The following is a 57671-nucleotide window of genomic DNA, read 5'->3' as shown; positions in this document are numbered from 1 at the left end:
TGGTAAATAGTCTCTGCATTTTCCCGGATAAAGTCCGCAATCTGACCGTCCGAAGACACCAAGTTTCCGGGCTTAATTTCTCGTTCACTATGTAAAGCCATTGTTGGTGCCCCGAGTATCCGTCGTCCAAATTTAACGGCCGAGATCATTGTTTTGATGTCTTCGGGGTTACTGAGATAATTGGGTTGAATCAACGGGTCGGCCAATGGGTCAGGGCTTTTGAGGCCAATAAAACCGCGGCTTCTGGGCATTAGATCGCAAATATGCAAGGTGTACCCATACCCGGCCATCACTTTTCGTCCATGATCCTTCAGGTAAGTTGGCAAAAAGTGGAATTGCACATTTGGCCGTTCGCACGAGCGCTCGGATTTAACAAAGCCTCCGGACTCGGCAACATTACTGGTAAGAAATCCACGTCGCGCAAAGATATATGAGAATAATGCGCTCACGCCCCGAAACAGGAAACTGGGAGCAACGCCAATGGGCAAACGTGAGTTCGCCGCGTGCATGATCGTAATATCCAAATGATCAACCAGATTCTGGCCGACCTCAGGAAGATGATGCACAAGGGGGATCCCGTGTTTTCCAAGCTCTTGGCTATCACCGATTCCCGAAAGCATCAGCAGTTGTGGTGAATGAACCGCACCACCAGACAATATGATTTCACCGCCGTTATTGAGTCTAAGCTGGCGATATTCGCCCCCCTGGTTCAGTGTCACACCGACTGCCCGCTTACCGTCCATTACCACCCGGGTTACCCGCGCGTCCGTTAGCACATCAAGATTAGGCCGGTTCTCCGCGACACGCAGAAATGCCTGCGCTGAACTCCAACGCCGACCATTTTTTTGTGTCACCTGGTAGAGTCCCAATCCCTCTTGCGTCTCTCCATTAAAGTCCGTGTTTACCGGGAGCTCTACATGAGGTGCCGCTCGAACAAAATCTCGACTCAACGGATTGACTGATTTGAGTTCACTTACGGTGAGCTCACCGCCCTCCCCATGGTAAGAATCTGCGCCAAAACGTTTATTATCTTCCAGTCGACGAAACAATTTTAAAGCGCGATCCCATCCCCAGAGGTCGGTCCCGGCAACTTGACCCCAGTGGTCATAATCGGCTTTGTGACCTCTGATATAGACCATGGCGTTGATAGAAGAGGACCCGCCAAGCGTTTTACCACGAGGCCAAAACAGGCGGCGCTCCTTCAGATGTTCTTGAGGTTCGGTTTCAAGAGCCCAATTCAGCTTTTTACTATTGGAAAGGAGTGCTATACCTATAGGCATATGTATGAGTGGATTTTTATCCTTTGGGCCCGCTTCTAGCAACACTACTCGCTTTGAAGAGTCCGCCGTAAGCCGATTGGCCAATACACAGCCCGCCGATCCCGCACCGACAATAATGTAATCGTACATAATAACTCTCTTATTATTTGATTATGCTCAGCCCAGAATTCGAACAGCTGCCTCTATAAGACGCCGGACCCAGGCTGTATAGGGTGGGAAAAGAAGATGCATAAGAGAATGTTTATCCTCCATCAACGCCTTTTCATGCGAAAAAGCGCGGAAGCCGTATTCACCGTGTGCCGCCCCTATCCCGGAATTATTAACTCCACCAAACGGCAGACCCGGATGTAGAAAATGCACAACTGTAAGGTTGACTCCTACAGCGCCGGAGCTCGTTCGCTCGATAATATCCGTGGCAAAAGACTCTTTTTTGTCGAATATGTAAAGCGCAAGCGGTTTAGGGTTATCGTTGATTTTCTTGATAACCAGATCAATATCGTCGAATTCAATAACGGGTAAGATCGGGCCGAATAACTCCTCACGTGAAATATCCATGTCACTGGATACATTTGAAATTAACGTCGGAGCAATAAAATTCTCTTCAGCATCTGTAACACCGCCTTCAAAGACTCTTGCACCTTTGCTTTTGGCATCATCTATCAGGTTTGAAACTCGCTGGAAATGACGTCGATTTACAATCCGGCAATAGTCGGCGGTCGATTTCTGGGCTTCTGGTGTTTTTCCATAGACTCGCCCAATTTCCGTTTTAAGTGCTTCATTGAATTGATCTGCGATATTAACGTGCACAAAAACATGATCTGGGGCGATACAGGTCTGTCCATTATTGGCAAACTTACCCCAGACAATGTTTCTTGCAGCCCTCTTTATGTTGGCATCTGGACCGACAATGGTCGGGGACTTACCCCCCAATTCCAGTGTCACTGAGGAAAGATTCTTGGCGGCAGCCTCCATGACCAGCTTGCCGACCGCAGGACTGCCCGTGAAGAATATATGGTCGAAGGGCAAGGCCAACAGTTTCTGCGCTACCGCGGCATCACCCTCAATCACGGAAACCAGATCGGGAGGGAAGGTTTCGGCGACAATGTTGGCAATCACCTTTGAGGTATGGGGTGTCATTTCCGAGGGTTTAATGATGGCTCCGTTCCCTGCAGCTAACGCTGAGACGAGAGGTCCGAGCGCAAGATTGAGCGGATAATTCCACGGTGCAATAATCAGGCACACTCCCTTTGGTTCTGGCCGAACATAAGATTTCGTGCCCAGAACACCAACGGATGCAGCCACTCGCTTCGGACGCATCCATTTACGCAAGTGTTTTTTAGTGTGTCGAATTTCCTGAAGCACCGGCAGGAGTTCAGTTAATTTGACTTCTGGAGCGGGTTTTCGAAAGTCCGCCGCGCACGCCGCAATGATGTTTGATTCGTGGCGTTTAATTGAATCCCGCAGCTGGTCGAGCTGCGCTATTCGAGCCTCCAAGGTAAAGCTTCCGCGACGCGCAAGTTGTGCCCGCTGTAGGGCCGCGAACGTTGAATCAATCGTATCGCTGGTTGACACATTGGTCACCCCAACCTCCGCCAGACTAGCAATCTGCATTATAAAATCACCTCTTGCTGAACGAGACTGTTGTTATTTTCAATCGGATTACTAGTCTTCATAGAGGACATAGTCCTCTTTTGTGGCACCACAGTCCGGACAGCACCAATCGTCTGGAATATCTTCAAAACGAGTGCCCGCAGGGAAGCCTTCGGCTTCATCTCCGAGAGCTTCATCGTAGATATGGCCGCAAGTGATGCAGACCCACTTCCGATAGGTATCTTTTTGAGTCGAGTCTTTGGGCGATTTTGAAGAGGTGGGCTTCGGTTTCGCTTTGGGCTTTGTTTTATTTTTAGCTGAAGGAGTAGATGCGTCCGTTGCTTTCTGCGATGCTCCCTCGGTCTTAGCTTGGCTGGCAGGGCGGACCGCTGTATTGGTTGCGGACACCGAAAGTTCCGGGTTCGCTTCTTGAAGCGCAACGAAGTCAACCTTATCCCTGACGGCACAGTCTGGACAGGACCAGTCTTCAGGAATTTTTTCCCATGTCGTTCCTGCAGGAAAGCCTTCGTGCGGATCACCAACCACTTCGTCGTATACATAACCACAATCAGGGCATTGATATTTAGCCATTTAGAGCACCTTTCAAACGATATTATTGTCTTTGTTTTGGTAGCGCCCGACGCGCACCCTCTTTCAGGTGCACGTCAGAGGCTCTTTTTCTGCAACGTAAATAAAGTAAACGAGGTATATAAGTTCCGATTAGCCGATCATTTAGCCGCGGCGGTATCGACTGATTCAGAATCAGTCCCACCAAATTTACGCTCATAGAATTCACGCTTGCCGGGTTGAATCTGAATCTTGTCGAGATCTCCTTTAGCCCAATCCAGCACCCGGTGGTCCATTATCGAACGAAACCATGAGGGAAACATTGCGGCCAGGAACATTCCGGGATATCCCGAAGGTAAGGAAGGCAGGTCTTTGAAATCGCGAAGCGATTGATAGGACCTTGTAGGATGGGCGTGATGGTCGGAATGTCGTTGCAAATGAAACAGAATCAGGTTCGACATAATATGGTTTGAGTTCCATGAGTGGTGCGGTTGTTGACGCTCATAACGTCCATCCGACATCTTCTCGCGCAGCAATCCGTAATGCTCAATGTAGTTGGCGCTGGTCAGCTGCCACCAGCCAAAGGCCATTTGAATGGGCAAAAAGATCAGCATTAAGGGACCAAAAAACGCCAGCAATCCCGCATAAAGCACAGCGGTCAAAATCATAGGCTGAAGAACTTCGTTCTCCAGGCTCCAGACACTTTTTCCACAACGACTGAGGCGCTGTTCCTCTAAATCCCATGCCCGCTTGAAAGCACCGGGAATTTCACGCAGTGAGAATGAGTAAATGGACTCACCCATGCGGGATGTCGCCGGGTCCATCGGCGTAGCCACATCACGGTGATGCCCCTTATTGTGCTCAATGAAGAAATGACCATATCCGACCACGGCGAGGACAAGCTTCGCCATCCAACGGTCAAACGTTTCTTTTTTATGGCCAAGTTCGTGGCCTGTGTTCAGAGCCAGGCCATTCACGATTCCCAGGGAAAGGGCCAATGCCAGAAACTCGAAAACACTCATTGGTTGCGTGGATACCCACCAGGCACTGACAATCAAGGCGGCATAGTGAATAGGAACCGTCAAGTAGGTCAGTACCCGATAGTAACGATCCTGTTCAAGCCGAGGCACAGCCGACTCGGGGGGGTTTGAAAAATCCTCTCCAAACATGGCATCAATCAAGGGAACTGCGCCATACCAAAGGATCAACACCAATCCGTACCAAATGCTCCATCCAGTCTGGGATACCAAATAAAGGCCAATAAGAGGCGTCGCTGGCCACAGCACAGAAAGGACCCAGAGGTGGCGTTTTCTGTCGACATAACCTTCGGCATCAGGGTCTCTCTGAAGAGACTCTGTTGTTAAGACATTTTCTGACATTGACATTAGGATCACCTTATTGTTTTTCAGCTTGATCATTTTTCTACATTGTGCGAACACCGAGTCCCTCAGGTGAACTGACAAGTTGTAGGCATGAACAGGTTTGGCCAGAACCGGATATCAAACAACTACCCTAAGGGGTAGTTTTCGCACTAGACATCTATCAATATGCTTTCACCCCATAGCGCCCTCGCGTTTCGGGGAGACGAAGCAGGAGATCGGATTGTCATGACCCGCCATAGCTTGGAAGACTGGTGTCGGAGGATGTCTGAAAGGATGTGGGCTCGTCAGTGTTTCATTACTCAAGGGTGTTTAGACCGCTATTGCCTGAGCGCTTCTGCTACGCCTGAATCAAAGGTAGTTCTGTATCGGGCCCCGCCAGGCTATGGAAAATCTGTACAAGTGGCCTTTGCAGCAAACACTCGCGAACTGGAACTTGAGAGCGTCGTTTACATCAATACCCGATCTTTCCCTGACTCATATGGCGTTAATGACAGTTTGTTTGCAGCGTTAGTTTTATATCAAATCGAAGGAGTTGAATCTTGGCGCACGATAAAAAGTGACATCGACACCATCGAAGCTCTTCGAAACGCACTGTGTAATGCAAAAAAGACGATAAGAATTTGCCTTGATGGGATTGGCGAGGCTAAACATACCGCGGATTTGATTGAGGATTTAATCTGTGAAACACCGAGCAATGTGAAATTTTTCATTGCACCGAGTCGCGTCGGGGCGTTGGCGCGTTTGTCTATGATGACGGGTGTTGTAACGTATGGTGCTGATGAACTTGTATTTACAGAAGAGGAGGTTAGTGAATTATCGGGTATGGGTGGCCCCGAAGCCAGCAACATCATAAAAGCCACCGGTGGATGGCCAGCACTTGTCAGGCTTATGTGCCAAACCCCAAACCCAAATCTCCCCGCAGCGACTTGGCCGGAAACTCGCTCGTATTTCAGGGACAACCTCTTAACTGCATTACCCGATAGTACGAGGACCTTTCTTTGCAATGCAGCGATGCTCGAAGTAATCAGCGCTGAATGCTATGGCTATGTCTATAAGACAGAAGAGGCCGACCGGGAAATTACGTTTCTTAACGAACATTATGCTCTTTTAGCTCCCACCGGAACTTCTGGTGATCGTATGGATATGCACCCTGTGCTGCGAGAGTATTTGCGTAGTTTATTTAACACCACCCAACGAGAACGTCGCTCGTATGTACTGAAACGGGTCGCGTTCTGGCATTGGCGTAGGGGAGAGTACCTCCATTCAATCAATGCAGCTCTGGAAGCCAGTGACCATCGTTGGGCTCGCGTCGTAAGTGACAGCATTATTCTGGACGTGGCTCTGAGGCAGGGTGAAATCGAAGTACTTCGCACCTGGTTTGGAAAAGTACCGGCTCGTACGATAAAAAAAATCGCTGCCTTGAGCATAGGTTACGCGTGGATTTTGTATTTCAGCCAACAAGCTCGTCAAGCAGAGGAAATACTGGTTAGTTCGCTTCATCCGAGCTCCAGGGGGGTGGGCAATCTTGATGAGGAAGGATGGCGGGAATTGGTTAATGCGATAGGCAAAGCTACACAGGATGAATTACTGGAGAGTCAGGTTCTCTGTCAAAAATGGATAGACTCCTTTGGCGACCGTAACATGGTTGGCAAAGGCGCAGCACTTACTTGCCAGGCATTCATTGCCTCCAGTGGACGCCATTTTGAAGAGTTGGAGCGATTGTCCCATCGAGCGGCTGTGGCCATCCAGTCATCCAATCAACATTACGCTTTTATCTGGCTTAAAACTGCAGAAATTCAGGCTGAACTGTTCAAGGGTGACATCGCCCGAGCAATGAGTGTGTTGATCCAGGCGAATAAAACAGCAGAAAAGATTCAGGTGCCAAAAACTTTTTTAAATAAAATGTTTGGCACCCTTGAGTTACAAATCCTGCACGAACAGAACCATCACCTGGTTACCCAGGAATCTGCACAGGCTTCGTTCGATTTCGCTTTGAACTATGGCGTTACAGATATTCTGTGGGGGTGTACACAGGCCTACAGCCGTTTTCTGTACCACCAAGGGTTCCGAGATAGAGCCATGGCCTTGTTGGAACAATCCCGCTTAGCCTCCTGCGAGCGAGAGCTCTCTCGTCTAAATATCCTGACTAAAGTTCAGTTAGCTGAGTTTACTCTCCTGAACAACGAGGAATTGGGTCCACCCATACTCCCCGATGAATGTGAGCTGACGTTCCTGCCAAATCAAAACCAGGCCATTCAAGCACGTATGGCCCTGGTAACCTCAATGTATAGACTACGGCTTGGGAAACAGTTTGGTGTCGCCGAAAAATATGCCAAACAAGCACTACAAAGCGCCAGCGCAATTTCAGACGCTAGAACCAGGATCGCCGCCCACTATTGTCAGGCCCTGGCAGCGTTTGCCCTCGGCTCATCAAAATCGGCGAAGCGCATGATTCTTGATGCAAACCTACTTTCGGAACATTTGAACTGTCACTTCACACGGCTCTGGATCAAAGAAGCGCTACTTTCTCTTAGCCCCCTTGCTCAGGATCTTTTTAACGATCTGCCAGACGACTCTGAAGCTAAAGCTACGAAGGATCCCGATGTCAGAATAGAAGACTCCAGCGTGCCACCTGTGCCCGGCAATGCCCACTCAACTATCACGATAAAGCAGATTTCTCTGTTGAAATGCGTAAGCAACGGAATGACCAACAGAGAGATCGCTGAACGGCTTCTCGTGACGGAGGATACCGTCAAATGGCATATGAAGAAGATTTTCAGCGAACTTAAAGTAACCAACCGGGTTCAGGCAGTCACTGAAGCTCGACTGCGCGGACTTTTATAGTGCTACAAAAACAAAAGAGGAATCGAGCGAATATGCAAAAAATAGTTATCATTGGCGCTGGAATAGCCAGCCTGACCGCCGCAGAGGCTCTCCGCCAGAATGGATTCGACGGAACGATTACCATTTTGGGCGAGGAAAACACGCTGCCTTACCAGCGTCCCCCGTTGTCCAAAGCCTATTTGACCTCAGATGAGTTGCCCTCGCCAACTCCGATCCGTTCTCCTAATTTCTTTCGGGACAACAAAGTTGAATTTGAACAAGGCGGTAAAGTAATAGCGCTTGAACGATCGGCAAAGCAAGTAGTGATTCAAGGCGGCAGGAAAATTAAATACGACACGCTGATTTTGGCAACAGGAGCGAGGCCACGTCCTATTGATTTACCTGGTGAGAGCGCAAAAAATGTTTTCTATCTCAGGAATCTTGACCACTCCGCCGCATTACGTAATGCCCTGTTAGCCCCGGAATGCGAGAAGGTGGCCATTCTCGGCGCGGGTGTTATCGGGCTTGAAGTCGCCTCCGCTGCCAATCTACAGGGAAAACAAGTCTCTGTGTTTGAGGCCAACAGCCGAGCGATGTGTCGAGTAGCGTCACCATTAACAAGTAATTTTGTCAGAAACCGCATGGCCTCCGCCGGCGTAATGTTCTACTTCAATGCTAGCGTCAACCAGATTCTCACTGAGGGAGACCGAGTTTCCGGTATCCGTTTGTCCGACGGCACTACGAAACCCGCAGACGTCGTTGTTATCGGTATAGGAGCCATCCCCAATGCTGAACTTGCGCAAGACGCAAACCTGGATTGCGACGGTGGTATTATAGTAGACAGCGGCATGCGTAGCTCTGACCCTGACATATTTGCGATCGGAGATTGCGCTAAAGCCGTCAACGTTTCCACCAATACACCCATCCGAATAGAAACTATTCACAATGCCATGCTTCAAGCACAAATTGCGGCGGCTCATATTTGTGGTAAACCGTCTCCGCCTGCCTCTCCTCCTCGTTTTTGGTCAGATCTCAACGGCATGAAAGTCCAGTGTATTGGAATCGCCACTGGATACGACCGAATTCAGCGGCGTCCCACAGAGAGTGACAATGCCTGTGAATTCTGGCTCTTTTCCGGAGACCGGATGATCGCAGCTGAAACGGTCAATCTTCCCACCCGGCAAGCCAAGCTATCTAAAGCTCTCTCCGGGTAAGTGTAAGCGAGATGGGATGCAACTCATTCTCATCTCTGAGATTTCTATGTGTCGAGCCTCGTGACTGAGCATATCCAGCTGCAGGGGGATTCTGGCCCTCCCACAAGCTCTGCTGTAGAGCAGGAGATACAGAATCGCCCAGCCCAGCTGTGATGGCCACAGTGACCAGTCATTCACCCGGGGCTTACCTAACGACCAGGAAAGTGGAGCAATTGCCAAAGCGATTATTCAGATGGGACATAGCCTAGGACTCGATGTACTGGCCGAGGGAATTGAGACCAAAGAGCAAGAAAACCATCTCCGAATCCTTGGCTGTGATGCGGGACAAGGCTATCTATATGCTAAGCCGCTCTCAGTCAAAAGGTGCGAGGAGTACCTACAAGTTACTGACTGGGTTTAATTGGCCCGATGGTGGTCATCGAATCAATTTGGGATCACCGAACGCTTAGTGTGCGCCGGCGTTATCGCACCATCTGAACGTTCGCTTTGCGACCACAGGATAATTTGTTGTGTCAATTTCCGACCACGCTATAGCGGCATGACCAGTTGGCTGATTCATTGTTTAAACTTGTTTCTGAGTCTTTCTCAATTAACGACTTCAGGCATATGTCGGTAGATTAGACTCGATATGCAAAGAAGGTCGGTAGAGCCTACCTTGCGAAACAGGTTGATTGTTAATCCTCCTCATCCCTGGTCGGACAGTCGCCGCCACGCCCAATTCAGGATCCTACGCAGCTTTAAGATATATCTCACACGAATCCTGCATTGACAATGATAGGGTTGGGGCCGAGTCAGCTGGTCAGGACGACCGGGACTCAACGCCGGCACGGATGCTAGGCAAACGCGACATCTGCCCAGTGGTGTGACGCGCCAAGGAGAGACTTGGCACCACCCCCGCTTGTGACAATTCGCACCCTTTGATCGACCCAATCTTGACCTAGTCAATCAGGATTATCAGAATAATGTTCGAGTATACAGTTTTGGGTCAGAGGTGTTCCATCACTCTCAATGAGCATCGGTTACTGTCCGCATTGCCTTTGGAAAGGTTACGGTATTTGCCATCTGACCTTACTAGTTGGAAATCCACGTGAACGGGATTAGCGAGCTGAGGACGGAGTTTCGTCGCCGACACAATATGACTACGCCACCCTTCAAGCGTTTGCGTCAATGGAAACCGTCGGCATCGTTACAGAAGATAATATTGAGCTTTCTCATTGGCTCGGCGTGGCGGACCGCAGGATTCTACGATTAGTTCCAGAGTTAAAGTCGGTTCTATTGGATATCGAAGCTTGGCGAACGATGATTCTTGAGCCCTACAAACGGCTTGGCCCCGGTGTCTACATGGTAGGGGCTTTCATCGGATATGACAGAATTGTTGGCGTCGTGGAAGGACGACAGCCAATGGTCAGGGTTTTTTCGTCTAAACCGGACGCGCTGGGCCGGTCCTTCGGCCAAGACACTGAATAGATCTAATTCCGAAACTCTGACACCTGGCGCTCTAGGTTCGCGTACATTGCCAGAAGATCATCCTCGTTGAGCTTTCCTCTGGTGGTTGCCTTAGCCTTATGTTTTTCCAGCTGGCTACGTTGTTCGGCGTAAACATGATGGAGGACGCTGGCTTGATAGTCGCAGCCCTCATGATTGTTCAGTTGTTTTCGAAGCGATTTGAACTGATCAGGACTGGGAACCTGTTCGAGCTTTTTAGCTACGTCTTTGGGTCGGATATTGAAGACTTCTCCCCAATGTTTTACGGCATGCTCCCAGGCCTGAGATAGAGATGCCCGCTCATCTATGTAGAATTTGTTAGCAGCTCCTCGTTTGTTTACGGAGAAATAGCAGGTTTCCTGTGCAGCACTTTTCCCGCTTCCGATGCCAAGCGTGATGCCCTGGAAGCCAACACCGCGACAGGGGAGGGTTGAGGGATGGTCTTTTCCAATGAAATCCAGATATTGAAGTGCTGCGGAGCGGGCCATGTAACGGGCCTCATAGTACTTGGCCCTGGTCTCTTGATACTGGTACCAGAGTTCTTGAGTAATTCTGTTGTTCGGCCTCTTAAGAGAGAAATACTTCTGATAGCGTTTGCCTCGGATGGTGGCAACAACTCGCCAACCGTGGAAGCCAGAGGTCAGCTCCCCTTTTTCATAAAAGCTAATAGCCATGGATAGTCGATCTTTCCCGTCCAAATCACGTTAAAGATAGTACGCAGCCAAGCAGGCGTCGCCTGCTCTACTCTGAGGCCTACGTCAGCTTGCTGCAATCGAAAATGGTCAATAAACTTCTCAGCCTCTTTGGGCTGCAAACTGGAAACACCGACCTTCGGTCAATCGTTGTCGCTTCCTAGGAGTGAAGCATCGTCCATGGAGTGTAAGGCTGCGAGGGACCATACGTGTGCAGCCTTCCGTAAGTTTACACTTGAGAGAGCCTTTACACATCATGGTTTGCGCTTTAAGAATCCTTCCCCTCTTCGTTTTTGTGGTAGCAGGTCTTATCAGTGCTCCGGCTCATGCTTCCAATATAAAAAGTCGAGCAGCGGCCTTTGCCATCCACCGCAAGGAAGTTGGTATGAGCGAATCAAGAAATATCAACCCTACGACTCTGTTGATGCCTGCCTGGATTCAGGCGGTAAACTTCCGGATGGTGTCTCTTTGGCCTCGGTTCAACAGGTCCAAGAGCAGAAAGGCAAGTTACAAAGCTACGAACGGTCTGCGTTCGGGCAAGGTTGGGAAGACGCCGATGGCAATTGTCAAGACAGCCGTACTGAGGCATTGATTGCACAATCCACGACCAAGGTCCGGCTTGCAGATGAACGTCGTTGCAGAGTGGTTTCGGGCCGCTGAATCAGTCCGTTCACAGGCAAAGTCATCCAGAACAGCAATGAGATCGACATCGAGCATGTGGTCCCGCTGAATGGTTGCCACCGTCAGGCCAGTGCGGTTATGTGGCAAATCGTACTTGTTTGACTGCGTTGGTTCTTGCTAAGGGTAGAGTTGTCAGAGTTTTTCAGGCGCGATAACCCACTCGTTAACTTCCGTGAATTCAAAATTCAATCGTGACCTTTAATCCACCCCGTGGGCGATTTGAAAAGACGATCTTCCCACCATACCGGCTAACAATGTCTTGAACGATTGCAAGGCCGAGCCCGTGGCCCGGAGTCTGCTCGTCCAGCCTTAATCCTCGTTGACCAAGCTTGCTCAATTCAGCTTCCTCAACGCCGGGACCATCGTCTGTCACGACAATTCGTTTTGAGGGGCCGCGTTGTTCCAATATTAGCTCCACCTCTCTATGTGACCACTTCCCCGCATTGTCCAGCACGATCCCCAGTATTTCAGATAGGTCGTATTCTTCAATTGGCCAACGGCTATTCTCTGGGAGAGAACTTGATAACTCAAATGATTTTGCCGGGTATAGTCTTCCCATCATCCACAGAAGGTCCCGTGCTTTTTCTACTGGATAGCAGCTTTTTCCTACCTGCGGCCCAGCAAACCGGCTGCGGCGCATTTCAGCTTCAAGTTGTTTGTCAATATCTCCGAGACGCGCAGCTATTTGCTGCCTTAACTCGCTATCTAGCGGCGTAGAAGTGTCGCTGAGAATTTGTTGGACAGACGCAATCGGAGTTTTAACGCTGTGGGATAGGTTTGCCAGCGCATTCCTCGAGCGCTCCAATCGTTGATCAAGTGAGTCAAGCAGCTGGTTCAACTGTTCGACGAGAGGGTGGAACTCCTCGGGGACAGTCATATTTATACGTGAGACTCTCCCATCCTGAAGTCTTTTCAGCGACGCCTTGAGTCGTGTGACAGAATGCATGGATAGATTGATTCCGAACCAGATTGCACAAACTAGTAACGAGATAAGTAAAAGAGATGCGATTGCTGTCCATGCATGTAGCTCTGCCTGGCTATTCTTCAATGCGCCGAGATCTTCTGCAACGATAACCACAAACGATTTTTCGTTTGCGACGAAGGAACTTCGATACGCCAAAATGTCGGCTGGACCCTCTGTTATTTCAGAATTCTCGACCCGAATAGTGCCTTCTTTTTCCGATTTGATTAGCGGCGCCAGGAGCGGCTTCCACGATTCCGGCGAAATGATGGTCTTGGAATCGGAGTGTTGCACAAAAGCATGGTGGAAGACGCGCTGAAAGTAATCGCCCGTCTTGAGTTCGTCGAAGGCTCCGTCACTGTCCCGGATCTGGTGCTCTAAAAACGAAACCTCCTCTCTTAGCCTGTCCGTGATAAATTCACGGGACAATCTCTCGAGTAAAACACCATGTGTGAACCAGGCAATTCCCATCAAGGCAACACCTGCGGGCAGCAGCAGTGCAAGCAGGGCGCCTTTTACAGAAGCAGGTTTCTTAAACTTGATCATTGAACATATAGCCTTGTCCGCGTCGGGTTGATATTGTGGAATTTCCCACCAGTTTTCGCAGCCTCCGAATATATGCCTCGATAACGTTCGCGCTCGGGCTATCTTCGAGGCTGTAAAGCTGCTCCAGCAATTGGTCTTTTGAAAAGACATGGCCCGGCTTACTCATCAGACAGCGCAGGAGACGAAACTCTGTGCCGGTAAGTGGATGTTCAGTTCCATCGTCCACCGATAAATATTGACGATTCTCATCCAGAACAAAGCGACCTGCCTTAACCAATGAATGTGTTCTCCCTTCACTTCTGCGAACAATAGCATTCAGCCTCGCTATTAGCTCTTCGGTCTGAAAGGGTTTCGCAAGGTAGTCGTCTGCCCCGGCCTTCAATCCAGCCACTTTATCGTGCCAGTCATCGCGTGCTGTCAGGATTAATACTGGAAAACCAATGTGTTTGGCGCGCCACTTTCTCAAGATATCTAGACCATTGCCGTCGGGTAGTCCTAGATCCAATATGCTAACCCGGTATTCCTCCTGTTCACCCAGAGCCATTGCTTCCTTTGCTGTATAAGCCGCGTCCACACTAAACCCCGACTTCTCAAGTTGTTGCAGAAGGCTACGTGAGAGTAATTGATCGTCTTCAACCAGTAGTAAACGCATTGTTTTTCCTTTTTAGCTGCGACTGTAATTTCGCAGTAGTTTCTCCAATTATCCTGAACTCAGCCTGAATAAATTTTTTTTTCGAATTTTCAGTAAGAATTCAGGTTGGTAGGCGATGGTGTATAGTGATTTTAGACATCGATCAAGTTGGCTTGATACGCAGCTGATTGTTACTAATTGATTCCTTGGGAGAAGTTGATATGAATACATCTAAGTTTGTGGTGGCGGGTTTGGCACTTTCTATGTCAGCGGGTGCTTTTGCAGCAGGAGCCCACGGTGGTGGGCACGGAGCCAGCAGCGGAGAACCTGCTAAAGCGTCCGAAGCTGCCCGCACGATCACGGTTGAAATGTACGACAACTACTATGAGCCGGAAGCGATCGAAGTGAAACCCGGTGAAACGGTGCGTTTTGTGGTAGAGAACAAGGGCAACCTCGTGCATGAATTCAACATCGGCACCCCGGATATGCACGAAGCCCATCAGAAGGAAATGATGATGATGGTTGAGCATGGCGTCATCCAGGGCGGCAAGCTGAACCACGACATGATGAATATGGATATGGGGAATGGCCATTCCATGAAGCATGACGACCCGAACAGCGTGTTGCTGGAACCGGGCCAAAGTAAAGAAGTGGTATGGAAGTTCTCTGATAAAGGCAATATCGAATTTGCCTGCAACGTGCCGGGCCACTATCAGGCCGGGATGTACGGTGAGGTCAATTTCGAGTAACTCGCTTAACTGAGGTCCGCGAGCGCGGGGCTGAGACACGTTTCTCGGCCCGGCTTCAATGACGTGTAGTTCGGAGCAAAACAGATGAAACCGCGCTTTTTGACAGGGCTTTTGAGCCTGCTGATGCCAGCCATGGTTCTGGCCGGCGAATACGACCTTACGGTCGACCGGGTAAAAATTGATACCGGCGATTTTGTGAAGGAAGGCATTGGATACAACGGCGCATCTCCGGGACCGGTAATGCGTTTCAAGGAAGGCGAGAACGTCCGGATCAACGTGACCAACAACCTGGATGAGATGACGTCCATTCACTGGCACGGCCTGATCCTTCCTTTTAACCAGGACGGTGTGCCTGGTATCAGTTTCCCGGGCATCAAGCCGGGTGAAACCTTTACCTATGAGTTTCCTATCCAGCAGGCAGGCACCTACTGGTTCCACAGCCACTCTGGTTTTCAGGAGCCGGACGGCGCCTATGGTGCCATTGTCATCGAGCCCGAGGGCCGTGAGCCATTCCGCTACGATCGTGAATACGTGGTGCAGCTGACTGACAAGCACCCCCATTCCGGTGACCGCATCATGCGCAACCTGAAAATGATGCCGGACTATTACAACCGTGAGCAGCAAACCGTGGGCGAGTTTTTCTCGGACGTGTCCGAAAACGGTCTGATGAATACTGTCCGAGATCGGATGGCATGGGGCGATATGCGCATGATGAAAGCGGACGTTGAGGACTTGCAGGGCTTTACGGGCCTGATCAACGGCAAAGGTCCCGAGCAGAACTGGACTGGCCTTTTTGAGCCCGGAGAACGCATCCGGCTGCGGTTCATCAACTCCTCGGCCATGACCTACTTCGACATACGGATTCCCGGTCTGGACATGACGGTTGTACAGGCCGATGGCAACAACGTTCAGCCCGTTAACGTGGACGAGTTCCGGATCGGTGTGGCGGAAACCTATGATGTGATCGTCCACCCGAAAGATGAGCAGGCCTACACCATTTTCGCTGAATCCATGGGGCGTTCCGGCTATGCCAGGGCAACGTTGGCCCCCGAAGAAGGTATGGAAGCGGCTGTTCCGCAACTGCGTGATCCGGCGCGCCTGACTATGGCAGACATGAGCGGTATGCCCGGCATGGACCATGGCAACATGGCCGGTATGGATCATGGCGACATGGATATGAATAGCTCAGAAGGGATGTCCGGAATGGATCATTCCAACATGGAAGGCATGGATCATGGTTCCATGGCGATGGGAAAAGGCGGCCAAAGCGACCCCTTTTACGCCAAGGGAAGTGGCCTTGTACCCACGGCAGCCAATGGCGGCAAGTTCCTGTCCTATGCTGACCTGAAGGCCCAAGATCCACTGTATGAAGACCGCGAACCGACCCGGGAAATTGAGCTTCGTTTGACCGGCAATATGGAGCGCTATACCTGGAGCATTAATGGCGTCAAGTACGAAGACGCAGACCCAATTCGTCTCAAATACGGTGAGCGAGTTCGCTTCAAATTCGTGAACGAGACCATGATGACTCACCCTATGCACCTGCACGGTATGTGGTCCATTCTCGATGTTGGTGCAGACCAATGGAACCCGATCAAGCACACGGTCAGTGTGCAGCCAGGCACCACGGTTTACATGGAAACCGAGGTCGACGCGCCCGGTCAGTGGGCGTTCCACTGTCACCTGTCCTATCACGCGGCCGCTGGTATGTTCCGCAAGGTCATTGTTGAAGGTGGGCCAGAGTCGACGCAGGCCAAAACAGACGTGATTGCCAAAGATGGAGGTGAGGTATGAGCTGTATTCGATCAATTGTCGCAGTCAGCTTCCTTGCCTCTATTGGTGTCTCAACGGCGGTGACAGCTCAGGAAATGATCTCCGACACGACCGCTCGAAAACAGCCGCTCACAACCTGGGGCGTTCAATTCGAGGAATTTGAGTACCGCTACAGCGACGATGACGAGGAGCTGGGCGTTTGGAATGCGGATGCCTTCTATGGCACCGACGACTTTAAAGTCCGGCTGCTCACAACCGGGGAGTACGAGATAGAGGAGCAGGCCTACGAAACGCTGGAAAACCAGCTGGTCGGCCAGATCCCTATCTCCAAGTTCTTCGACGCCAAAGCGGGCGTGCGTTTCGATACGCCCGAGGGGCCGGACCGTACGTATGCGGTTCTCGGTGTGGCCGGGCTGGCGCCCCAATGGTTTGAGATCGATGCAAATCTGTATGTCAGCAAGGATGGCGATACGTCAGCTGAACTGGACGCTGAGTACGAATTGCTGTTCACCAACTACTGGATCCTGTCTGCGACGCTGGATGCAACGGTAGCATTCAGCGAGGACGAGGAAATTGGCGTGGGTAAAGGCTTGGTTTCCACCGAAACTGGCCTCCGGTTAAGCTATGACTTGATCGATCGTGCGTTCTCGCCTTACGTGGGCGTGGTGCATGAGCGCAAGTACGGCGATACCGCAGATCTCGCTAAAGCCGAAGGCGGCGGTACAGAAGACTGGTTTGCCGTCATCGGTGCCCGCATCGCGTTCTGATTGGGATAACGAGCCAGGTTTTGTCCTGGCTCTCTTTTTGATGTACATCAATTTCATCGAAAGCCCTCACTGATTTTCAGTCGCAGTTCAGGTCCGCATGTTGTCATAGAGGGGAGATGATAAGGCTAAGAGGTTTCTCCCATGACTAAAGCACACAAAGCATCGAACCAAGAGCAGTTTCTGCTGCGCCGAAAACTTGCCGTTGAAGGTATTGAAGAGGGCGAATGGTCTGATTTTATTCACGAACTCAACCATCATCCCTGTGTAGATTTTGCCGAACGCAAGGCAAATAACCAACTGCAAGTCACCTTCGATGGAACCCATTGGTCCACCGATGAGTTGCTGGAGGCGATTGAAGCACATGGCGGTCGGTTGAAGGGGGGGTGGTGGACTAAACGGAAACTGGCGTGGTACCGGTTTACAGATGATAACGTACGTGCCAATGCCAAACTTGATCCGTTTTGCTGTTCAAAGATCCCGCCCATGAAACGAAAATAGCTGGAGGTTAGATGAGCAGGGAGCAGGACAGAACTACTCGCTACAAGGAAGGCAGTCTCACACTTGCAGGAACGGTTATGTTGGGTACCGGCGTCATGATTGGCGCCGGTATCTTTGCGTTGACCGGGCAGATGGCACAGATGACCGGCGTGCTTTTTCCGCTGGCGTTTCTGGCTGCGGCGGTAATCGTCAGCTTCAGTGCCTATTCCTACATTAAAATTTCCGATGCCTACCCGTCAGCTGGTGGGATTGGCATGTACCTTCACAAGGCTTATGGAAACCGGCTGCCGACGGCGTTTAACGCCCTGCTGATGTATTTCTCGATGGTGATCGCCCAGAGCTTTCTTGCGCGCACCTTTGGTTCCTACACCATGCAGCTGTTCGGTGGCGATGAAAGCGGTCGCATGGTGCCCATTCTCGGCGTGTCCCTGATCCTGGCAGCGTTTCTGATCAACCTGCTCGGTAACCGAATGATTCAGGGGGTGGCCTCCTTCATAGGCATCCTGAAGATCGGAGGCATACTGATTTTCGGGGTCGTGGGTGTATGGGTTGCCGACAGTCTGTTGGTCGACTTTTCAAGCACGGGCGAAGCCGGAGCAACGGGTAATTTCCTGGGTGCAACGGCACTTGGAATACTCGCCTTCAAGGGCTTCACTACGATCACTAACAGCGGTTCCGAAGTGATAGATCCCAAGCGGAATGTAGGGCGAGCCATCATTATTTCCATCGCGGCCTGCGTGGTAATTTACACCCTGGTTGGTTTTGCTGTGGCCAGTAACCTGTCGCTGGCTGAAATCATCGAAACGCAGGACTATTCGCTTGCTGCCGCAGCGCGCCCAGCTCTGGGAGAGTACGCGGTCTGGTTCACGGTTGCCATTGCCATGATGGCCACCGCCGGCGGCATTCTGGCCAGTATTTTTGCGGTCTCACGGATGCTTGCGATGTTAACCGAAATGAGGCTGGTTCCCCATCGTCATTTCGGTATGCCGGGCAGTATCCAAAAGCACACGCTGGTTTACACCGTGGTTCTGGGACTGGTTCTGACGGCTTTCTTTGATCTCTCCCGGATTGCAGCACTAGGTATCGTGTTCTATTTGGTAATGGATATTGCCATTCACTGGGGAGTCCTTCGTTATTTACGCGGCGATGTGAAGGCAAAGGCGTGGGTGCCAGCGGTTGCTATCCTCCTGGATTTGCTCGTACTTGGAGGTTTTGTCTGGGTCAAACTGAACTCTGACCCGTTTGTGATTGGCGTTGCGGTTGTCACGATGGTTGTTATTGCCGCTGCGGAGCAGATTTTTCTGAAAAGGTTCCAGGAAACCGGACAGTCGGGACGTGATGAATCTCATGTGCATGATCACCACTAATTAGCAGTTAACCGGAAGGACCGTACCATGATGGAAGGCGATATGTTTGGCAACACAATGTGGGCAGGCCACTGGCTCTGGATGCTGGTGATTGGCATTGTGGTAGTGATACCGGCCTGGCGTATTTGCCAGCGCACGGGATATCCGGGGTGGATGGGCGTCTTGATACTTATCCCCATCGTCAATCTGGTTCTTCTCTACTTCATCGCTTTTAGTGACTGGCCTGTTGAACGTAGTGGGAAATAAATGGGGTGTTGCAATTCAACTGATGCGTTGAGCTCTTTTTCACAATCCTACGATACGACTTAATGCTGTCGTCCATGTGACGACAATTATTGAATGAAACCGGGAGACAACGAGATGAAAGCAAGAAATCTAAAATTGTTCGTATGTTTGATGTTTTTGCAAGTGCCATTTTTGCACGCTGAAGAGGCTCTTTCGGGCGAAGATGTTGCTAGTGTTGTCGTCGGAAACACGGTGCAAATGGAATTCCGAGATGCTCAGGACACTTTCCGCACTCGGACTTTTCATGAGTACTATGATCCTGATGGTTCGATCTATGGAATGACCAAATATCGCGAACAGCAGGGAAACCTTACCCACTATATCGGAACGTGGGAGGTGAAAGACGGTAGGTTTTGCACATCAGTGTACGGTCGCGATTATTCTTGCAATCAAATAAAGCCTTTGTCCGGCAACGCTTACGAATTGGTCAATGAAGGAGGCAAGATCAGGAACGTTAAGTTATACGAAGGGAAGCATCATGGTCTGGAGTAGGGATATCTGGGGGCGAGTGATTCAGCCTCTATTCACTCAGGAAGTACGTTTCGCCCATGCGGAACCAGGAAGCGAGTTAAGTCCATATTGATCTTGTCTCTGGAGAAAATAATCGGAGGACATATTCGGTTGAGCGACTTGAGGGTTAGATGATGAGTGTTTTGGAGCAGTACAGTCTGCTGCTTGCCCTGGTGCTCAGCATTGCAGCTACCGTTCTGGCTCTGTATGGGCTTGCCCGTGCCATTGGCCCGGCACACCGGGAACTGGGCAAGGATGTGCCGGCGAGTTCCGGAGCCTTGTCTCGAGACCCGGTCTGGGGACGCTACCATGCACGGTACTACGGCTACGCGTTGCTGTTTCTGGCCTTCGACATGGAGATGGCGTTCATGTACCCGTGGGCTGTTGTATACAGGGAAGTAGGGTTAGTCGCTTTGTATGACATGGGCGTGTTTCTTGCCATTCTCTTTCTTGGTTTGCTCTACGGCTGGAGCCAAGGGGCTCTTGGGCGGCAATGACTTTTAATCCAGAAATCCGCAATACGGGCTCACGTCAGTGGCTGAAACGAGTCTCTGTGCTTCAGAAGTGGGTCTCTCGTGCCTTGGCGCACGACCTGAGTTGTCTGATCATCCTGGGGCCGGAAGTAGCGTTGGCGTGCGGCTTGGACGTTGCTGCGACAGGTATGCGCATCACCTCCACACCTCGCGATTCAGGTGTGCTTCTGGTCATTGGAGGGCTTTCAGAAAAAATGAGCGAGGCCGTGGCGGTGCTCTACGCGCAGATGCCCCGGCCGCGCGCCATCCTTGTGCTGGGCGGACCGGTACCGTCATCTTTACCGGGGCGCCGATGTTTCCTCAGGTATCTCGCAAGAGGCACTGACCGACGCGGTTGACCGGCTGAGACGGGCGCTGGCGGAAGGCGCTTTTGCCTCCTCTCCCGAGGATTTCGACGCCGCTGTTCTGCACGCCAGGATCGAGTATGTCTGCCCCATGCACCCGGATGTTGTCCAGAACGAGCCGGGTAGTTGCCCCAAGTGTGGCATGGACCTGGTCGCCCGGGAGGCAGGGGAGCCGGCCCCCGAGCATGACCATGACCATGGGCACGATCATCGCGAGCACCGGCACCATGAGCACGAACACCAGCATCATGATCATGCGCAGCAGCACGAACACCATGAACAAGAACGTCATCATGGTCACTGCCATGAACATCATGATTCGCATGAGCACGATCATGAGCAGCACGAGGGTCATCAGCACTCGCACGAAAACCATCATGATCACGGACACAAGCACCAGCACGATGAGTCCGACGGCGACGCGGAGGAGAAAAATTCGGGGCATGATCACAGTGAGCACGGTCATGATAGCCACGAACATGGTGGCCATGATCATGTAGGTCACGGTCATAGTGGTCATGATCATGGTGGGCATGACCACGGCGCCTCGGGATTCATGTCCATGATTGAAGTGACCAAGGACCTGCCTCGTAGTGCCGACGGGTTGGCGATGGACTGGATGGAGGTGCCGTTCGGTCCGGTTTTCCCCGGTCTGCCTGGTGGGCTCAAGTTGACGCTGACTCTTGACGGTGACGGCGTAACAGAAGGACAGGCCACATCCTTGGTGGGCATGATCAATGAGAGTGAAAAAGGCAAGGAGATCGACGCCGAGACCTTTATCGAGCGCCTGGCGTCGGCCATGCCACTGGCCAGCGTGAGCTACCGACTGCTGGCCTGCCTGGCAATCGAGCGGGCGGCTGGTCTTGAGAACGATTCGGCAACCGATCAGGCCCGGGCCGTGGCGCTTGAATGTGAGCGCATCGCCAGTCACCTGGGTTGGCTGGCGCAAACGGGGCGCCAGCTCGGCTTCGCCTGGTTGACGGATCGTGCCGCAACCCTGCAACTGGAGATCCGCCGCGCCAGTGGAAAACGGCTTTTGGAACTGACGCCCGCTCTGCATGCATTGGCGGCTCGTCTTGGGCGAACGCCTTTGCTCAAATCGCGATTGAAGGGGATCGGCATACTGCCATCGGGCACTGCGGGCCTGAGTGGCCCCGTGGCGCGCGCTGCTGACGACGCCGGAGATGCCTGGGCGCGCCTGTGGCAGCGCCTGGACGAAATCATCACGAGCCTCGACTACATCAAGGCAACCGGGGAGCCGGGGCTACCTGTTTTGCGAAACATCGGGCGTGGATCAGGCACCGGTGAGGCCACCGTGGAAACCCCGCGCGGCGAGGCTCAACTGAGCCTGATTCTGGAACACGGCCAGGTGAAATCCTACAGGTTGGACACCGCCTGCAATCACCATATCGGTCTGGTGGCAACGCTTGTGGAGGGCCGGGAGCTGGGTGACGCACTGGTGGCGGTCGGATCACTTGACCTATCGCCCTGGGAGGTGCTCGTGTGAACTTAGCCGTCGTGTTGGTTGCGTTGCTTGGTAGTGTCTGGCTGCTCGCCGTGATCGAAGGCTGGACGACAACCGGCCGCCTGCGTCTGACCGCGACTCTGCTCAGCGGCTTGGCATACCTCGGTCGTGAATCCATTGTGCCGCGTACGCCGGACCGGATCTTTTTCGAGACGGCGCCGGTGCTACTGCTGATCGTCGCGGTGCTTGGCGCGGCGGTTCTGCCGCTGGCGCCGACCTTGGTGATCGCGGATCTGGCTACCGGTGCGCTGTTCATCAACGCGGCGCTTGCCTATGTGCTGGTGGCGCTGATCATGGCCGGCTGGGGCCCGAATGGCGCCTACGCCATGATCGGCGGCTGGCGATTCCTTGGCCAGCTCATCGCCTACGCCATGCTTATTGTCATGCCCATCACTGCGGTGGCGATGCGCGCCGAATCCCTGGTGACCACGGTGATCGTTGTCTCCCAAGACGGCTTGTGGAACATTGTCTATCAGCCGCTTGGTTTCGTGCTGTTTTTCATTGCCGCCATGGCGCTGGCGTTTCGTGCGCCTTTTGATCTGCCAACCGCACCCGGGGAACTGGGCGGGGGTGTGGACGCGGAATACACCGGCGTGCGCCTGGCGGTGTTGCGCCTGGCCAGGCTGACGCTGGTGATCACGCTGGCTTCCGCGACCACGGTGTTCTACCTCGGCGGTTGGCACGGGCCGCTGCTGCCGCCCTGGGCCTGGAGCCTGATCAAGACCCTGGCCGTGGCCGTGTCGATGCTCCTGGCGGGTCGGTATCTGCCGCGCATTCGCGAGGCGGATCTGATGAGGTGGTGCTGGATCCTGGGGATACCCCTGGCCCTGCTCAATATCATTGTTGTCGGTTTACTGGTTCTGGTGGTTCCCTAATGTACGCTCAGGCTTTTTTCGTTGCTGTTTTCGGGCTGGCTGCCATCGGCTTCGGCGTGGTGGTGTTTCGCACCTCGTCCATGGTTCGTTCCGCGCTGGCTCTGCTGTTTTCACAGACGGCCGTCGGCTGCATGTTCCTGGCGATGCAGACCGAATTCCTGGGAGTGCTGCAGATCATGATGATGGCGACGGAGATGAGCATCATGGCCATTTTCATGGTGATGTTCATGATGGACCCGGGCGGGATGGGGGGCATGGATATGACCCACCAGAAGCGCTTTTCAATTGGCGCTGGCGTGGTCGCTGCCGGTGTTGCGATAGTGGTCGCGTTTTGGGCCGATTGGGGACCTGTAACGGCCGAGGCGCCGGATGCGGCGATGCAGACACGGGCGCTGGGCATGGAATTGCTGGGTCGCTCCATGCTGATCTTCGAAACCGCCGGTATCACTATTCTGACCGCGATGATTGCGGCCACGGCGGTGGCGATACCGGTGCAAACGACGGCCAATAGTGCTGACAAGGAGGATACGGAATGACTCTCGTCCTGATCGTGGCGCTTGTAACCGGTGCAATCCTGTGCGGTATTGGTGTTTATGGCGCGTTGTCCCAGACCAATCTGGTTATGATCATGATGGGGGTGGAGCTGATTCTTGCAGGCGCGTTGGTGAACTTGGTCGCCTTCTGGCGTTTTCTGCACCCCGAAAGCTACTCCGGCCAGATGTTCGTGCTGGTGGTGATGACCGTCATGGCGGTCGAAATGGCGGTTGGCTTCGGTGTCGCGATTGCGCGTTTCCGGGCCAAGGGCTCGGTTGAAATGGAAGAAGCCGGGGACCTGAAAGGATGAGTGCAGTGCTTCTACCGATATTGCCACCACTGATCGCCGCCCTGGCGTTGCTGGTTCTGCGCCGGGGCCTCGCGACGATGGCCCTCGGCGGGGCGACGTTAAGTCTGGGCGGCAGCCTCTGGCTACTGGCCCGGGTCGCCGGCGGGCAGACCGAAACCCTGCTTCTGCCCGGTCTGCCGGAAATGCCACTTCGATTGGTCGCCGGACCTATGACAGCACTGCTGGCGGTGGCGGTGGCCACCGTGGGCACGTTCGTGCTGATTTATGCAGTCGGATATATGAAGCGGGAGTCCGGCCTGTGCCGCTTCTACGCAGTAATGTCCCTGTTCCTGGCCGCTATGCAGTCGCTGGTGCTGGCCGGCGACTGGGTTCTGTTGCTGGCGGTCTGGGAGTTGATCGGTTTGTGCAGTTACCTGCTGATTGGCTTTTGGTTCCAGCGGCCCGAGGCCGCGGATGCCGCCGGTCGCGCCTTCCTCTACACTCGTAGCGCCGATCTGGGTTTGTACGTGGCGGTATTTATGCTGATTGGGTCGGCCGGTACCAGCGAGATTGCCGCCTCCCTGGAGGCCGGCGGCAGTGCCTCGACTGCCGCGGGGCTTTTGTTGCTGCTGGCCGCCATGGGTAAGTCGGCCCAAGTCCCCTTGCAGGACTGGCTTATGCGCGCGATGGCGGGGCCGACACCGGTTTCGGCGCTGCTGCACTCGGCCACCCTGGTGGCGGCGGGTGCCATCCTGCTGATCCGTTCGGCCCCGCTGCTGACACCGGAGGTGTTGCTCGTCGTCGGACTTGTCGGCGGCGTTACCACGGTGGCGGCCGGAGTTATTGCACTTGCCGAGCGTGATCTCAAACGCCTGCTTGCCGCTTCCACTGCCAGTCAATATGGCTTGATGCTGGTTGCGGTTGGAGCCGGCGTTCCGCTGGCGGCCCTCCTGCATTTGCTCGCCCACGCCGCCATCAAGAGCACCCTGTTTCTTGCCGCCGGAGACTTCCAGCATGCCCGCGGGGGTACCGGGTTCGATCAGTTGGAGGGTGTTGGTCGTGACAGACCCTGGACTTTTGCCGGCTTTGTGCTGGCAGCGCTGGCACTGGCCGGTATCCCGCCACTGAGTGGGTTCTTTTCCAAGGACGCGGTAATCGCCGCCGCCCTGTCTGCGCAGGGCACCGCCTGGCTCGGCCCCCTGGCGCTGGCCGGTGCCCTGCTGACCGGCGGCTATATGGCCCGGGCCTTGTGCCTGCTATGGCGAGGCTCCGGAGAAACCCGCCCGGTTGCCGGTAGTGCCTGGATGACTTTGGGCGTTTGGGGGTTGGCGGTCCCTGCCACGATTCTCGGCCTGGCCTTCGGCCCCATCGAGGCCGTTCTTGATCTGCCCGCCGTCACCGCAGGCACATTGGCCGTGCTCCTTGGGCTTCTTGCTGCCGCGTGCGGCCTCGGCCTGGGCTGGCTCGTGCCGGCTCCCCGCCTGCTAGGGCCGGTTTATCCGTGGGCGCGACGCGGACTTTCCGTTGGCGGTGGGCTTACGGTCTGGGTCGGTAGGCCCGCAATGGCTGTGGCCCGAGGATGTGAGCGTTTGGAAGGGCGTCTGTATGAAGCTGTGCTTTCTCTTGGGCGCGCCGGTCTCTTCCTTGCCTCTGCGAGCGAGCGAGCGGAGCGGGGCTTGTTCAAGATTGTGCTTTGCGTGGGCAGGGTGAGCCTGAGGGTCGCGACCTATGTGCGGTTTGGAGATGAACGCCGTATCAACGGCCTGATTTTCGCCCTGGTGGCGGCTGTGCGTGCACTGGGTGCACGAGCCCGAAACCTCCAAAGCGGCCTCATCCACCAAAGCCTGGCGATCAGTGCGGTCGCAATCGCCGTCACATTGGCTGTTCTGCTTTTTGCATCATCGACGAGCTTTTAGAGGAAACCCGTATTCATGCTACCACTTGTCTCGCTCACCGTGTTTTTGCCGTTGGTCGGCGCGGTGCTGATTCTGTGTCTTCCGAAGCCCGCAACGCGTACGGTACACGGCATAGCGATTATTACCACCGCCCTTACACTGATCGGTGCCCTTTCCATGTGGTTGCAGGGTGCGAGCGGTGCAGGCTTTTCCCAGGTCGAAGCGCTGCAATGGATACCGGCCATCGGCGCCGCCTACCGGGTGGGAGTTGATGGGATCAGTCTGCCTTTGGTGTTGTTGAGCGCCGTTCTTTTCCTGGTTGCTGTGATCTATACATCGTCGCTTCGTGAACGTCCGCGCACCTATATGGCCCTGGTACTTCTACTGGAAACTGCGTCTATTGGTACCTTTACAGCCCTCGACGGTATCCTGTTTTACGTCTTCTTCGAGGTTTCCCTTGTCTCCATGTATTTCATGATCGCCGGGTGGGGCCACGAAGACAGGCAACGGGCAGCGTTGATGTTTTTTATATACACCTTGCTGGGAAGTCTGCCGCTTCTGCTTGCTATCCTCGGGCTTTATCTGGGCAGTCCCGAACCGACCTTCGACATGCGAGCCTGGATTGAGAATCCCCCCTTGGAGGGCGCGGCGGCCATGTGGGCTTTGGTAGCTATGCTGATCACCTTTGCGGTGAAGATCCCCGCGGTGCCGCTGCATACCTGGTTGCCCGCCGCCCACGTGCAGGCGCCGACCGTCGGTAGCGTCATTCTAGCCGGCGTCATGCTGAAATTTGGCACTTACGGGCTGGTCCGATTTGCCCTGCAAATGACCCCCGATGCGTTCCGTGAAGCGGGTGTTGTTGTTCTGGTTCTCGGTGTTGTCAGCGCGCTCTACGGGGCTTTTGCCGCTTTGGCCCAGAGTGATCTGAAACGCTTGGTCGCCTATACGTCGGTTAACCACATGGGGTATGTCATTGTCGGTGTGGCCGTGGCGGCAATAACTCTGGATCCCTCGGTGCGAACTGTTGCTTTGGATGGTGCGGTATTGCAGATGTTCAGCCACGGACTGGTTACCGGTGCCTTGTTCTTGCTGGTGGGTATGATCCAGGATCGCGCCCACACCCGCGAAATGGGCGAATTGGGTGGGTTGCTCAAGACGGTCCCGATGCTCGGCTGGACCTTTGTGTTGGTGGCCTTTGCATCTCTGGGCTTGCCCGGGCTGGCTCACTTTCCGGCCGAGTTTCAGATATTTCTTGCCACTTTAAGCGCTTCGCCTGCTGCGGTTGTTGTAATTCTGGGTATTGCCATTATTGCCGGTACGTTTCTCAAAGCACTGCGGGAAACCTTTCTGGGCGAGCCCCGGCAGCGCTGGCAGGCCATGCCTGATTTGAGTGCGCGAGAGTGGCTTGCTGTGGGGCCATTGCTGGTGCTCACTGTTGGCACTGGCGTGGCACCCTCTTGGGTGCTGGGCATCATCCACCGCACTACATCGGCGCTGGCACTGTGATGGCTCGTGATCTTGCACTGTTGATTCCTGAAATTGCCGTACTGTTGACGGCTGTCGGTGCGTTGATTGCGGAAATGCTGCGTAGGCCACACATTGCGCTGCTGGTCGCCGTTAGCGGTCTGATCGTCGCCACGGCTCTGACCGTCGGTCTGATCGGTGAAGACACAACGGTGTTTGGTGGCAGTTTCCGGGTTGACGAACTCAGTGTGTGGGCCAAACTCATTCTGCTGCCGGCCACCATCCTCGCCATATTTTTGGCGAGAGTGGATGTGAGAGGCACCGTGCGAGAGGGCACGGTTTACAGTCTGCTGTGCTTTGCCACCATTGGCGCGCTCGTTCTGGCAGGTGCGGGTGATACGATGTTCCTTATACTGGGCACATTATTAACGGGCCTGGCCACCTTTGCCTTGGTTGCCTACCCGGATACCGACCCTGCCACTGAGGCCGCCATGAAGTTTTTCGTGTTCGCCTCGGTCACAGGTGCAATCATGATTTTCGGCCTGAGCTACTGGTTCGGCGCTGCGGGATCCACGTTACTTGCGGATCTTCCTGGTATAGATACCATGCCAACGGCGGTTCTTCTTGGGTTCGTGGCGGTGGTTGTTGGTCTGGGTTACAAGGCCTCGCTGGTTCCATTCCATTTCTGGGCACCGGATGCCTATGAGGGTGGCCCGCTGTCTATTGCCGCCTATTTGTCCGTCGTCCCAAAAGTGGGTGCGCTGTTTGCGTTAACGCAGGTGGTCAGCGACCTGGCGCCTGACAGCAGTTGGGCGGTTGTTATCGCCATACTGGCGGTTCTGAGTATGACCTATGGCTACCTGGCCGCGCTGGTCCAGACTAACGTGATTCGGCTACTTGCCTATTCGTCGATTGCCCAATCCGGCTATTTCCTTCTGGGCATCTTGGCAGTCGGCGCCAGTGAACTTGCGCTACCATCCATCATTCTGTTCGCCGCCGCATACGCGGCCATGAACCTGGGCGCTTTCGCAGTTGCCGCCAATGCCGGACGGACTCTGAGCGATTTTGACGGATTGGGTCGATCTCAACCGCTTATTGGCATCGCTATGGTGATCTTTTTGCTGTCGCTGGTTGGGATTCCCCCATTGGCGGGTTTTGTCGGCAAGTTCCTTTTGTTTGCCGCAGCCATCGACGTGCAGTACACCTGGGTGGCAGTGGTTGCGATCATCAATAGCGTACTCTCGCTGGCAGTTTATCTGCGCCTCGTTGTGCCGATGTACAGGCAAGGGAATGTCGTGGTGGCTAGAACTGATATCTGGTTGAAAGCCGTACTGATAATAGCGCTGACTGTCACACTCCTTTTGGGTGTATTTGCGCAAGTGTTTGTAGGGCCGTTTGCATGATGGCCGAAGCCCATTATTTATTGCCGAGAGTAATCACCGCCCTGACGTCTGAGATCAAGCCAGCCTCTATAGAGCCAACGCAGACCAAAGAGCGAGACTGTTGGAACGATAATCCACTGCACTAGAGGCGCAATACCTGTGCCAATAAAGGGTAACAGGGGCATAGAATCATTGTAGCTCCAGCGCTGGCCTGCGCCTGTGGCCCATGCTTCAAAGACTATCGTTATAAGCAGACCGGTAGCAAAATACACTCCTAAAACATGGCGGCGCCACCGTCCCTGTATCCAAAAGCCATCTTTAGTTGCCGCGGCGGCAATGCCATAGGCAAATAGTGCAATATTGGCATCACCGATTGCCGCCCGCGTGCACAGCCAGACTACCGCACCATGGGATGCCTCCATCATCCCTGTAAAGAAAGGCACCTGGATCATTTCCCAAAAAAAATGCAGCAAAAAGCTGACAGACCAAATTAAAAAAAACAGGAACCAGCCTCTACGGGATAGTCGACTTGAACAATGCATAATCTATCCAACTAATCTATTAATTTCAGGCAGCCGAAGTTGAAATCGCCATTTCCAATTGAATACTAGCCAAGTCTTCCCAACCCTGGGAATGTTGCTAGCCTCCACAAAGCTAATTGAATTATCTGGCCGGTTAAAGCCATCGCACCCAGCACTAAGGGCCTAAATCGCCTATGTGATATGTCGTCAGATCTTATTGGCAGGGCGTCTACATAAAAAGTGGGAGAAATGAATTTTAGCTGAAATTTCATGTTCGTTTCAGGTTTGTGCGTCAAGATGAACTGCGTTTAACTGGCACATCCATTCTGAGGCAACAAACCGTTGTCGATACGAAAAATAAAACAAGGAGTTTCAGGTGAGCAAAATCTTCAAATCAATAGGTGCTCCACTGGCGATAGCTTTAGTAACAACTCCGGCATTGGCTGCAGAGCCGGTCGGTAGCGCGTCACCGGAGGTGGGCGAATTGAAGGCCGAAATCAACCAACTCACAGCGGAGGTTGAGAAGCTTAAGAAAAGCGACTCGCCATTCAGCGTGAACGGTTATTACCGCCTGCAGGCGACCTCAGAAAGCCTAGATACGGCCGACGATAACAGTACTGCTTTTGTTGACCAGCGCCTGCGTGCAAAGATCACCGGCGACCTCAACGATAACGTGAGCCTGGTTTGGTACGGTGAGGTCGATTCTCCCTGGGGTGAGAAGGGAAGCTGCCAGGGTGACAATTGCGGCAAACTCAGCGCCGACGGCGTTGGCGTTGAGACCAAAAATGCCTACGCTGAACTGAAGGTGCCGAACAGCGACTGGAAGGTGCGAGCGGGCATCCAGGGGTATGGCTTCGGCAAGTACGAGAGCTTTGTTACCAACGACGACATGAATGGCGTCTCCTTTGCGGGCAATGTTGGTATGGCCACGCTGACAGGTGGCTGGTTCAAGTGGGAAGAAAACGATAGGGATTCCGCGGACGACGTAGACTTCTACATGTTGAACGCCGAGCTTCATCCCAGCGAAATGTTCCACTACGGTCTCACCGGTGCCCAGATCAAAAACAGGAGTCAAGTTGCTCTGAATGGCACGGCGGCTCGAACAGATGATAATTATGTTGGCGTCTACGCCGACTATACGGCTCAGAGTCTCGCCTATAGTGGCTCGGTACTGTACAAAAACGCGTCCGGGGTCGACTCAAGTGCGACCGATGGTGACACGTACATGCTGAACCTTTACGCCAAAAAGCACTGGAACGGCGGTGCTCTCACGGTTCACGGCATCTATATCCCGGCTGACGACAGCAGCAACGGTGCCGATCGCTTTGCAGCAAACCAGTCAGGCTGGGAGCTGAACAGCGATAATCTGCAAATATTTGGAACAGACTACTACTACAACAATGGTTCCCAGGGGGCAAAGTCAGTTTATGACGCAGCTTACCAGGGATACGGTCTGATGGGGCTGATGGTCTCGGGTGATCAGGAACTGTCCAATGACTACTACCTGAAGTATGGCACCGGATACTTCCGCGCTGCCGACGACGCGCCCGACAGCGCAGTCCAAGCCAACGGTTCAAGCCTTGGTACTGAAGTCGCTGCCCAGGTTGGTAAAAAGTTTGCCGGCTTGTATGACATTAGTCTCCGAGGCTCTTATGGTTTTATGGGGGATTTCTACGGAGATGACCCGGAGGATACCTATAAGGTCGTAGCTATGGTCAATATCAGTTACTGATGAACGTCTAATCGCATAATCAGTTCAACGGCCGGGCTTTAGCCCGGCCGTTTGTCATTGTGCCATTGGCGTGATGTTTGGCGGATGGTTCGGGTCCACGCAGTTTCGCGGCTTTGATAAATTAACGAACAATCCGTTTTGGCTACTCAGAATGTGGAAAGGCCGTCCAGGTTTTTTTCTGCCAGCGAATTTCATTGCACCCCTGGCTCCGATCGGTTTGGGCACCGGACGTCATTGTTGTTCCTGTTGTTCTCCGGGTGCGCTTTCCTGTAGTGTTTGTCCGCCTCCTGATCCCGCAGCTGTGTTTCATTGCCTTTGACTGATTGACTATGGGGCAGTTGTTAGCTCTGCCAATAGGCGGATTCGCCCTGATCGGTTGGTCCAGATTCAAGACGATGGGCGCTACGGACGCTGCAACTGATTAATGGCATTAACTAGAACTATCTTTTTGATATTCCTCTTTATTGCCGGAAACCCGCCCGCGAGGGAGCGAGCCTCATCTTATCTGTCTCTAACACACGGGCCGTGAAGGCTTTTTCTCGGACATAATCAACAGCAGGGAAAAGAAGCTGGTCAGGTAATAAACTCCTGAGCAGTCATGTACGTTATCCCGTTAAGAGTTTTTATCCACTCAGTATCTGGCGACGCACAATCAGCCACTATCAGGTCGCGGTTCTACTAACACAGCCCTTCAAACCCAGAAGTCTCACAATTTTATGAGCCGCAAACGAGGCCCGTAGGGACTGCTCTGTATGACGGATGAGGTGATGTCGCCTTGTCCAGCTCTTTTTGGCTGTGAGCTTTTGGAAGTACCTCTTGAGAGTCAGATTCAATCTGACCGATATCAAGGTTGTCCCTGTCATAAGCGCCCTAAACTGAATTAATTACCTATCAATGAAATATTGAATCCATTCAACCGCTTATACGACCATAGAAGGTACCGCTAGGATGAAAATGATGCTAACTCCGCTCACTGCCAGGAATGGCCAAAAAAATCAGAAGTCGTTGCTTGCCTTTGCCATTGGTTCGGTTCTGGCCTCTGCCGCAACGCCTGTCCTGTCCATGACCTTTACCGAAGCCTTAACCGGAGGGAAGGTTTCGCTTGATGTTCGTTACCGTTACGAATTTGTGGATCAGGACAACCCTCTTGATCAAGCCCATGCTTCCACCGTTCGAACCCGACTGGGGTACCGGACTGGTGATTTTAAGGGGTTTGAGGTGTTTACCGAGGCGGAAGATGTCTCCGCTGTAGGGAATGAGAACTACAATAGCACCATTAATGGCATAACCGATCACTCAGTAGTCGCTGATCCGACGGAGACCGAAGTCAACCAAATTTACGTGCGTTACAAAGGTTTTTCGGATACGAGCCTGACCTACGGCCGTCAGCGCTTTGCTATGGACAATCACCGGTTTATAGGTACGGTTGGCTGGCGCCAGAATGAACAAACCTTCGATGCCTTTGTCGGCACCAACGAGTCGCTTCCGGATACGAAGATTACAGCGGGCTATCTTCACAATGCTAACCGGGTATTCTCGGATGCCAGCCCGAATGGCAATTTCCGAATGCAGTCGCCCGTTTTCAACGCACAGTATTATGGCTTGGCTGCCGGAACCTTGACAACCTATGGTTATCTTTTCGACTTTACCAACGCAGACGTCAACTCAACCCAGAATTTTGGTTTGCGGTTCGCAGGTGGCACCGATGTAGCGGAAGACGCCAAGGTCCTGTACACCCTGGAGTACGCAATCCAGAAGGACTATGCAGACAACCCGCAAAGCTTTGAGGCAGCTTATTGGCTGGCGGAAGTGGGTCTCGCGGCCTACGGCCTGACCTTTAAGGTGGGCATGGAGACCCTGGAGTCGGACGACGGTCGGTCATTCCAAACGCCTCTGGCGACGCTTCACGCGATGAACGGTTGGGCCGACCAGTTCCTGGTCACCCCGGACGATGGCCTGCAGGATCTATACGTATCTGCGGGTGCCTTAGTAAAGGGAGTCAAGTGGCTAGCCGTTTATCATGACTACAGTAGCGACATAAATAGTCTGAGCTATGGCTCAGAGTTAGGGCTGCTGGCTGTCTACCCGATCAACAAACACTACACGGTGGGGGCCAAGTTCGCCAGTTATGCCGAGGATGGTCGCGGCGTGGATACTGACAAGGCTTGGTTGTGGGGGGAGGTCAAGTTTTGAACTTATCTCTGTTGCGGTGAGCTGACATTCTTTTGAAAGAAGGCTGACCCGACTGAGGAGTAGATAATCCGCATAGCAAGGGTCGCTGGCGAACGCTGCGGCTGAGAAGGTCTCAGGCAGCGTTCGGCCCTTGTCAGCGCCATAAATTTACAGAAATTGATGTGTTAGCTATGCTTTGCCAAGAACCTAAACAACAAGGAGAAACACGATGGGTAAAGCTATTAATGGTAAGTTCGAGAACATGGATCAGGCACGCAACACGCGAGACGATCTTATTGGCAGTGAAATCCCACAGGATGTGATCTTTATTGATAAGGAAGAGCAGACGATCCGGGTGATGTTGCCGCAGGAGGAGGCCGGGGAAGTTTATGAGATCTTCGATCGACACGGCGTTACTTATAAGTGAAAGCTCGTTAACATAGATTCCTGAAATACAAGTTCTATACCTCCGTCTTTGCTTCGCTTGCATATTGCCCATAGCGCCGGCGCGAAATATGCCGGCGCAATTGGCTATGTAAAACCGCCAGTTGCCTCTGAACGTTTTTCCGTACTTCAGCGTTCGTATGGCTCATTCCTGTTCATCGACCTTTCCCAGCTATTTGTCCTATGCAAACGCATAATAAGACTTGAATTAGATCGCCCACCATCGGGCCGTTATCAGAAGTAACGGATCCAAAGTGCTCTCTCGTCTTTAGTACTGATGAGCGTTTTCAAGGCCCCGCTGAAGCGTATCGGAAAATAGGCGATGCGTTTACCCTCCTGCCCCGCTGTGATGAATCAGGCGAACAATGACACTCGAATTCAGTATTTTCATTTCTGCGTGCCAGTCGTCTTGTATTCCTTTATGGCGCATTGTCTTTCCATCTGGTCAACATTGGGATTTGCTTGACCGAGATCACATTATGATTCGGCCTAAGCCGCTGATTCAGTTTGGATTCAGGTAGATATGCTTTAATGGAATGAGCGGCGTCTATTCTGGGCGCCTGGCTACCTGGTAAAAGCCCCGGTCGGCCAATATGCAAAGGGATGCAAGGAATGAAAAATACCGTTGTGGAGATCCGCGGCTTGCTATCGGCACTGAGTGCTCGGGGCGTAGAGAAACAGTTATTGAGGTTGCCCGGCATCAAGAAAGCCGAGGTCAATTATGTGACCGGCAGCGCGACCGTCACCTATGACGAAGCGACGGTGGATATTGATGCTATCGATGCCAGGATACACGAGTGCGGCTACCACTGTTCTGGAGAATGGTTACCAAGGCACGTTTGCGACCAGGAAGGCCCACAGGGCAAAGTAGGAATTGTGTCCCGGTCCGCACACGATGGCCACTCCTTTCATACCGACCGCAACGATGCGGTCGCTCCTGCTGAGCACGCCGAACATGCTGGCGCAAAGGACGAGATGGCTCACGAGATGGGCCACGGCGGCAGCATGGACATGCAGGCAATGGTGCGCGACATGCGCAACCGTTTCTGGGTCTGCCTGATCTTCAGCCTCCCGATTTTCATTTATTCGCCCATGGGTGGGCTGTTCGAACCGCCAGCACCGCCCTTCGGGCTGCGGCTAGACCTGTGGTTGCTATTACTGGCAAGCATCGCGGTGCTCTGGCCAAGCTGGCCGTTCTTTGTTGCCGCCTGGCGCGCGCTGAAAAACGGCGTGCTCAACATGGCTGTGCTGGTCGTTCTCTCGGTGGGTACTGGCTACCTGTTCAGCGTCGGTTCCACGCTCTTTTTCCCGGGGGTGCAGTTTTTCGAGGCGGTGGCGGTGTTGCTGGTGTTCATCCTGCTCGGCCATTGGCTGGAGATGCGCGCCCGTGCCGGTGCCTCGGACGCCATCCGCTCGCTGATGGATCTCGCGCCGCCCAAGGCCACTGTGTTGCGTGATGGCCAGGAACGGGAGGTACCCACCGCTGAGGTTCTGAAGGACGACATCGTCGTGATCCGCCCCGGCAATAAGATTCCGGTGGACGGTGAGGTCTTGGAGGGCGAGTCCCTGGTGGATGAGTCCATGCTCACTGGCGAGTCCATGCCGGTGGAAAAAAAGCCCGGCGATAAGGTGATCGGGGCCACCATTAACAAGAGCGGCAGCTTCAGGTATCGCGCCACCAAGGTGGGTTCCGACACCGCGTTAGCGCAGATCGTCAAGCTGGTGCAGGAGGCGCAGAACTCCAAGGCCCCGGCGCAGCTGCTGGCGGACAAAGCGTCACAGTGGCTGGTGGTGATTGCCATCGTGATCGGCCTGCTAACCTTCGCCGTCTGGTTCTGGTGGATCGGCCAAAGCCTGCTGCTTGCCGTGACCCTGACTATCACCGTGTTCGTGATCGCCTGTCCGGATGCCCTCGGCCTTGCCACGCCCATGGCGGTGATGGTGGGCACCGGCCTCGGTGCCAGGAACGGCATCTTGTTCAAGAATGCCTCTGCACTTGAGGATGCCACCCGGCTGGATATTGTGGTCTTCGACAAGACCGGCACCCTGACCATGGGCGAGCCGCAGGTGGTCGAGGTGGTCGTGGTGGCGGGCAGCACCGAGGAGGCGGTCCTCGCACTGGCGGGGACGGTGGAGCAGGGCTCGGACCATCCTCTGGCCCAGGCGATACAAAGTAAGGCCGAAGGCTTGCAGCTCGATCCGCTGACCGGCTTCACCAACATCGAGGGCAAGGGCGCGCGGGCGGAGATTGGCAGCAAGACCGTGCTGCTCGGCAACCGCCGGCTGATGGACGAAGAGAAGGTCGACATGGCGAGCCTGAAGGACGAGGCCGCGCGTCTGCAGAGTGCGGGTCAGACCGTGGTGCACGTCGCCCAGGACGGGAAGCTGGTCGGCCTTATCGCCATTGCCGATGCGCCGCGCCCCACCGCTACTGCAATGGTCAAAAAGATGCGTGAACGCGGGGTGGAGGTGGCGATGCTCACCGGCGACAACCAGGCCACCGCCGAGCGCATCGCCCGGGAACTCGGCATTGAGATGGTGATCGCCGATGTCCTTCCGGGGCAGAAAGCAGACAAGATCAAGGAGCTCCAGGCTCAGGGCAAGAAGGTTGGCATGGTGGGCGACGGTGTCAATGACGCCCCGGCACTGACCCAGGCGGAGGTGGGTTTCGCCATCGGTGCCGGCACTGATGTGGCCATTGAGAGCGCTGACGTGGTGCTGATGAAGAGCGACCCCTACGATGTGCTGGGAGCCATCGAGCTGTCGCGCGCTACCCTGCGCAAGATGCACCAGAACCTGTTCTGGGCGGTGGGCTATAACGTCATCGCCTTTCCCGCGGCGGCAGGCGTGTTCTATCCGTTGGTGATAAGCCCAGAAGTAGCGGCGCTCGCAATGTCTGGAAGCTCCGCTCTTGTTGCGGTAAATGCACTCCTGCTAAAGCGAACCCGACTGGACGGCTTAGGGTAGACGACCGCAGAACACGGATAAAACATCCTCCGAACATTAAATTGTGAGCACCAAACGAGATAGCCGAAACATAGTTGCTGGCACGCAAAAGGAAGACTGACATGACCAAAGAAAACAGATCTCTGGACTCTGAGGAGCAGGATCTCGCAACACGATTTCCAACCGCCTACACCATTCTGTTTCTGCTGATCATTCTGGTTTCAGCGCTAACCTGGATTATCCCTGCAGGTCAGTACGAGCGCTCCATGAACGAAGGGGTGGGGCGGGAAGTTGCGGTGCCTGGCACCTATCAAACCGTGGACCCCAACCCCCAGGGCTTCGTTGATGTGATGCTGGCACCCACGGCAGGCTTTTACGACCCGGACAGTTACGCGGCCAACGCGATTGACGTGGCCCTGTTCGTGCTGTTTCTCGGTGGCTTTCTCGGAGTAATGAACGCCACCGGGGCCATCGACACAGGCATCCGCAGTGCCATGCACAGACTGGAAGGGCGCGAAATATGGATGATCCCGATACTGATGACGCTGTTTGCACTGGGGGGTACAACCTACGGCATGGCTGAGGAGACCCTGGCTTTCTATGCCATTCTGATTCCGGTCATTATCTCGGCGGGGTACGACGCAGTCACCGGAGTTGCCATCATTCTGGTGGGGGCCGGTATTGGTGTGCTGGGGTCAACGATCAACCCCTTTGCAACAGTCATTGCCTCCAACGCTGCGGATATTCCCTTTACAGACGGCATTGTGCTTCGGTTTGTGCTGCTTGTAGGTGGCCTTCTCATTTGCGCGGCGTACGTTATGCGCTATGCCCAACGGGTCAAGGCCGATCCATCCCGCTCCGTGGTTGCCAAACAGAGGGATGCTCACCGCAAACTGTTCCTTCAGGGCCACGATGAACTGGAAGATTTCGAGCTCACCGGTACGCAGAAAATTGCCCTGATCATCTTCACACTGACGTTCATCGTGATGATCTGGGGTGTTTCCTCCCAGGGCTGGTGGATGGCCAGAATGGGCGCGCTCTTCTTTGGTTCGGCCATCGTGATCGGCATCATCGCCCGGCTGGGTGAGAAAAAGCTGACCAGCAGTTTTGTTGACGGTGCCCGCGATTTGCTGGGCGTGGCGCTGGTCGTCGGGCTGGCCCGTGGCATTGTGGTGATTATGGAGCAGGGCATGATTGCCGACACCATCCTGCACAGTGCGGAGACCACGCTGGGAGGCTTGCCGGAACTGGCCTTTATCAACCTGATGTTCTGGATCGAAGTGGGCATGAGCTTCTTCGTGCCTTCCTCATCCGGCCTGGCGGTACTCTCCATGCCGATCCTTGCGCCGCCGGCGGACTTTGCCAACGTGGGGCGTGATCTGGTGGTCACCGCCTATCAGTCAGCCAACGGCCTGGTCAACCTGATCAACCCGACCTTTGCCGTGGTGGTGGGCGGCCTGGCCATCGGCCGTGTTTCCTACGATCGATGGCTGGCGTTTATCTGGCCATTGCTACTGATTCTCACAATTTTTATCAGTGTGGTGATCAGTATTGGCGCGTTTCTGTAACCCTTTCTATAACCCCATGCAAAGGAGCATGCGACATGGCTGAGTACACACTTGGTGTTCACTCTGAAACCGGTACCCTGCGGCAGGTCATCGTCTGCCGCCCAGGGCTTGCCCACCGGAGACTGACCCCGTCGAACTGCGATGCACTGCTGTTTGATGATGTCTTCTGGGTCAAGCAGGCCCAGAAGGACCACGACGTCTTCGCCGGGATCATGCGCGCCCGGGGCGTGGAGGTGCTGGACGTTAACGAACTGCTGGCGGACACCCTCGATATCCCGGAGGCGCGGGCCTGGATTCTGGATAACCGGATCACCTGGAACCATATCGGGGTGGGTATGGTGTCTGATCTCCGCGCCTGGATGGATGAGCTACCTGGCCAGCCCCTGGCAGAGTTCCTCATCGGCGGACTGGAAGTGGGCGACCTGCCTTTCGATCCCGCCGGACTGTTTGGCAATCACCTGGGGCCTCACGGGTTTGTGCTGCCGCCGCTGCCGAACTTCCTGTTCACCCGTGACAACAGCGCCTGGATCTATGGCGGTGTCACCCTCAACCCGATGTACTGGGCTGCGCGCAAACCGGAGACGCTACTGATGAGCGCAATCTACCGGTTCCACCCGAAGTTCGCCGGCAAGGTGAACGTGCATTGGGGCGACCCGCTTGCAGATCATGCGCTGGCGACCCTGGAAGGGGGCGACATCATGCCGGTGGGTAATGGCGCCGTGCTGGTGGGGATGGGGGAACGATCCTCCCCGCAAGCCATCGGCCAGCTGGCCAGGGCGCTGTTTGCCAACGGCACGGCAGACAGGGTGATCGCCTGCCAGATTCCCAAGACCCGTTCAGCCATGCACCTGGATACGGTGTTTACCTTCTGTGGCGGCAACGTAGTCACCACGTTCAAGGAAGTCGCCGATGAAATGGTTTGCTACGACCTGCGTCCGGGAGAAGGCGACAAGCACCTGTCGTTTTTCCAGGACAGTCGCCCGCTGTTTGATGTTGTTGCGGAGGTCCTTGGTTACCCGTCGCTGGAAGTGGTCGCCACTGGTGGCGAGACCCCTGCCGAACGGGAGCGGGAACAGTGGAACGATGGCAATAACGTGTTGGCACTGAGCCCGGGCGTCGTTATCGGTTACGACCGCAACGACGATACCAATGCCGCCCTGGAAGCGGCCGGCATAGAGGTACTGGCCATACCCGGCGCGGAACTGGGCCGGGGCCGGGGTGGTGGGCGCTGCATGAGCTGCCCGACAATACGAGATGCAGTCTGACAAGGAAGGAGCAGAACCATGGCTTTTAATCTCAAGAACCGACATTTCCTGACCCTGAGGGACTTTACGCCCCGGGAAATCAGTTTTTTGCTCAAGCTTTCCGCCGACCTGAAAACCGCCAAGTACGCCGGCACCGAAGTGCCAATGCTGCAGGGCAAGGACATAGCGCTGATCTTCGAGAAGAACTCCACCCGGACCCGGGTCGGGTTTGAGGTCGCAGCGTTTGATCAGGGCGCCCGGGTCACCTATCTAGGCCCGACGGGCACCCATATCGGACACAAGGAATCAGTGAAGGACACGGCACGGGTGCTGGGGCGCGTATACGACGCCATCGAATACCGGGGCTTCGGCCAGGCGGTTGTCGAGGAGCTGGCGAAGTACGCCGGCGTGCCCGTATACAACGGCTTGACCAATGAATTCCACCCCACCCAGATACTGGCAGACTTCCTGACCATGCAGGAAAACGTGGAAAAGCCACTGCGGGACGTGGCGTTTGTGTTCATTGGCGACGCCGCCAATAACATGGGCGACAGCCTGCTGATTGGTGGCGCCAAGATGGGAATGGACGTACGTCTGTGCGCTCCCAAAGCCTGCTGGCCCAGCGAAGCGATTCAGAAGGAAGCGCAGACCATTGCCACTGGAACCGGCGCCCGGATCATGATCACGGAGGACATTGATGCCGCGGTTGCCGGGGTTGATTTTGTCTACACCGACGTGTGGGTGTCCATGGGCGAGGCCAAGGAAAAGTGGGCAGAGCGGATCAAACTCTTGCAGCCCTACCAGGTCAATGCTGCCCTGATGGAGAAAACCGGCAACCCCCGCGCAAGGTTCATGCACTGCCTGCCGGCCTTCCATAACACCGAGACTACCGTGGGCAAGGAAATACAGTCTGAGTTTGGCATTAATGCGATGGAAGTCACTGAAGACGTCTTTGAAAGCCCCGCCTCCATCGTGTTTGATCAGGCGGAGAACCGGATGCACACCATCAAGGCCGTGCTCGTTGCCACTCTTGGAAGCTGAGACAAGGAGATCGACATGCTTGTGGTAGCAGCACTTGGAGGCAATGCCCTGTTGCGGCGAGGGGAACCCCTGACCGCCGCGGCGCAGCGGGCCAACGTGAAGATTGCAGCCCAATCTCTGGCCGACATCGTCCGCGCAGGCCACCAGCTGGTGGTCACTCACGGTAATGGTCCGCAGGTAGGCCTGCTGGCGCTTCAGGGCGCCGCCTATAAGCCGGACGAAGCCTATCCACTGGACGTGCTGGGTGCGGAGACCGAAGGCATGATCGGCTATATCATCGAACAGGAGCTTGAAAATGCCCTGGATCACGACCGGCCAGTAGCGACTCTGCTGACCCAGGTTCTGGTGGATAAAGACGACCCCGCCTTCAAAAAACCGACAAAATTTGTCGGGCCGGTGTACGACAAGGAAGAAGCCGAGACCAGAGCCGAAGCCGCCGGCTGGCACATAGCCCAGGATGGCGACAAGTGGCGGCGGGTAGTGCCCTCGCCCAAGCCCCTGGAAATACCCGACATGCGGGTGCTCAAACTGCTGCTGGAGCAGGGTGTTGTGGTGATCTGTGCCGGAGGCGGTGGCATCCCCATTCTGCGCCGGGACGACGGCAGCATGATCGGCGTGGAAGCGGTGATCGACAAAGACGCCGCCAGCGCACTACTGGCCAGCCAATTGGGTGCAGACGCTTTGCTGCTCCTCACCGATGTGGATGCCATCTACCGTGACTTCGGCAAAGACACCGCCGCCCCAATTCATGAACTGACGCTCGATGAGGCCCGCAAGCTGGATCTTCCCGCAGGTTCCATGGGGCCCAAAATGGCGGCAGCGGCAAGCTTCGCAGAAAGCGGTAGCGTCAGCGGTATTGGTCAGCTGGAGGATGCGCTTGCCATTTTGGAGGGTGGTGCAGGCACGCGAATCCTTCGTGCAGTTTAGTCCTTTCCTGCCAAAGTGGAAAACTTGATGCGCATCAAATCCTCAGTATAGACGGACTCTTTTTGCATCTTTTTTTGGAGGTTTTCAGCATGAATTCAGGCTTATGAGTTTAAGTGGTAGGTAATTGCTGTCTGCTGACGTAATTGTCAACAACGAAACAACACAAGGGAACGGGAAGATGGATATTAAAACCTTCGGAGAACTTATTAACTGGACACGGGACCTGCATGCTCATCTTGCAAGATGCCTGTCCCACTGCGCCACTAAGAATGAAGAAGAGCGAGCACAAGCGTTGCTGGACTATTTGGCGACCCATGAATCGGAAATGGAACGTATTGTGAACGAGTTCAAGTCGCAGGGCGATTCCAAAGTGTTGGAGACAAGGGTCTACGACTACCTGTCTCACCATCCCATTAAGACCCACAGAACCTGCGATGAGCCATACGCACAGCTGGATTTTGAGGGCATATGCAGAGAAGTATTCGATTTCCATGATCAGATAGAGGACCTTTATCGCACCATGGCCGACAAAGCCGAAATTCCCGAGGCGAAAGAATTACTGCAGTCGTTGCTAACCATGGAAGAGAACGAAGCTATGCGATTGGCCAGGCAGATAGGACGTATGAACGACCTCTGATCAGAACACTGAAATTATTCTTCGACGCAGAAAAGGATGTTGATACATGGTGGCGTCTTCCAGTCAGTTACGGGTTTTCAAGATGGGTATCAATACTCATCAGGAGCCTGTCGTCTACATGCGTGATGATTGTGATGTGTGCCTTTCAGAAGGATTCTCCGCCAGTTCCAGGGTGGGAATTTCCTCGCAGGGACGTTCCATCATCGCAACTCTCAATATTTCGTCTGATGAAACGGTTCCCAAAGGGTATGCGGGGCTTTCAGATATCGCCATAGAGCGGCTCGGGGTGGCTCAGTCTGACCTGGTTTCAGTACATCATGCGCCCTATATCGAATCCTTGAGTCTGGTTCGTCGGAAAGTATTCGGACACAGCTTGCTTCCGGCTGAGATGGCTCGCATTGTCTCCGATATCTCCGCACACAAATACAGCGATGTCGAAATAGCCTGTTTCCTGAGCGCTTGTGCGGGTGGCAGATTAGGTTTCGATGAGATTGTTGCTTTGACCCAGGCGATGGTGAATTGCGGACAACAGCTCGATTGGCCAGGCGTGGATCGTGTGTTCGACAAACACTGTGTTGGAGGCCTGCCGGGCAACCGGACCACGCCGCTGGTTGTGTCGATCGTCAGCGCAGCAGGCTTAGTAATGCCTAAAACCTCCTCCCGTGCCATCACCTCACCGGCGGGAACAGCGGACACCATGGAAGCGCTGACCAATGTGAGGCTTGGGCTGAACGAGATTCGCCGTGTGGTCAGAGAAACCGGTGCCTGTCTCGCCTGGGGTGGGGCGATGAACCTCAGCCCGGCTGATGACCTGTTGATTCGCATCGAGAGAGCGCTGGACCTTGATGGTGAGGGCCAGCTCGTGGCCTCGGTTCTGTCCAAGAAGATTGCGGCCGGTTCCACCCATGCGGTGATTGATATTCCGGTGGGGGAGACGGCCAAGGTTCGAACGCCAGCCGATGCTGATCGGCTGGCGTCTCTTTTTACAAGCGTTGGGGCAGCCTGTGGGCTTCAGGTGCGCTGCATCGTTACAGACGGTAGTAAGCCCGTTGGGGCAGGGATCGGGCCGACAGAGGAAGCCCGGGATGTTTTGGCCGTGCTGCAGGGAAAGCAAGGCGCGCCGAGGGATCTACGGGGCCGCGCCATCTTGCTGGCTGGCCATTTATTCGATCTGGCCGATGGTCTTGGCGTGAAAGAGGGGATGATCAAAGCAGAGCGATTACTTCAAAACGGCTCTGCCTGGGAGCAGTTCAAGCGCATAACAAAGGCTCAGGGGGGACTGAAGAGCTTAGGTGAAGCCCGTTTTCGGCGTCCAGTTCTGTCCTCGGAATCCGGAACAATCGTGTCTATCGACAACCGTCGGCTTGCCCGTGTCGCCAAGCTGGCAGGAGCGCCTGCCAGTTCTACCGCAGGACTACGGCTGCTGGTGAACGTCGGCGATATCGTCATTAAGGGAGAGCCTCTCTATGAGTTACTCAGTGACAGTCCGGGGCAGCAGGATTATGCGCTGGCGTTTAACGATATGGGGCCGGCAATCTTCACTGTAAAGCGAGAGGAATGATTGTGGACATTATTGAAAAAAATGTGCTGTTTAGCCTCACCCCGCACCCATTACAGGAGAAGCTTTGTGATCAGCTTAACTTGGAGCCGGGAAGTTTGGAGGTGCGGAGGTTCCCTGATGGTGAGTCCTACTTACGTGTGCTCACATCAGTCAAAGGTGCGAACTGCGTAATATTGGCCGACCTAACGCATCCAGACACCAAATACCTTGCTCTCCTGTTTCTCTTTGAAACTCTCCGGGAACTCGGTGCCAGGTCGATTGGGTTGGTGGCGCCCTATCTTTGCTATATGCGCCAGGATCGACGCTTCGAAGAAGGGGAGGCGGTCACTTCCAGGGTGTTTGCCCAGTCTTTGTCTTTACATATCGACTGGCTGATCACCGTTGATCCACATTTGCACAGGTACCAGTCTCTTGACGAAATCTACAGCATACCCACGCAAGTTGTTCAGGGAGCACCGGCGCTGGCGGATTGGCTACGGGGGCAAAACGGTCTGTTGCTGGTAGGTCCGGACGCGGAAAGTGAGCAATGGGTATCAAGTATCGCGCAGGCCAGTAACCATCCTTATGTCATTGGCACCAAGCAGCGTCTGGGTGACCGGCGCGTTGAAGTCACCTTGCCGGATATCTCGGCGTATAACGGCCGGAAAGCCGTCATCATTGATGACGTTATTTCCAGCGGACGCACCATTGGCGAGTGTGTCAGGGCACTTAAGGCGCAAGGCACGGAGGCCATCCTGTGTGCGGCGGTGCATGGCATTTTTGCGGAGGCCTCGGACACCTACCTTCTGGGTACCGGCCTGCAGACGCTGGTGACCACCAACACGGTTCCACACAGCAGCAATGAGATCGATGTCAGCGAGTTGCTGGTGCCGCCGGTCAGGCATTTTCTCAATCAGGTGGAGGGTGAGCGCCGATGAACATTACATTTCTGGGTGGCACGGAAACCGTGACCGGCTCCAAGTTCCTGGTTGAAACCGGCCAGACACGTGTATTGGTCGATTGCGGCCTGTTTCAGGGGTACAAGTGGCTGAGAAAGCGCAACCGGCAACCGTTGCCGCTCGATATTGCCTCGCTGGATGCCGTGCTTCTGACCCATGCCCATCTGGATCATTCAGGCTACATCCCCGTGTTGTACAAGCAGGGCTTCCGGGGGGCGGTTTATACCCATCATGCCACCCGAGAGCTATGCAGCATATTGCTGGCCGATAGCGGCCATCTTCAGGAAGAGGAGGCACATTACCTCGGCCGCCATAAGCTGAGCAGGCATGAGAATCCGGAGCCCCTGTATGATCAGGAGGATGCAGAAGCCTGCATGGAGCTGTTTCAGTCGGTGGACTTTCACCAAGTGATCCAGCTCGGTGATATACGCTTTCATCTGCGACCGGTCGGGCACATTCTCGGGGCGGCCTGTGTCATCATCGAGGCGGAAGGTAAATGCGTCGGTTTTTCCGGCGATGTGGGCCGCCTCAATGATATTTTCATGAGGCCACCGGCGCCTCTGCCAGCTCTGGACATGCTGATGCTGGAGTCAACGTATGGCAATCGTCGCCACGACGATGCGGACCCGTTGTCGCAGTTGGCAGACATCGTTAATGAAACCGTCGACAAAGGGGGCAATATATTGATTCCGGCCTTTGCTGTGGGCAGGGCGCAGGTCTTGCAGCATATGCTCACCGACCTGATGAAGGCGGGACGAATTCCAAGGTTGCCAGTTTATCTGGATAGCCCCATGGCGATTGATGTTTCTGAGATTTACTGCCGCTACGAAGATCAGCATCGGTTGAGCAGTTCAGAATGCCATGAAATGTGCAGCACCGTTCACTATAGCCGCAGCGTCCAAGACTCCAAGGCGCTGGCTGATCAGGCCTACCCGCACGTAATTATTGCAGGCAGCGGTATGGCAACGGGCGGTCGCATTCTTCATCACTTCAAGCGTCTCCTCGGCCAGCACCGCACAACCGTTATCTTTGCCGGTTATCAGGCAGGGGGGACACGAGGCGCCAAAATGGTTGATGGAGCGGAAAGGATCAAGATCCACGGCGACTGGATTCCGGTCAAGGCCCGGCTGGAGGTGTTGAGTGGGCTTTCCGGACATGGAGATTTCACAGAGATTGAACAGTGGCTGGCTCAAAGTGACTTAGCCCCCGAAACGCCGATCAACCTGATCCACGGTGATCCGGAGGCGCTGGAGGCCATGAAGGATCACTTGCGTCAGAACACCCGGTTTGAGGTGGAGGTGGCAAGCTACCAATCCATTTTGCGTCTTTGATGTGAGACCGGGCAAATACCCGGGGTAATCCGGATATTTACGGCGAGGATTTCTAGTAGGCCACCATTAACGTCAGTAGAGTTATCAGGGAGAGATCATGAACGGCTATTCCATTGAGGATTCACATCGAATCCAGCAGCGTGCTGCCCAATACCGGCAGCGTTACCCCCAGTTTGCCAACTGGGCAAAAGGGCGCGGGGTGATCGAACATACCGATTTGACCCAGGTGCGCGTGTTCGACCTGTGCCAGGAACTCGTTTGTGCCGGGCGTTATGACTCGCTCGACGATGCCCTGATTATTTTCGAGGCTGCAGACACCCTCACCAACGCGGCCATGTGGCTGGTAGCCCACATGACTTATGCCAGCAGAGTGGACCTGTCCGGACAGCCGCTGGCGGCGGATGACTTCAAGGAAAATCCTCAGGGGCATACCGGTGGTTCGCTGAACATGGTGCCTGCCTATCTTGGCTACAAGGCCGCCAACGCGTTGGCGGGGCTGACCCGTAGCTGGCTGATGGGGCAGGGGCACTGTGTGGCGGCTATCGAAAGCGTCAACATACTGCTCGGCAATCTGCATCCAGAACAGCAGGCTCGGTACACGCTCGACGAGGTGGGGCTGTCCCGGCTGGTGAGTGACTTTTACAGCTACGCCGTCACTCCGGATGGCACACCGGGGGTTCCCCTGGGCAGTCACGTCAACCCCCACACTGCCGGCGGGCTGATCGAGGGCGGATATCTGGGCTTCGCTGAACTGCAATACACCCACATGCCGCTGCCGGGGGAGCGTCTGGTCGCGTTTCTCAGTGATGGGGCATTTGAGGAGCAGCGGGGCAGCGACTGGGCAAGCCGCTGGTGGCGAGCCGAGGACTGTGGCCTGGTGACCCCGGTGATGATTGCTAACGGGCGCCGCATTGATCAACGGTCAACCATTTTTCTGCAAGGGGGGGCGGACTGGTTCCGGCAGCACCTGGAGCTCAATGGCTTTTACCCCATACTCATTGATGGCCGCGATCCTGCGGCCTTTATCTGGGGCATCTTCGAGGCCGAATCGAGGCTTCAGGCGTGCAGCGAACAGGTCAGCGCCGGCCACATGAGGTACCCTGTAAAGCTCCCCTATCTGATTGCCGAGACGGTCAAAGGCTATGGTTTCTATGGTGCTGGCTCAAACGCGGCGCATGGTACCCCGCTTCCGGCAATACCGAGATTTGATGAGGTCTCGCGCAGGCACTTTAACGAATCCATTGCCCGTTTGTTTGTGCCCGAGATCGAGATTCACGGCGCCCGCGACGTGCTGGCAACTCACCGGGCAGACGATCGGCCTGCGGAAAAGGATCATCCGCTGAGTTGTCGTGACGTCAAGCTGCAAACTGTACCCGAACCGGTCTGGTTGCAAACGGCGGTATTAGAGTCGCCCATGGTTGCGATTGATCGGCAGTTTGTTGCCCTTGTAAAGGCCAACCCGGCGCTTCGTATTCGCCTGGGAAACCCGGATGAATTGCGTAGTAATCAGATGAACCAGTCGCTTGACCTTCTGAAGCATCGCACCCTGACGCCCGAGCCCGGCCTTGCGGAATCCCTTCACGGCTCGGTAATCACAGCCCTGAATGAGGAGGCCGTTGTCAGCGCCGCTCTGGGTAATAAGGGAGGCATGAATCTGGTGGTGTCCTACGAAGCGTTCGCCATGAAAATGATTGGCGCTCTTCGGCAGGAAATTATTTTTGCGCGACACCAGAAAAGTCTCGGTCGGCCCGCACGATGGTTATCCGTGCCGGTCATTGCGACGTCGCACCTCTGGGAAAACGGCAAGAACGAGCAGTCTCATCAGGACCCTGCCTTCGGCGAAGTCCTGATGGGAGAAATGAGTGACACTGCCCGCGTTGTCTATCCTCCCGACTGCAATAGTGCTGTGGCGTGCCTTAACGAGTGTTTTCGAACCCAGGGGCAGTTCTGGGCCATGACGGTTCCCAAGGCAAAACTGCCTGCCGTTTTTGACGGCCGTCAGGCTGTGCAATTGGTTCGGGATGGTGCCATCGCTCTTGGTGAAGCCGGTGATGTGCAGTTGATTGCTGTCGGCGCCTATCAACTCCGTGTTTGCCAGGAGGTCGCTGAAGCGCTGGCTCAGCGGGGGCTTTCGTGCGGTGTGGTCTGCCTTCTCGAACCTGGTCGATTCCGGAGTCCCCGGGATCCAATGGAGTCAGGGCATCAGTGTGGTAGTTCTTACAGTTCCGAGCTGTTTCCCCACGATACAAAACTCAGGGTGTTCGTGTGCCATATGCGCCCAGAAGCCTTGCTGGGAATCTGCCGTCCTCTTGATCTCGGGCCTGATCGGACGCTGGCGTTTGGCTACGAAAACCATGGTGGCACCCTGGACACATCGGGGCTGCTGCAGGCCAATAAATGTGATTCACATTCAATAGTGCAGGTGATCCTGTCAAAAACTGGCTCCTCAGGCGCTGATAAGGCGACATTGTAGCGATGGAGCGCGAGGATCGATTTACAACAGTCTTTACGGGGAAAAGTAAAGCGTTGGTGATCACCGTGCTGATTCTCACACTAAAACAATCCGGGCGGCAACCGATTCAGCTAGCCGCCCGACATATAGGTAAATCATGCTATGAATGAATCGTTCAATCACGCTGGGGCCTGGGGCCTGGGGCATCACACTGATCGTTATCGTTCTGGTGTCCTGATTCTTTTACCGTTACAGGCAGGGGGGACACGAGGCGCCAAAATGGTTGATGGAGCGGAAAGGATCAAGATCCACGGCGACTGGATTCCGGTCAAGGCCCGGCTGGAGGTGTTGAGTGGGCTTTCCGGGCACGGGGATTTCGCAGAGATTGAACAGTGGCTTGCTCAGAGTGACCTGGCCCCCGAAACGCCGATCAACCTGATCCACGGTGATCCGGAGGCGCTGGAGGCGCTGAGGGATCACTTGCGTCAGAACACCCGGTTTGAGGTGGATGTGGCAGGCTACCAATCCATTTTGCGTCTTTGACGATGCCCTGACGGCCATCTTCGAGGGCGACCTGAATGAGCCGCTTAAGATCCGGCAACGACCTTGGTCGCGGCGGCTGCCGAGTGCTAGAGTGGGCGATCTCATTGGCTGGAGTGAGAGGCAGTGGCCCTGATCCCGGCTCCAACCTGAACAGTAATGTCATAAGGAGTGTTTGGTGAAATCCCAATCCTGGCTCTGGTCTCTGATAGCGGTGTTGGTGCTCGCCGGCGGTTCTTATGGGGTTTTTGTTCTGTTTGGGGAAGAGCCCTTGCCGCAGGGAATCGTCTATGGCAATGGCCATATCGAGGGGCGGGAAGTGCGGATCGCGGCCGAAGTGGCCGGTCGGGTCATCGAGCACCATCTCGCGGAAGGCAGCAAGGTTTCGGCTGGCGACACGGTAGCCGTGATCGACCCCGCCGATGCCAGAGACCGCCTGCGCTCGGCACAGGCCGAGCTGGCCTCGGCGCGGGAAGTCCGTGACGGCTTCGACAGCCAAATCACCACCTGGCGTCATCATCTCAAGAATGCCGAGAAACAACGGCAGCGGATCCGGGACTTGCGGTCCCGCAATCTGGCCAGCTCGAGTGATCTGGATCAGGCGGAAAATGCCGTCAGTGAGGCCCGGGGCCGACTTGAGTCTCTCCAGCGGCAGAAGGATGCCGCCGAAGAACAGGTGGCTGCAAGGGCGGCGCAGGTGGCACTGGCTGAATCGCAACTGGACAAAGCGGAGGTTGCCGCGCCGCTCTCCGGAACCATCCTGATCCGGGCGGTGGAGACGGGAGAGGTTGTCGATACCGGCCAGCCGCTGGCCACGATGGTGAATCTGCAGCAGCTCGAACTCAAGGTCTATGTCCCCGGTGATATCCTCAACCGGATCAGCTTGGGGGATCCCGCCAGAATCCGCGTGGACGGTTTGCCCGGGGACTTTTCCGCCAAAGTCGGCAGGATTGACGATTTCGCCCAGTTCACCCCCCGCGATGTCCACATGCCCGACGAGAGAGTTCGGATGGTCTATGGCGTTACCCTGGTGCTGGATAATCCGGCCGATGCTCTGAAACCGGGTATGCCGGCAGATGCCTGGATTCGCTGGGATCCGGACGCCGAGTGGCCAGCGACCCTCTCGGTTCCGGCGCGCTGAGCCGTCATGTCTTCCCCGGAACCCATCGTCGCCAAAGGCCTTGGCCGCCAATTCGGAGACAATGTTGTCATCGAGCCACTGGATGTTTCCGTTGATCGCGGCCAACGAGTGGGCATTGTCGGTGCTGATGGCGCTGGCAAGACGACGCTGTTACAGATGTTGGCTGGCATCCTGGACCCCACTGTGGGGGAATGCCGGGTCCTGGGCTTCGATACCCGTCGTGAGGCCAAGCAGGTTGCTGCCCAGATTGGCTATATGTCCCAGGGATTTACGCTTTACGATCGACTCAGCGTCAAGGAAAACCTGAGCTTTGCCGCTCGCATCCGGGATGTGCCCGACGAACTCTATCGGGAGCGTTCAGAAAGGTTGCTATCCATGTCGGGGCTTGGCCGCTTTACTGACAGGCCCGCCGCCAAACTGTCCGGTGGCATGCAGAAAAAGTTGTCGCTATGTACCAATCTGGTCCATGAACCGGAGCTGCTGATCCTTGACGAACCGGGGCTCGGCGTCGACCCCCTGTCCCGGCGCCATCTCTGGACCATGCTCGACCGCTTCCGGTCGCAGGGCCTGACCATGGTTGTGGCTACCTCCTACATGGACGAGGCGGAGCGCTGCGACAGGATACTGCTGCTGGAACAGGGCCGCGTTCTTGCGGATGGGTCGCTGGAAGAGCTGCTGAGGCCCGCCGCCGGAAGGGTGTTCACTGTAAATGCTGGAGATACCGGACGAGGCTTGCGGGAGTTGTCCGGCATCCTGGCTCAAATTGACAGCGTCCATTCAGTGCAGTGGTTGCCGGATCACCTGCGACTGGTGATGAACGCGGACATCGCTGAAAACCAGCTCGCCGAGTTATTGCCCGAGGGAACCCACCTGGCGGCGGCCGAGCCCCGGCTCGAGGATCTGTTTGTGCTGCGGACGGACAGGAGGGCCGGCGAGCAGCAGTTTCCGGAATTGGCCCGGCAAGACAGGGGAAAAGAGGAAGGGCTGGTGGCCACCGGCCTGAGCGTCCGCTTCGGACATTTCAAGGCCGTTGACCGGGTGAGTTTCGAGGCGCCATCTGGCGAACTGCTTGCGTTGCTGGGGCCCAACGGGGCGGGCAAGACAACCCTGATCAGGGCCTTGTGCGGGCTGGTGGCCATCGATGAGGGCAACGCCCGGGTGGCCGGGGTGAGCTCCGGCGGGGGTAGCACCGCATTGCGCCGGCAAATTGGTTATATGTCACAACGGTTTTCACTCTATCTGGAACTGACCCCCTGGGAGAATCTCCGCTTCTTTGCCAATGCCTACGGCCTGGCCGGAGGCGCGGCGCGGGCTGCGATCGACTGGGCCAGGGAAGTAACGGGGCTGACAGATATTCCCGACAAGCTCACCGGTGATCTTTCAAGTGCCTTGCGCCAGCGTCTGGCGCTGGCCTGCAGCCTGCTTCACCGGCCCCGGGTCTTGTTCCTTGATGAGCCCACCTCGGGTGTCGATCCCGTCGCCCGGTACCGTTTCTGGCGGGTTATCCGTGAGCTGGCCGCCAGCGGTATGACCGTGCTGGTCACTACCCACTACCTGGAGGAAGCGGCCTATTGTGATCGTTTGGCGTTAATGCTGGACGGGCGGCTGCTTGCACACGGTAGCCGATCATCGCTGAATCATTCGCTCGGCCTCGAAGCCGACGCCACGGTGGAGATGCTCTTCACGGCGGCCATAGAACAGGCGGGAACGGCCAATTCCCGGGCGTTGGGACCATGAAGGCTCATCGGCTTGGAGCCCTCATCGTCAAGGAAAGTCGCGAGCTGATTCGCGACCCGGTTACCATTGCGTTGGCCGTGATCATGCCGCTGATCATGCTTTTTCTGTTCGGCTATGCGGTCAATCTGGATGTGGAACAGGTTGCCGTGGGCATTTACGATCTGGACAACACGCCGGCAAGCCGCGACCTGTCAGCCCGTTTCGACAGCTCGCGGTATTTTCAATTAGAGCAGAAAACGACCGATCTCCGCGATCTGGAGTCGGCACTGCAAAGCTCGACCATCAGCATGGGCGTGGTGATTCCAGCCGGCTTGGCCCGGCAACTGCTCAGAGGCGACGAGGCGCCTGTCCAGGTGATCGTGGACGGCGGCTATCCTGTTCTGGGTCGATTGGCATCGGCCTATGCCGAGGCGGTAATCGCAAATTTCCCCGCCCCGCGTCAGAGCGCCGTCCGGGTCCAGGCCAGGGTCTGGTTCAATCCCTCCCTGCGCAGCGTCAATTTCGTCATCCCCGGGTTATTTGCCGTGATCCTGATGGCGTTCCCACCCCTGCTGACCGCCCTAGCGATCGTGCGTGAGAAAGAGACCGGTACGATTGAGCAGATCTATGCATCGCCGGTCACCTCAACCGAGTTTGTTGTCGGCAAGCTGGTGCCCTACGGTCTGGTGGCTTTCCTGGAGATTCTTATGGTCATGGTGGTGGGGTTTGCCTGGTTTCAGGTCCCCATTGCCGGCAGCCCGATACTGCTGCTGACGTCCGCTTTCGTTTATGTGCTGACCACGGTGGGTATCGGCCTGTTGGTCTCATCCCTGGTCCGTACCCAGTTGGCGGCCATGTTGATAACGCTGATTGTCACCTTGATGCCGTCGTTTTTGTTTTCCGGTTTTCTGTTCCCTCTGTTCACCATGCCTCTTGCCCTGCAACTGTATAGCTGGCTTTTCCCTGCCGGTTATTTTATGGAAATCTCCCGGGGCATCGTACTGAAATCAGCCGGCCTTGAAGCCGTTCTGCCAAATCTGATGATGTTGATCGTCTATACGGTCCTGGTATTTGTCTTCGCGGCCTGGCGAATGAAGCAGAAGGTGGCCTGATGGGAATTGCCTTATTTGGTTTGTTGCGCAAGGAGCTCGTGCAGTTCTTTCGTGACCGGTTGATACTGACCCTGATACTTTGGCTTTACACCATTGAAGTCGTCATTTGTGCCGTTGCGCTCAGTTTTGATGTAAGCCACCTGCCCCTGGCGGTGGTGGACGAGGATCGCAGCGCCTTGAGTCGCTCGTTGATCCAGAAATTTGCGGTGAGCGAAACCTTCGACCTGAAATTTCAGGAAACCCGTGTGGCAACCGCCACTGACCTCCTGGAGAAAGGCGATGCCACCATGGTGTTGGTCGTTCCCGCCGGGTTCGAAGGTGCTCTTCTCGCTGGCAAGAGTGCTCAGCTCCAGTTGCTCCAGGACGGCACCAATTCCAACATTGCCGCCAATGCCGTCAATGATGCTCTGCAGATCGTCCAGCGCCAGGAGCGCGAAGCGCTCCCTGCTGCCGGGAAGAAGGGGGTCGCGGTACCCCTGATCCGTATCTGGTATAACCCCGATCTGACAACATCGGGTTTTATCGTGTTATCGATGATTGCTCTGGCCGGTATGATGGTGGGCGTTATTCACCCGGCCGCCTCTATTGTCCGGGAAAAGGAGCGAGGCACTATCGAGCAGCTGCTGGTGACGCCCATTTCCACCCTGGAACTGTTCCTGGCCAAGGTCACACCCACGCTGATCATGGGCGTACTGTCCATCTTTCCGAGTTTGGTGATTGTCAGAGTCTTTGATGTGCCCCTTCAGGGCAGTCTGCTTTTATTTCTGGTGCTGACCGCCATCTTTTTGCTCAGTGCGATTGCGCTGGGCGTACTGATTGCCGCCTACAGCCGGACCCTTCAGCAGGCGTTGCTGCTCTCCTTTTTCGGACTTTTCCCGCTGATGTTCCTGTCGGGCAGTTTGACGCCGGTAGAAGCCATGCCGCCTTTCCTGCAAAGCCTCTCCCTGCTGAGTCCACTGCGTTATTACATGGATATCATCGTCGGTATTTTCCTCAAAGGCGCCGGCCTGGCGGTTCTCTGGGATGAGGCTCTCGCCTTGCTGGTAATCGGTGTCACGCTGTTTATTTTCTCCCTTTGGGTCTTTCGACGCCGGGTACAATGAGATCGGTTGGGTGAGTGCCTGACGTTTGTCGCTACACGGCCAAGAGGATACGGCGCATAGGCATCAGGATTACCGTGATTATTCATTTTCATCAGTAACCTGAATCAATGGGATGGACTCCTCCTCACCTCACCGGCATCTACGTGCCAAAATGGTGAGTGATTTGGCGAGAGTCAGTGGGGCGATTTCATCCATGAACTCAACCATCATCCCTGTGTTGATTTTGCCGAGCGCAAACCGAACAACCAGCTGCATGTCGTCTACGATGGAACCCATTGGTCTCTTGACGAGTTAATGGAACTGATCAAAACCCACGGAGGCGGGTTGCAGGCCGGGTGGTGGACCCAGCGGAAACTGGCGTGGTGTCGGTTTACAGACGACAATGTTCGGGCCAACGCAAAAAAAGTAAAGCGTTGGTGATCACCGTGCTGATTCTCACACTAAAACAATCCGGGCGGCAACCGATTCAGCTAGTGTCCCGTCTGGGTAATCCGTTTATTTATTATCAATAACACTCAGCTTTGCTCGCGTCACTGAAGTCATAATCGATTCTGCACTCTTGTGCCAGCGGAACGGCTTTGCCAGTTTCTCATTATGAGTTTGGATAAAGCGACGAATCGCCTTCTTAAGTTCGCCGACACTGGTAAAAATGCCACGGTACAAAGCGCGGCGTTCCAGTTGACCAAACCAGCCCTCCACGGCATTCAGCCAAGAGGCGCTGGTTGGTGTGAAGTGAAGCTTGAACCGGGGATGCTTTTCCAGCCAGGCCTTCACTTCTGGTGTTTTGTGAGTCGAGCTGTTGTCCAGAATCAGATGAAGGTCCTGCTCTTTCGGTGTTTCTCGATCAATTTGTCGCAGAAAATCGAGAAACTCTTTGGCGCGGTGGCGTTGTGTAATGCGCCCAATCACTTCGCCGTTCAGGATATTCAGGGCCGCGTATAAGCTGGTCGTCCCGTGCCTCTTGTAATCGTGGGTACGGCGCTCGATCTGGCCGGGTTTCAGTTGCAGCTTTGGTTGAGTGCGATCCAGTGCCTGGATCTGCGTTTTTTCGTCAACCGACAGCACCAGCGCGTTATCCGGCGGATTCAGGTACAGGCCAACGACATCGAAAACCTTCTCAGCAAAGTCTGCATCGCTCCAGGCACGCTGGTTCGGTCTGAACTATATCAATGTCGTCTGGCAGGAAAAAATGGTCAGCGGCATGGCCATGGCCCTGTTCGGCAGTTTCGTTGTTGTGCTCCTGTTGATGGCCCTATTGTTCCGCTCTCTGCTCTGGGGCCTGCTGTGCATGATCCCCCTGACCGTGACCATCGGGGCCATCTACGGTCTGATCGGCATTGTCGGCAAGAATTACGATATGCCGGTCGCCGTGCTGAGCGCCCTGAGTCTGGGGCTCGCCGTGGACTACGCCATCCACTTCCTGGCCCGTACCCGCGCCACTCAGGCCGAGACCGGCTCCTGGCGTCGCTCGGTGGCACCGATGTTCGGTGAGCCTGCACGAGCAATAACCCGCAACGCCATCGTGCTTGGCGTTGGTTTCCTGCCGCTGCTGGCGGCGCCGCTCGTGCCCTACCAGACGGTGGGGGTGTTTATCGCGGCCATTCTGTTGACCGCCGGCCTGAGCACACTGCTGATCCTGCCGGCGCTGATAACCCTGCTGCAACGGTGGCTGTTTCCCGGTGCCCGCAGGGCCGTCCCGAATTCGCAAAAGCAAGAGGAAGGCGTGCAATGAGTAGATACTGGCTTGTTACCCTGTTCCAAAAGCTGGCCCTGATTGCAATGGCGTTGGGCATCACGCCCATTGCCCTGGCCCAGGATGCCGGCGCTGCGCCCGAGGTGGAGCGCATTGTCAACCGTGCCAATATGGTCTCCTACTTTCAGGGGCGTGATGGCCGCGCCAGGGTCGCTATGACCATCACGGATAGCCAGGGGCGTACCCGTAGTCGCGAACTCACCATTTTGCGGAGAGACGGTCCGGAGACAGATGCCGTTGAGGGGGCGCCTATCTCGGCGAGCAGAAGTACTATGTCTATTTCCGACGACCGGCGGATGTGAGCCAGATGACGTTGCTGGTTTGGAAACACCAGGACCGGGACGACGACCGCTGGCTGTACCTGCCGGCGCTGGATCTGGTTAAGCGAATTGCCGCTTCCGACAAACGCACCAGCTTCGTCGGCTCGGATTTCTTCTACGAGGACATCTCCGGGCGCAGTATTGATGCCGACAGCCATGAGCTGATTGAAACCACGGATAACTACTACGTAGTGCGCAACAAACCCAAGAGGCCCGGGGAGGTTGAGTTCGCCTACTACGATGTCTATATCCACAAGCAGTCGTTCCTGCCGGTTCGCACCGAGTATATCGACGACAGTGACAACCTCTACCGGCGTTACACCGCGCTGGCGGTGGAGAACATTCAGGGTTACCCCACGGTCGTCAAGGCGAGGATGGAGAATCTGCGTAACGGTGGCACTACGGAGCTGACCTACAGCGGCATTGACTATGACCTGAGCCTGCCGGAAGACGTGTTTTCGGAGCGGTATCTGCGCCGGGCACCGAGGGAGTATTTGCGGTGACCATTCGTGCACTGAGGGTGGGAGGACGTGAATGAACGCCAGCAGCGTTGTCGGAGTTATATTGCTGGCGGGCAGCGTTCTCGGTGTGGCGCCGGGAGCGCCGGCCGCGCCCGACCTGCCAGAGGGACTGGGCGCGCCGGCCAGCGATACAGCGGAACCGTCCTTGCCAGCGGGTCTCGGGGGGAAAATCGAGCCAGAACAAACCACTGAAAAACCGGCTTCGGCGGCCCTGCCATTTTGGTTGCGCGGCTTCTGGGAGGCGCGGGGAGGATCCCGGCTGAACGATGATCCTCACCAGCGCGATCTATCCATCGCCGAAACCCGGTTGCAGCTCGAGGCGGAGAAGTATTTCCAGGGAGCAACCGTGCGTCTTACCGGCGATTTTCTCTATGACGACCTGGACGATGATCGGGCGGTGGACCTGGAATCGGGCGAGGGTGCCTTCGACCTGCGCGAGGCCAGCCTGGTGTTCTCGCCGAGCGCGGATACCGATGTCAAGCTGGGGCGCCAGATACTAACCTGGGGAACCGGCGACCTGGTGTTCATCAACGATCTGTTTCCCAAGGACTGGGTCTCGTTTTTTATCGGCCGCGATGTGGAGTACCTCAAGGCGCCCTCGGACGCGCTGAAGGTTTCGGCTTTTTCCAGCTGGGCCAATCTTGACCTTGTCTACACCCCCCGGTTTGACGCGGATCGCTTCATCGACGGTCGCCGTCTCTCTTTCTTCAACACAGGGCAAGGGCGGCTGACCGGGCGCAATGCGGTTGTACTGGCGGGCCGCCCGGCGGACGCGTTCGAAGACGACGAGTGGGCCGCCCGGCTGTACCGTAACCTTGGCGCCTACGAGGTCGCGCTCTACGGCTACGACGGCTTCTGGAAGAGCCCGGCCGGGGCTGATCCGGCCAGCGGTCGGGCCAGGTTTCCTCCGCTGTCGGTGCTCGGCGCCAGCCTGCGCGGGCCGGTGGGGGCCGGCATCGGCAACGTCGAGCTGGGCTATTACGATTCCCGCGCAGACCGCGATGGCGACGATCCCACAGTACGCAACAGCGAGCTGCGCCTGCTGCTCGGCTATGAGCAGGAAATTGCCCGTAACCTGACCCTGGGCCTGCAATACTACCTTGAGCGCATGGGCGAGTTTGAGGCCTACCGGCGGGCCTTGCCCCCGGGTGCCCCGGTGCGGGACGAGAATCGCCACGTCCTCACCCAGCGGCTGACATGGCTGACACACAGCCAGAATCTGGAGTGGTCGTTGTTCCTGTTCTACTCGCCCTCGGACCGGGACGCGTACCTGCGCCCCCGGGTGGGCTATCAGGTTGATGACCATCTC

At 55.2% G+C, this 57671-nt stretch carries 49 protein-coding genes and 2 pseudogenes (1 of these 51 running past the window's edge); 42 read left to right on the top strand and 9 right to left on the bottom strand.

The window, feature by feature from the left end:
• The 4 genes from CLH61_RS17215 to CLH61_RS17200 all read right to left on the bottom strand — a co-directional run.
• A protein-coding gene (locus CLH61_RS17215; RefSeq protein WP_014422295.1) for a GMC family oxidoreductase crosses the window boundary here: on the bottom strand, positions 1-1409 show its 5' portion. The gene continues 190 nt to the left of window position 1, outside the view; the window shows 1409 of its 1599 coding nt (coding positions 1-1409); its start codon is at positions 1407-1409; its stop codon lies beyond the left edge, outside the window.
• Positions 1410-1436: 27 nt separating this feature from the next.
• Entirely contained in the window at positions 1437-2891 is a 1455-nt protein-coding gene (locus CLH61_RS17210) for an aldehyde dehydrogenase family protein (protein WP_014422296.1), read from the bottom strand.
• 51 nt (positions 2892-2942) lie between these two features.
• Entirely contained in the window at positions 2943-3461 is a 519-nt protein-coding gene (locus tag CLH61_RS18700) for a rubredoxin (RefSeq protein WP_014422297.1), read from the bottom strand.
• A gap of 137 nt (positions 3462-3598) precedes the next feature.
• On the bottom strand, positions 3599-4822 hold the full coding sequence (locus CLH61_RS17200) for an alkane 1-monooxygenase (protein ID WP_197463861.1): 1224 nt from the start codon (positions 4820-4822) through the stop codon (positions 3599-3601).
• 258 nt (positions 4823-5080) lie between these two features.
• Here CLH61_RS17200 and CLH61_RS17195 point away from each other — a divergent pair, with 258 nt between their 5' ends.
• From CLH61_RS17195 to CLH61_RS17180, 4 genes are all read left to right on the top strand, one after another.
• On the top strand, positions 5081-7663 hold the full coding sequence (locus CLH61_RS17195) for a LuxR C-terminal-related transcriptional regulator (RefSeq protein WP_226374336.1): 2583 nt from the start codon (positions 5081-5083) through the stop codon (positions 7661-7663).
• 32 nt (positions 7664-7695) lie between these two features.
• Positions 7696-8856: an NAD(P)/FAD-dependent oxidoreductase gene (locus CLH61_RS17190; RefSeq protein WP_041654924.1), complete on the top strand. Its 1161-nt coding sequence runs from the start codon at positions 7696-7698 to the stop codon at positions 8854-8856.
• Positions 8857-8989: 133 nt separating this feature from the next.
• Positions 8990-9256, top strand: a complete 267-nt coding sequence (locus CLH61_RS17185; RefSeq protein WP_081496573.1) for an EAL domain-containing protein — start codon at positions 8990-8992, stop codon at positions 9254-9256.
• 767 nt (positions 9257-10023) lie between these two features.
• On the top strand, positions 10024-10323 hold the full coding sequence (locus CLH61_RS17180) for a hypothetical protein (RefSeq protein WP_099615981.1): 300 nt from the start codon (positions 10024-10026) through the stop codon (positions 10321-10323).
• 2 nt (positions 10324-10325) lie between these two features.
• Here the strand turns inward: CLH61_RS17180 and CLH61_RS17175 are convergent, their stop codons facing one another.
• The 3 genes from CLH61_RS17175 to CLH61_RS17160 form a co-directional block, all read right to left on the bottom strand.
• Positions 10326-11015, bottom strand: a complete 690-nt coding sequence (locus tag CLH61_RS17175) for a hypothetical protein (RefSeq protein ID WP_099615980.1) — start codon at positions 11013-11015, stop codon at positions 10326-10328.
• A gap of 877 nt (positions 11016-11892) precedes the next feature.
• Entirely contained in the window at positions 11893-13221 is a 1329-nt protein-coding gene (locus tag CLH61_RS17165; RefSeq protein ID WP_099615979.1) for an ATP-binding protein, read from the bottom strand.
• Positions 13208-13873, bottom strand: a complete 666-nt coding sequence (locus CLH61_RS17160; protein ID WP_099615978.1) for a response regulator — start codon at positions 13871-13873, stop codon at positions 13208-13210. Before CLH61_RS17160 ends, CLH61_RS17165 begins: the two co-directional genes overlap by 14 nt.
• A gap of 200 nt (positions 13874-14073) precedes the next feature.
• On the opposite strand from CLH61_RS17160, the gene CLH61_RS17155 reads away from it, so the two are divergent.
• From CLH61_RS17155 to CLH61_RS17080, 15 genes are all read left to right on the top strand, one after another.
• Positions 14074-14601 (top strand): cupredoxin domain-containing protein, encoded by a 528-nt coding sequence (locus tag CLH61_RS17155; RefSeq protein ID WP_099615977.1) that lies wholly within the window; start codon positions 14074-14076, stop codon positions 14599-14601.
• A gap of 84 nt (positions 14602-14685) precedes the next feature.
• Positions 14686-16395 (top strand): copper resistance system multicopper oxidase, encoded by a 1710-nt coding sequence (locus CLH61_RS17150; RefSeq protein WP_099615976.1) that lies wholly within the window; start codon positions 14686-14688, stop codon positions 16393-16395.
• Positions 16392-17141, top strand: a complete 750-nt coding sequence (locus tag CLH61_RS17145) for a copper resistance protein B (RefSeq protein WP_099615975.1) — start codon at positions 16392-16394, stop codon at positions 17139-17141. Before CLH61_RS17150 ends, CLH61_RS17145 begins: the two co-directional genes overlap by 4 nt.
• A 141-nt stretch (positions 17142-17282) precedes the next feature.
• Complete coding sequence (locus CLH61_RS17140; protein WP_099615974.1) at positions 17283-17639, top strand: hypothetical protein; 357 nt, start codon at positions 17283-17285, stop codon at positions 17637-17639.
• An 11-nt stretch (positions 17640-17650) separates the two neighbouring features.
• Positions 17651-19006, top strand: a complete 1356-nt coding sequence (locus CLH61_RS17135) for an APC family permease (protein WP_099615973.1) — start codon at positions 17651-17653, stop codon at positions 19004-19006.
• Between the two features lie 27 nt (positions 19007-19033).
• Positions 19034-19252, top strand: coding sequence for a hypothetical protein (locus CLH61_RS17130; protein WP_099615972.1), 219 nt, complete (start codon positions 19034-19036; stop codon positions 19250-19252).
• Between the two features lie 114 nt (positions 19253-19366).
• Positions 19367-19783: a hypothetical protein gene (locus CLH61_RS17125; RefSeq protein ID WP_099615971.1), complete on the top strand. Its 417-nt coding sequence runs from the start codon at positions 19367-19369 to the stop codon at positions 19781-19783.
• Positions 19784-19932: 149 nt separating this feature from the next.
• Positions 19933-20298, top strand: a complete 366-nt coding sequence (locus CLH61_RS17120) for an NADH-quinone oxidoreductase subunit A (RefSeq protein ID WP_228152685.1) — start codon at positions 19933-19935, stop codon at positions 20296-20298.
• Positions 20299-21240: 942 nt separating this feature from the next.
• The gene (locus CLH61_RS17110; protein ID WP_099615986.1) at positions 21241-22185 is read left to right on the top strand and encodes a Ni Fe-hydrogenase III large subunit; all 945 of its coding nucleotides are present in this window, start codon (positions 21241-21243) and stop codon (positions 22183-22185) included.
• Positions 22182-23078: a complex I subunit 1/NuoH family protein gene (locus CLH61_RS17105; RefSeq protein WP_099615969.1), complete on the top strand. Its 897-nt coding sequence runs from the start codon at positions 22182-22184 to the stop codon at positions 23076-23078. Before CLH61_RS17110 ends, CLH61_RS17105 begins: the two co-directional genes overlap by 4 nt.
• Positions 23078-23614 carry an NADH-quinone oxidoreductase subunit J family protein gene (locus tag CLH61_RS17100; RefSeq protein WP_091855032.1) on the top strand — a complete coding sequence of 179 codons (537 nt, stop codon included), beginning with the start codon at positions 23078-23080 and terminating at the stop codon, positions 23612-23614. Before CLH61_RS17105 ends, CLH61_RS17100 begins: the two co-directional genes overlap by 1 nt.
• Positions 23611-23922 carry an NADH-quinone oxidoreductase subunit NuoK gene (gene nuoK, locus CLH61_RS17095; RefSeq protein ID WP_091855030.1) on the top strand — a complete coding sequence of 104 codons (312 nt, stop codon included), beginning with the start codon at positions 23611-23613 and terminating at the stop codon, positions 23920-23922. Before CLH61_RS17100 ends, nuoK begins: the two co-directional genes overlap by 4 nt.
• Positions 23919-25817, top strand: coding sequence for an NADH-quinone oxidoreductase subunit 5 family protein (locus CLH61_RS17090; RefSeq protein WP_099615968.1), 1899 nt, complete (start codon positions 23919-23921; stop codon positions 25815-25817). Before nuoK ends, CLH61_RS17090 begins: the two co-directional genes overlap by 4 nt.
• A gap of 15 nt (positions 25818-25832) precedes the next feature.
• Positions 25833-27302 carry a complex I subunit 4 family protein gene (locus CLH61_RS17085; RefSeq protein ID WP_099615967.1) on the top strand — a complete coding sequence of 490 codons (1470 nt, stop codon included), beginning with the start codon at positions 25833-25835 and terminating at the stop codon, positions 27300-27302.
• The gene (locus CLH61_RS17080; protein WP_099615966.1) at positions 27302-28663 is read left to right on the top strand and encodes an NADH-quinone oxidoreductase subunit N; all 1362 of its coding nucleotides are present in this window, start codon (positions 27302-27304) and stop codon (positions 28661-28663) included. Before CLH61_RS17085 ends, CLH61_RS17080 begins: the two co-directional genes overlap by 1 nt.
• A 17-nt stretch (positions 28664-28680) precedes the next feature.
• Here the strand turns inward: CLH61_RS17080 and CLH61_RS17075 are convergent, their stop codons facing one another.
• The gene (locus CLH61_RS17075) at positions 28681-29184 is read right to left on the bottom strand and encodes a hypothetical protein (RefSeq protein WP_228152684.1); all 504 of its coding nucleotides are present in this window, start codon (positions 29182-29184) and stop codon (positions 28681-28683) included.
• 355 nt (positions 29185-29539) lie between these two features.
• Between CLH61_RS17075 and CLH61_RS17070 the strand changes: the two genes are divergently transcribed.
• The 19 genes and pseudogenes from CLH61_RS17070 to CLH61_RS18695 all read left to right on the top strand — a co-directional run.
• The gene (locus tag CLH61_RS17070; RefSeq protein WP_099615965.1) at positions 29540-30895 is read left to right on the top strand and encodes a hypothetical protein; all 1356 of its coding nucleotides are present in this window, start codon (positions 29540-29542) and stop codon (positions 30893-30895) included.
• 948 nt (positions 30896-31843) lie between these two features.
• Complete coding sequence (locus CLH61_RS17065; protein WP_228152683.1) at positions 31844-33088, top strand: alginate export family protein; 1245 nt, start codon at positions 31844-31846, stop codon at positions 33086-33088.
• 208 nt (positions 33089-33296) lie between these two features.
• Complete coding sequence (locus tag CLH61_RS17060) at positions 33297-33494, top strand: hypothetical protein (RefSeq protein WP_008171269.1); 198 nt, start codon at positions 33297-33299, stop codon at positions 33492-33494.
• Between the two features lie 629 nt (positions 33495-34123).
• Complete coding sequence (locus CLH61_RS17055; RefSeq protein ID WP_099615964.1) at positions 34124-36478, top strand: heavy metal translocating P-type ATPase; 2355 nt, start codon at positions 34124-34126, stop codon at positions 36476-36478.
• 101 nt (positions 36479-36579) lie between these two features.
• Positions 36580-38025, top strand: coding sequence for a YfcC family protein (locus CLH61_RS17050; protein ID WP_099615963.1), 1446 nt, complete (start codon positions 36580-36582; stop codon positions 38023-38025).
• Between the two features lie 35 nt (positions 38026-38060).
• Positions 38061-39290: an arginine deiminase gene (locus tag CLH61_RS17045; protein WP_091854507.1), complete on the top strand. Its 1230-nt coding sequence runs from the start codon at positions 38061-38063 to the stop codon at positions 39288-39290.
• Between the two features lie 18 nt (positions 39291-39308).
• Positions 39309-40310, top strand: a complete 1002-nt coding sequence (gene argF / locus CLH61_RS17040; protein ID WP_099615962.1) for an ornithine carbamoyltransferase — start codon at positions 39309-39311, stop codon at positions 40308-40310.
• A gap of 15 nt (positions 40311-40325) precedes the next feature.
• A complete protein-coding gene (gene arcC / locus CLH61_RS17035; RefSeq protein WP_099615961.1) occupies positions 40326-41237 on the top strand; it encodes a carbamate kinase in 912 nt (303 codons plus the stop codon).
• A 178-nt stretch (positions 41238-41415) separates the two neighbouring features.
• On the top strand, positions 41416-41874 hold the full coding sequence (locus tag CLH61_RS17030; RefSeq protein WP_099615960.1) for an ATPase: 459 nt from the start codon (positions 41416-41418) through the stop codon (positions 41872-41874).
• A 46-nt stretch (positions 41875-41920) separates the two neighbouring features.
• Positions 41921-43435 (top strand): thymidine phosphorylase family protein, encoded by a 1515-nt coding sequence (locus CLH61_RS17025; protein WP_099615959.1) that lies wholly within the window; start codon positions 41921-41923, stop codon positions 43433-43435.
• Entirely contained in the window at positions 43432-44352 is a 921-nt protein-coding gene (locus CLH61_RS17020) for a ribose-phosphate diphosphokinase (protein WP_099615958.1), read from the top strand. Before CLH61_RS17025 ends, CLH61_RS17020 begins: the two co-directional genes overlap by 4 nt.
• The gene (locus tag CLH61_RS17015) at positions 44349-45704 is read left to right on the top strand and encodes an MBL fold metallo-hydrolase RNA specificity domain-containing protein (RefSeq protein WP_099615957.1); all 1356 of its coding nucleotides are present in this window, start codon (positions 44349-44351) and stop codon (positions 45702-45704) included. The genes CLH61_RS17020 and CLH61_RS17015 overlap by 4 nt, the downstream gene beginning before the upstream one ends.
• A 97-nt stretch (positions 45705-45801) precedes the next feature.
• Positions 45802-48177 (top strand): phosphoketolase family protein, encoded by a 2376-nt coding sequence (locus tag CLH61_RS17010; RefSeq protein ID WP_099615956.1) that lies wholly within the window; start codon positions 45802-45804, stop codon positions 48175-48177.
• A 258-nt stretch (positions 48178-48435) separates the two neighbouring features.
• On the top strand, positions 48436-48699 hold the full coding sequence (locus CLH61_RS17005) for an MBL fold metallo-hydrolase RNA specificity domain-containing protein (protein ID WP_228152682.1): 264 nt from the start codon (positions 48436-48438) through the stop codon (positions 48697-48699).
• Positions 48700-48874: 175 nt separating this feature from the next.
• A complete protein-coding gene (locus CLH61_RS17000) occupies positions 48875-49837 on the top strand; it encodes an HlyD family secretion protein (RefSeq protein WP_008172531.1) in 963 nt (320 codons plus the stop codon).
• 6 nt (positions 49838-49843) lie between these two features.
• Positions 49844-51574, top strand: coding sequence for an ATP-binding cassette domain-containing protein (locus CLH61_RS16995; protein ID WP_058091965.1), 1731 nt, complete (start codon positions 49844-49846; stop codon positions 51572-51574).
• Positions 51571-52665 carry an ABC transporter permease gene (locus CLH61_RS16990; protein WP_008172528.1) on the top strand — a complete coding sequence of 365 codons (1095 nt, stop codon included), beginning with the start codon at positions 51571-51573 and terminating at the stop codon, positions 52663-52665. The genes CLH61_RS16995 and CLH61_RS16990 overlap by 4 nt, the downstream gene beginning before the upstream one ends.
• The gene (locus tag CLH61_RS16985) at positions 52665-53768 is read left to right on the top strand and encodes an ABC transporter permease (protein WP_008172526.1); all 1104 of its coding nucleotides are present in this window, start codon (positions 52665-52667) and stop codon (positions 53766-53768) included. The genes CLH61_RS16990 and CLH61_RS16985 overlap by 1 nt, the downstream gene beginning before the upstream one ends.
• Before the next feature lie 165 nt (positions 53769-53933).
• Positions 53934-54188: pseudogene (locus CLH61_RS18695) on the top strand (hypothetical protein); the annotation flags it as partial.
• Positions 54189-54263: 75 nt separating this feature from the next.
• Here CLH61_RS18695 and CLH61_RS16975 read toward each other — a convergent pair.
• Positions 54264-54905, bottom strand: a pseudogene (locus CLH61_RS16975) (IS630 family transposase); the annotation flags it as partial.
• Positions 54906-54957: 52 nt separating this feature from the next.
• Between CLH61_RS16975 and CLH61_RS16970 the strand changes: the two are divergent.
• The 4 genes from CLH61_RS16970 to CLH61_RS16960 all read left to right on the top strand — a co-directional run.
• A complete protein-coding gene (locus CLH61_RS16970; RefSeq protein WP_407657601.1) occupies positions 54958-55500 on the top strand; it encodes an MMPL family transporter in 543 nt (180 codons plus the stop codon).
• Entirely contained in the window at positions 55497-55823 is a 327-nt protein-coding gene (locus tag CLH61_RS18500; protein WP_211289140.1) for a hypothetical protein, read from the top strand. Before CLH61_RS16970 ends, CLH61_RS18500 begins: the two co-directional genes overlap by 4 nt.
• Positions 55824-55828: 5 nt before the next feature.
• Positions 55829-56344, top strand: a complete 516-nt coding sequence (locus CLH61_RS16965) for an outer membrane lipoprotein-sorting protein (protein WP_265734795.1) — start codon at positions 55829-55831, stop codon at positions 56342-56344.
• 31 nt (positions 56345-56375) lie between these two features.
• The coding region (locus CLH61_RS16960; protein WP_099615955.1) for a hypothetical protein at positions 56376-57671 on the top strand (1296 nt) is incomplete at its 3' end.

Origin of the sequence: Marinobacter profundi (assembly GCF_002744715.1) — a bacterium.
GTDB classification, from domain to species: domain Bacteria; phylum Pseudomonadota; class Gammaproteobacteria; order Pseudomonadales; family Oleiphilaceae; genus Marinobacter; species Marinobacter profundi.
The sequence above is the reverse complement of the archived record's forward strand: the minus strand, read 5'-3'. Positions and strand labels throughout refer to the sequence as shown.

Excerpts from the sequence above, each read along its gene's own strand:
- CLH61_RS17210 (WP_014422296.1), bottom strand. The coding sequence starts at position 2,891 with ATGCAGATTGCTAGTCTGGCGGAGGTTGGGGTGACCAATGTGTCAACC.
- CLH61_RS18700 (WP_014422297.1), bottom strand. The coding sequence starts at position 3,461 with ATGGCTAAATATCAATGCCCTGATTGTGGTTATGTATACGACGAAGTG.
- CLH61_RS17200 (WP_197463861.1), bottom strand. The coding sequence starts at position 4,822 with ATGTCAATGTCAGAAAATGTCTTAACAACAGAGTCTCTTCAGAGAGAC.
- CLH61_RS17195 (WP_226374336.1), top strand. The coding sequence starts at position 5,081 with ATGTCTGAAAGGATGTGGGCTCGTCAGTGTTTCATTACTCAAGGGTGT.
- CLH61_RS17190 (WP_041654924.1), top strand. The coding sequence starts at position 7,696 with ATGCAAAAAATAGTTATCATTGGCGCTGGAATAGCCAGCCTGACCGCC.
- CLH61_RS17180 (WP_099615981.1), top strand. The coding sequence starts at position 10,024 with ATGGAAACCGTCGGCATCGTTACAGAAGATAATATTGAGCTTTCTCAT.
- CLH61_RS17175 (WP_099615980.1), bottom strand. The coding sequence starts at position 11,015 with ATGGCTATTAGCTTTTATGAAAAAGGGGAGCTGACCTCTGGCTTCCAC.
- CLH61_RS17165 (WP_099615979.1), bottom strand. The coding sequence starts at position 13,221 with ATGATCAAGTTTAAGAAACCTGCTTCTGTAAAAGGCGCCCTGCTTGCA.
- CLH61_RS17160 (WP_099615978.1), bottom strand. The coding sequence starts at position 13,873 with ATGCGTTTACTACTGGTTGAAGACGATCAATTACTCTCACGTAGCCTT.
- CLH61_RS17155 (WP_099615977.1), top strand. The coding sequence starts at position 14,074 with ATGAATACATCTAAGTTTGTGGTGGCGGGTTTGGCACTTTCTATGTCA.
- CLH61_RS17150 (WP_099615976.1), top strand. The coding sequence starts at position 14,686 with ATGAAACCGCGCTTTTTGACAGGGCTTTTGAGCCTGCTGATGCCAGCC.
- CLH61_RS17145 (WP_099615975.1), top strand. The coding sequence starts at position 16,392 with ATGAGCTGTATTCGATCAATTGTCGCAGTCAGCTTCCTTGCCTCTATT.
- CLH61_RS17140 (WP_099615974.1), top strand. The coding sequence starts at position 17,283 with ATGACTAAAGCACACAAAGCATCGAACCAAGAGCAGTTTCTGCTGCGC.
- CLH61_RS17135 (WP_099615973.1), top strand. The coding sequence starts at position 17,651 with ATGAGCAGGGAGCAGGACAGAACTACTCGCTACAAGGAAGGCAGTCTC.
- CLH61_RS17130 (WP_099615972.1), top strand. The coding sequence starts at position 19,034 with ATGATGGAAGGCGATATGTTTGGCAACACAATGTGGGCAGGCCACTGG.
- CLH61_RS17125 (WP_099615971.1), top strand. The coding sequence starts at position 19,367 with ATGAAAGCAAGAAATCTAAAATTGTTCGTATGTTTGATGTTTTTGCAA.
- CLH61_RS17120 (WP_228152685.1), top strand. The coding sequence starts at position 19,933 with ATGATGAGTGTTTTGGAGCAGTACAGTCTGCTGCTTGCCCTGGTGCTC.
- CLH61_RS17110 (WP_099615986.1), top strand. The coding sequence starts at position 21,241 with ATGATTGAAGTGACCAAGGACCTGCCTCGTAGTGCCGACGGGTTGGCG.
- CLH61_RS17100 (WP_091855032.1), top strand. The coding sequence starts at position 23,078 with ATGTACGCTCAGGCTTTTTTCGTTGCTGTTTTCGGGCTGGCTGCCATC.
- nuoK (WP_091855030.1), top strand. The coding sequence starts at position 23,611 with ATGACTCTCGTCCTGATCGTGGCGCTTGTAACCGGTGCAATCCTGTGC.
- CLH61_RS17090 (WP_099615968.1), top strand. The coding sequence starts at position 23,919 with ATGAGTGCAGTGCTTCTACCGATATTGCCACCACTGATCGCCGCCCTG.
- CLH61_RS17085 (WP_099615967.1), top strand. The coding sequence starts at position 25,833 with ATGCTACCACTTGTCTCGCTCACCGTGTTTTTGCCGTTGGTCGGCGCG.
- CLH61_RS17080 (WP_099615966.1), top strand. The coding sequence starts at position 27,302 with ATGGCTCGTGATCTTGCACTGTTGATTCCTGAAATTGCCGTACTGTTG.
- CLH61_RS17075 (WP_228152684.1), bottom strand. The coding sequence starts at position 29,184 with ATGCATTGTTCAAGTCGACTATCCCGTAGAGGCTGGTTCCTGTTTTTT.
- CLH61_RS17065 (WP_228152683.1), top strand. The coding sequence starts at position 31,844 with ATGAAAATGATGCTAACTCCGCTCACTGCCAGGAATGGCCAAAAAAAT.
- CLH61_RS17060 (WP_008171269.1), top strand. The coding sequence starts at position 33,297 with ATGGGTAAAGCTATTAATGGTAAGTTCGAGAACATGGATCAGGCACGC.
- CLH61_RS17055 (WP_099615964.1), top strand. The coding sequence starts at position 34,124 with ATGAAAAATACCGTTGTGGAGATCCGCGGCTTGCTATCGGCACTGAGT.
- CLH61_RS17050 (WP_099615963.1), top strand. The coding sequence starts at position 36,580 with ATGACCAAAGAAAACAGATCTCTGGACTCTGAGGAGCAGGATCTCGCA.
- CLH61_RS17045 (WP_091854507.1), top strand. The coding sequence starts at position 38,061 with ATGGCTGAGTACACACTTGGTGTTCACTCTGAAACCGGTACCCTGCGG.
- argF (WP_099615962.1), top strand. The coding sequence starts at position 39,309 with ATGGCTTTTAATCTCAAGAACCGACATTTCCTGACCCTGAGGGACTTT.
- arcC (WP_099615961.1), top strand. The coding sequence starts at position 40,326 with ATGCTTGTGGTAGCAGCACTTGGAGGCAATGCCCTGTTGCGGCGAGGG.
- CLH61_RS17030 (WP_099615960.1), top strand. The coding sequence starts at position 41,416 with ATGGATATTAAAACCTTCGGAGAACTTATTAACTGGACACGGGACCTG.
- CLH61_RS17025 (WP_099615959.1), top strand. The coding sequence starts at position 41,921 with ATGGTGGCGTCTTCCAGTCAGTTACGGGTTTTCAAGATGGGTATCAAT.
- CLH61_RS17020 (WP_099615958.1), top strand. The coding sequence starts at position 43,432 with ATGATTGTGGACATTATTGAAAAAAATGTGCTGTTTAGCCTCACCCCG.
- CLH61_RS17015 (WP_099615957.1), top strand. The coding sequence starts at position 44,349 with ATGAACATTACATTTCTGGGTGGCACGGAAACCGTGACCGGCTCCAAG.
- CLH61_RS17010 (WP_099615956.1), top strand. The coding sequence starts at position 45,802 with ATGAACGGCTATTCCATTGAGGATTCACATCGAATCCAGCAGCGTGCT.
- CLH61_RS17005 (WP_228152682.1), top strand. The coding sequence starts at position 48,436 with ATGGTTGATGGAGCGGAAAGGATCAAGATCCACGGCGACTGGATTCCG.
- CLH61_RS16995 (WP_058091965.1), top strand. The coding sequence starts at position 49,844 with ATGTCTTCCCCGGAACCCATCGTCGCCAAAGGCCTTGGCCGCCAATTC.
- CLH61_RS16990 (WP_008172528.1), top strand. The coding sequence starts at position 51,571 with ATGAAGGCTCATCGGCTTGGAGCCCTCATCGTCAAGGAAAGTCGCGAG.
- CLH61_RS16985 (WP_008172526.1), top strand. The coding sequence starts at position 52,665 with ATGGGAATTGCCTTATTTGGTTTGTTGCGCAAGGAGCTCGTGCAGTTC.
- CLH61_RS16970 (WP_407657601.1), top strand. The coding sequence starts at position 54,958 with ATGGTCAGCGGCATGGCCATGGCCCTGTTCGGCAGTTTCGTTGTTGTG.
- CLH61_RS18500 (WP_211289140.1), top strand. The coding sequence starts at position 55,497 with ATGAGTAGATACTGGCTTGTTACCCTGTTCCAAAAGCTGGCCCTGATT.
- CLH61_RS16965 (WP_265734795.1), top strand. The coding sequence starts at position 55,829 with ATGACGTTGCTGGTTTGGAAACACCAGGACCGGGACGACGACCGCTGG.